Here is a 57671-nt window from a genome sequence, read left to right on the forward strand (position 1 = left end):
GTTGTGGTGCATTAATGAAATTCGAAATATGGGAAGAATTAACTGGAAAGAAAATCAAATTGTTAGTATCCAATTAAAGGATGGGAATCATGCCTTATTTCAAATGTTATCAATAAAAGGTTGGATTGCTGTTTTCAATGCCTTTGATTTCAATGACAAATGGGAAGGAATTAATTTGACAGAAGACTCTATTCTCTTTAAAAATTTCATTATTTCAAAGACAATTTTCCCCAAGAGTAAGACAGTAATTCATAAGAACATAGAACCAGTAAAAAATATAGTAATTCCTGAAATAAAAATAAATACTGGGACTGAATCTAGAAAAATAAAAGTTTGGGAAAACACGCCAAAAGAAGATGAACTAATAATTATTGGAGGAGGTAACAATCTTCTAAAAATAGAAAATCCAAATGATAAATTTAATCCAGAATATAGACCTATAGAGATAAAGGATTATGACGAAGTAAAACAGTATGAATTAGAAAATTTAAGGATATATCCTGAGTTTAACGAAAGGCTGTGGCTTTGCTCAAGATTAAAAATGAATATTGACCCGTTAAAAGAATTGGCTTTTAACAGGAAACTCGACCCTTTATGCGAAGACTACATTAAAATAATAGGTGGTAAAACAAAATTGGAAGAATTAGGATATTAAAACGACACAACAGTCAAGTAAGCCAGGGAGATTTCACCTCTAACTTCTCACAGAACCGTACATGCACCTCTCAATTCATACGGCTCTTATTATGCAGTCAATTTTAGGTTAATTTACTTTAGTTATGTTGTCCTATTGACAACTTACTGCACACATCGTGTAGACGGGTGACGACTTAAAAGTCGCCACTACGCCTCTCACACCACCGTACGTACGGGTCTCGTATACGGCGGTTCGTAAATCATTACACCAAAGCTCTTTTCACCCTTGGCACTATCTTCTAATTTAGACATAGGCTACCACTAGTGCTCCTATGCGAATTTTGAAGAGAATTACGTTCTGTCCTTCCCTACTTCTGAGACTTCAAGGGTATTGCCCTAACTCGTTTCCCGTAGGTACTATGACTTCTGCTGACTTCTCCATTATACCAACTCGTCATTATGGAGACCTCCCCAGATAATGACATCTTCTTTCACTCAATCCCTGCCGTATCTACATACTTACCTTTTTGGTAATCTTTTGGGCCTTACAATGATGTGCTTGCTTAACCAAGTAAATATGCCTCTGTATACGGTTTCTGTTCGTCAGTACCGAGCTTTGTAGTCTCGCTTCCTTCAGATAAAACCTCACGGTTTTCACCCTTGCGACTCACTAATGCTTAAAGACGTTACTCCTGCGCATAAGGGACTTGCACCCTCTAGATTAATTATTTACCTTTCGGTAGTTAAAAGATGCCCATGCTGGACACACACAACGTATATAAAAAATTACTGTTTTTAGCTAAATCAAAAGGTCATTGCGCGTTTGCTACGTCTGATTTTCCTTCGGAAAATCAGACGTAGCAAACGCGCAACTTTCCATATACATAAACGTTACCCAACAACTTGACGAACCCAAAGAATGAAATTAAATTCAAAAAAACAGGCAGATTATTGATTTTTAAATATTTAGGAATTACAGTTCTAATATTAATTATTTTAATAACCTTATTTAATTCTTTATCGACTGAATTGAATGAATTTGTAAATCGGAGTTTAATTCACCCATTTTTAAGTGAAACTAAATATTTCACAGCTCAAATAATATTCAATTTAACAATTATGTTTTTTATCTCTGGGAATATTGGAAAATCTGTTATTGAAAAAGATAAAGCCCCATTTTGGACAACTTTTTTTGGTTATTTAAAAATGTCAATTGGATTTTTTTTCATAGCAATGTTATCTGAAATGACTCTAAGAACATTTGAATATGGATTTGATTTTAAGTTATTTGGACTTGGAATTTTAATTTGGGTTTTTACTGGTGGACCAATATTTTTAATAATTGGGGGAGTTTATGGAGGAATAATAAGTTCGTTTATCGGAAAAGAAATTGTGAACAAAAAAAACGTATTACAATAACGGTAGCCGTTGCACAACTCATGATTTTGAATAAACCTATGTTTTTTTTAATAATAATCAACAAAATATAGCTAAAAACCAGTCCATTATGTTTGTTTAAATGTAAGCAACAAGTGTTTTGCAATATTTTTTGACTTGTGTAACAGCCACAACGTGTATAATTCATTGCTAGTACTAGCCTACTTACGAAAATCCTCGCGGATTTTCTATTCGGTCTGTATTTGCTAAATTAGCTGCTGAAACACGCAACGAAATCATACACAAACGCGTTACCACACATAAAATAAATAAAATGGGAATATTCGACATCTTTAAAAAAGAGAAAAAAAACTCAAACTCTACAACTGAAAATGGAGTTTTGGGCCCGACTTTTCTTGAAGACAATGTTCAACATATTTTAGACCCTAAGGAATTGCGCTCACATGAATGGAGACGTAAACTTAAATCAAAAACTGGACAGACATTTTTTGAAATTAGATATTACGGACAACTTCATTCTGATTATAAAAACTTAATAGTAGAAACTGACTTTGCTCCTTCAAAAATTATAGCTGTTGATTTAAATGATAAAAGTGAATACTTATTATTTGACGGATGCAAACACGGATATAACGCTATGTTTTGTGACAAATATTCTGACGAACAAATAAATAATAGAATTGCTGACAAAATATACAATGACGAAAAAGGAAATAGCAAATTTGAATTAATTATTTCAACTTATAACGGAATAGATTATGAAGACGAATTTAGAGACGAAGTTGATAAAAATGGAGAAATAGAATTGATAAACGAAAAGAAAATTGATTTCGAAAAAGTAAAAAGAAACGGTTTTGACACATTACAAATCTGGGGAATTGACAAAGATGGAACTAAGATTGAAATTGTTTCAGAAGAACTAGCATAAAACGTGTGGTAACAACGGTGACTGTTACACAACTCAAAATTTTTAGGGAATCATGTGTTTTTAATTTTCAAACAATTTCTAAGTTATTGATTATCAATATTAATTATTTTTAAAGCTCTCAGAAATAACCTAATTCAGTCAAAAAAAGTAGTTATGCAACAGCCACACCGTGTATAATTCATTGCTCGGAAATGGCGAAAAGCATCAGCATTTTTTACATTTTGAATCAACACAAAATTTTTTTCCAAAAAAAAATCAACCAAATAAGGTGATTTTATTACAAATTTCAGTACTTATAAGAAAACGGATTTTAAAATGGAAAGAAAGGAACTAATCAAACTATGGTATATATCATATTTTCCAAAAGTCGCATCCTTTATTTCTAAAAGAGGTGGAACTTTGGAAGATGCGAAAGATATTTTTCAGGAAAGTCTAATGATTCTATACGAAAAAAGGAATACGGAATTCAATTTAAACGAAAAGGCTTATCTATTTGGAATTTGTAAAAACCTTTGGTTTAAACATTTAAATAACATCTCAAAATTACAAAACGAAACTATAGATTTCAAGGAAGAATCTGAACCTTCAGTTGATGAAAACCGTCTGCTGAAGTTGTTGAATTCTGCAGGAAAAAAATGTATGAGATTACTTCAACGTTTTTATTACGACAATCAAAAAACCGAAATTATAAGAGAAGAATTTGGTTTTTCTTCTAACCATTCAACAGCCGTACAGAAATACAAATGCTTGGAAAAAATTCGTGAAACCGTTAAACAAAATTCCTTGAGATATGAGAGTTTCTTTGAATAAAATTGCATTGATTGAAAAACTTATTTTCAATTCAAATTCTTTAAATACTGAAGAAAAAGCATTGTTTGAATCATACAAAATTTTGGATTCCGATTTTGAACTTGATATTGAGAATCAGAAAAAAACAGTTGATTTAATCCTGAAATCAGGCAGAAGGGAATTGAAGCAAGAAATTAATGAAGTTTATAACAATTTATTTCACCCAAATTCAAAAAATGTTCTTAAAAGCAGAATATTGAATATATTCAGTAAGTAATTACCTCACAACATTTTACATAAATAGATTTCTTCTCATAGAAAAGGAACAGCACTTTTTTTGGCTAAATTTTAAAACATATGATATGAAAAACTTAAATCAGGAATTTACAAAATATGCAAGACTGGAACACGGGATAAATTCCACCAGCACAGAAAAATACATTACACAATCCGTAACACCTTATATTGTTGAAGAAAGGTCGTTGAATGTTGCCCAAATGGACGTCTTCTCACGTTTGATGATGGACAGGATTATTTTTCTGGGTCAGGCCGTAGACGACCAAACCGCAAACATCATACAAGCACAATTGCTCTTTCTACAATCTATGAATGCAAAAAAAGACATTTCACTTTACATCAACTCACCAGGAGGTTCAGTCTATGCAGGGTTTGGGATTTACGATACAATGCAGTACATAAGTCCAGATGTTGCCACGATTTGTACAGGAATGGCGGCATCTATGGGAGCAGTATTGCTTTGTGCAGGTACAAAAGGGAAGCGTTCTGTATTAAAGCATTCAAGAGTGATGCTTCATCAAACTTCCAGCGGTGCTCAAGGAACTGCAAGAGATATAGAAATCAGCGTACAGCAAGTTTTGAAAGTTCAAAACGAATTATTTCAGATTATAGCAGACCATTCAGACAACGATATAGAAAAAATCAGGGAACTTTCCGATAGGGATTATTGGATGACTGCAAAAGAAGCAAAAGAACTCGGATTGGTTGATGAAATCTTACTTAAAAAGTAAAAGCTACAGGAGTATTCCAGATTGCGTTAGGGAATCTCATACAAACTTGAAATAAATCATACAAAAAACAACGAACCGCCAATATTGTATAAAAATAATGCTTAGTTTTATATTTAACTAAAGGCTAGTGCGTATTTAATCACTCTGATTTTCCTGCGGAAAATCCTCGCATACAAACACGCAACTTTCCATATACGAACGTCGTAACATTTAGTATTCAAGAAATGAAAATCTGTATTGCACAAACAAAATCTGAAAAAGGAAAAATTCAAGCAAATATTAAAAATCATTTGGATTTGATTAAAATTGCAATAAAGTCTAATTCGGACTTAATTATCTTTCCAGAACTTTCAATAACCAATTACGAACCTGAATTAGCAAACGAACTTGCAACAGATTTAGAAGACAACATTTTTAACCCATTTCAAGATTTATCTGATGAAAACCAAATCACAATAGGAATTGGAATGCCAACAAGGGCGATTAATGGAATAAATATTAGTATGTTGATTTTTCAACCGAATAAAAACAGAACTATTTATTCTAAGTGTTTACTTCATTCTGATGAACTTCCATATTTTGTGAGTAGTAATAATCAGCCTTTCTTAATGATTAAAGGAATAAAAATTGCTCTTGGAATATGTTATAAAACACTTCAAAGAGAGCATTTTGTAAAAGCAAAAGAGAATGATGCCGATATATATATTGCAAGTGTTTCAAAACCAGACAGAGGTACAGATAAAGCTTATTTGCATTTCCCTTTAATAGCAGAGGAGTTTAAAACGCCAATTCTTATGTCCAATTCTGTTGGCTATTGTGATAACTTTATGAGCAATGGACTTAGTTCTATTTGGAATAGAAAAGGAAAATTAATCGGACAACTTGATGACAAAAATCAAGGAATATTAATTTATGACACTGAACTAGAAACAACAAAAACGATCTACAACAAAGCAGATTCGACTACCTCATAATCCACTCATAATTAACAATTTAACCCGTACATGCCTTTTTAAACTAAATTTTACGCAATGAAAAAACTGAATTTTATTTTAAGCTTATCATTACTCTTAATGCTATCTGGATGTAACTCTGACGATGACAATAAAAATACTGAAAGAAACGGAATACTTATTTTTGGCTGGTTTGCCGATTCAAGATGTTCGGGTGATTGTTCAACAATTTATAAAATAGATTCTGAAAATATTTATAGAGACATCGATTATAACTACCCTGAAAATACATTTTTTGATGGTAATTTTCAACTTATGAGCAGCGCAAATCATAAAGATTTTGAATCATTGATAACTGAATTACCAGATGAAATATTTAATGAACCGAATGGATATTTAGATTGTACTGATTGCACAAATGAAAACGGAGGCTTTTATTTAGAATATCAAGATAATAATGGATTTCATAAATCTTGGCGGTTTAGAAATGCTATATTTCCTGATTATATTGAAAATTATAGAAGCCTATTACTCGACAAATTAGCGGCATTGAATAGTCTATAAGAAAATAAGAAATAATATTTTCGGAAAGAGTGAAACGGAAAATAATCAACTGAATTAAAAAAACTAAAGCTAACATAATATAGAAAATTGTCATTCTTAGCTTAACTAATGTGAGTTGCTCATTTGCTAGATTTTAATTTTATTTCGGAAAACCCTCGCACACAAACACCTAGCATTTCATATACAAAACCGTTGTAAAAAAACATGAGTAACACAAATCGGTATTTATAGATTTGTTATATTCGCATTATGGATTTAATAAAAATCAACAAAGCATTATCAAATCAAACGAGAGTCAATATCTTAAATTGGCTTAAAGAACCAGAAAAATGTTTCCCTCCTCATACAGAACTAGGTCATTTTGATTTTGGTGTTTGTCTTGTATTTATTAAAAATAAAGCAGATTTATCGCAATCAACTATATCTCAATATATGCTTCAATTGCAAAACGTAGATTTTGTTACAGCTACAAGGTTAGGTAAATGGACCTACTTTAAACGAAATGAAGAGACGATTGAAAAGTATATTAATTACCTTAAAGAAGAACTTTAAAAAATTTAACACAACAAATCGACAATTCTCTATTTATAAATCAATAAAAATGAATAAAACACTTCAAGACAACATGTTTCAAGAGATTAGAAACAAAGAAATATTTAAGCAAGCACAAGAATATTCTTTTAATTATTTGGAAAATATTTTTGAGCGAAATGTATATCCTACACAAGAATCTATTCATGATTTAGCCATATTCGATGAAGAGCTTCCAGTAAATTCTACAAAAGCTAAAAACGTAATTGAACAATTAAATCAGTACGGAAGTCCAGCAACAACTGCAACATTAGGCGGAAGATATTTTGGATTTGTTACAGGAAGTGCTCTTCCTATAGGCTTGGCGGCTAAAAATTTAGGAACCTATTGGGATCAAGCACCTGCAATGAATGTTCTTTCACCAATTGGAAGCAAACTAGAATCTGTTGTAGAAAAATGGCTTATAGAATTATTTAATTTTCCAACAAACACTTCTGCAGGCTTTGTAAGTGGCACATCCACAGCAAATTTATGTGGTTTAGCCGCAGCTCGTTATCGTATTCTTCAAAAAAACAATTGGGATGTAAATCAAAAAGGACTCAGGAATGCTCCCGAGATAAGAATTGTAACAAGTCGGCAAGCACATTCTACGGTTATAAAGGCTATAGGAATATTAGGCTTAGGGCAAGAAAATATTGAATGGGTAGATGTAGATAATCAAGGTAGAATTATTCCTGAATCAATTCCTGAAATGGATGAAAATACGATTTTGATTTTACAAGCTGGTAATGTAAATAGCGGAGCTTTTGATGACTTTGAAATTATTTGTGAAAAAGCTAAAAAAACAAATACTTGGGTTCACATTGATGGAGCATTTGGCTTATGGGCTGGTGCAGTAAATGAGTTAAAACATTTAACTAAAGGAGTAGAAAATGCTTCTTCTTGGGCTGTAGATGGACACAAAACATTAAACACACCTTATGATTGTGGAATTATATTATGTGCAGACAAAGAAGCTATGACTTCTGCTCTGCATATGTCTGGAAGTTATATTGTAGAAAGCTCTGAAAGGGATGGCATGTTTTACACACCTGAAATGTCTAGGAGAGCTAGAATAATCGAATTATGGTCGACAATGAAATATCTTGGGAAAAACGGAATCGATGAAATGATTCTAACAATGAATCAAAGAGCAAAACAATTTGCAGAAGAAATAAGCCAAATAAAAGGCTTCTACATTGAAAATGACATTGTTTTTAATCAAGTAATTGTTAAATGTAACTCAGATAAAATTACAGAGCAAGTACTAAGTAATATTCAAATGTTAAGAGAGTGTTGGTTAGGAGGTTCAATGTGGTTTGACAAAAAAGTGATGCGAGTTAGTATATGCTCTTGGGCTACAACTAAAAATGATATAACAAAATCTGTCGAATCGTTTAAAAAAGCACTTGAATTAGAAAAAACTAACGCCAATGTATAAAATAATAAGGGCTAAGTATCAGATGGAAAGTCAGTACATATTAACAAAGTTCTCCAAATTTACAGTTTAATAGTTAAAAGAAAATATAACGTTAAAATTGTAAAATTAGACTAAGTCAAAATCTAGTGTAAAGGATGTGACTTTTACTTTCTAAACTATGTTATGTGCCATAACAAACATTTTTCAACAGCATCGTAATAATAAGATAATATTATGCATCGTGATTATGCAATAAATATATTTAATACAGACTGATTACCAAACAATTTAATTTTATGATAATGAATAAAGTGATATTATATATTTCAACAACTCTTATGTTTATCTATTCTCAAAGTTTGATGTCCCAAACCATTAAAACTTCTTCCGTTTTTCTAGAAGAACTGACTTGGGTGGAGGTTAAAACATTTATAGATAACACATCAAAAAAAAACTCCAAAAAGTCACCCTACAAATTATCCAACTGGTTACTTTTCTTATCCTCACTAATAGTCCAAAAGAAACCTACAAAAAAGAATTGGTCGGCAGCAGGTAGTAAAGCACGCCTATTAAAATTGCCATTTATATCTGGTGAGTTGGCATATTGATACCCATTAATATTTTTAAACCCCAATACATTATTTACCGAAGCATATAGTATTTTTTGTGGACTAATTAAATACGCCCAATTTACACTCAAACTATTATAAGGCTTGGTTTTATTATTTAAAAATCCTGGCTCATTTGGGTTCGTGTAAGTTCTACCAGATGCTAAGGCATAACTAAAACCAACTTGGCTTCTCCAATCATCAATCCAATATTTCCCTACAACTGATAAGTTATGCGTATTAGCAAAATTTGGTTGTGATTTGACCAGGTAATTCTTATAATCCCGTTTTGTATCTAACAAGGAATAACTCACCCAATAATCAAAATTTTTAATGCTTTTACTATCTCTCCAAAAGAAATCGATACCTTTAGCAAAACCTGTTCCCTCGTTATTGTAATTGCTATCAAAATTGGCAAATTCAGAATCATATTTTACTAGATCATCATACTTTTTATAATAGGCTTCAGCTCTAAATAATCTTCTATCTGCATTATACTGATAATTAAAAATATAATGAGAGGTATTTTGAGCTTTTAACGCTTGGTCAAACTTCAAAATATCACTTGATGGGTTTTGATAAAAACGACCATAAGCTAATGACACCTGACTTTTACTAGACGTTTTATAGGCTAAAGACAATCTTGGTGCTAAAGTAAAATCTTTAAACAGCTCGCTATACTCGCCTCTTAATCCCGATTTAAATGCTAGATTTTTAGATATAAAAATATCCGCTTCAGCAAAAGTTGCAGCAATATTGTTATCATAACCATATTTTTCATTACTAATGGTTGTATCCGAATAGTTTTCTTTAAAATCGGTTGCAAAATATTCTGCTCCAAAATAAAGCTTCAAGCGGTTACTAATTCTGTTTTTTAGTTTCAACTTGGCATGCATCGAATTTTCAGTGTCTTCAATAACACTTTCAATAATGTTCATATTATTTTTAGCGTGTGTATAACTTACACCTCCAAATACTGTCCAAGTATCATTTAAAGTCCCCTGATACGAACTATTAAGATAAACATTATTGTTATTCAATTTAAAATAAGCACCCTCACTGTTATTAATATCTTCCTGTGTTAATTCAAAATTAGTAGCATCAAATGCGCCATAGAGTTTAAACAATCCCGTCTCAGTTTTTTTTCTAAAAACGACTTCTCCAGAAGCGCCCTCATAAGGTTTTATCCAGTTATTTCTATTTGAAAATATAGCATTGTAAGGTTCTAAATTAATATAAGAGGCATTTACACTCAACGAGCTTTTTTCCCACTTTTGAGTGTTCCCCAGTGTTGCTCCTACACTCATTATACCAATATCTGTCTTTTCTTGATCAGGCTCATCGATCGTATTTAATAATAATACACTTGAGAGTGCCTGCCCAAACTCTGCTGAATACCCCCCTGTTGAAAAGGTAATACCATCAAATAAAAATGGCGAATAACGTCCACGAGTAGGCACATTATTAGTTGTTGGCGTGTATGGTGTAAATACCCGAATACCATCTATAAATATTTGTGTTTCATTAGCATCACCACCACGTACAAACAATCGACCATCTTCTGCCACGGTCGTTGTGCCTGGTAATGTTTGCAAGGCGCCTACAAAATCCCCTAAAGCACTTGCTGTAGTAACAACATCTAAAGGTTTTAATGCATTAACTTTACTATTATCACCTGCCGAAAAAGTACCAGCAGACAAAACCACTGCATCCAAAGTACTAACATCTTCACGAAGTTTAATGGTTAGGTTTTTCATAAAAGAAATATTGCCAACCATAATATATGTTTCATAAGATAAATAAAAAACAATTAAAGTTTGTGTCCCTACTTCGGTAGTTGTAAATGAAAAAGCTCCGTTTCCATCCGTAGTACTTCCGTCGTAAGTACCTTCCAGATAAATATTAGCACCTACAATAGGAACATTTTTCATGTTAAAAACAATTCCTGTAATGTTTTTTTGAGCATTAATTTGAATGGATATAAAAATAATAAAACTGGTTAAAATTGTTTTCATAGATAAATTATTCTGTCGTTCGTTTTTATTGATAAAACAAATTTGCGACAGAACTTCATCTAAATAAATTCAATATAACCGAACTGTATTTTTTTGATGATGAATTGAATATTTTTAACAAAACCATGATTTTCCACTAACCCCTTTACTCGTAGATCGTTGTATTTTTTAAAGGCAGTTTTAAGAATTAAATGTGTGCATACTTTTAATTTCATTAAAAAAATATGTCTTTTTTTTACATCTAAAAAGTATTTAAAAAACAAATAGCATTTTAATTTTTTTTAATACTATTTTTTTATAAATTCGAATTGATTATTTTTTTTTAAATAAACTTCATTAAACATGTTACTTTTTTAGAGCTTAGTATGATGTTCCTCTATATTAAAAGTACAAATTTTTATCATTATAGCCGTCAAAAACAACTATAGACAAAAACTATAACACACACTTAATCAGCTCTTTATCAGTAATTAATAAAAATAATAAAAACTATTGGTTTAACTTCCTGAATGGACGTATAATAAGTCGTGCAGCTTTATCAAAATTAATATAATTATACCCCCAATTAAAGAAAACAATCACTCTGTTTCTAAAACCGACCAATGCCATAAGGTGTACAAACATCCAAACAAACCATGCAAAAAAACCTGCAAATCTAAAATGTTTTAAATCGACAACCGCCTTATTTCTACCTACTGTAGCCATTGAGCCTTTGTCTTTATATTTGAATTTTTTTAGCGGCTTTCCTTCTATTAATTTTATAAGATTTTTTCCTAAAAGTTCTCCTTGTTGAATAGCGGGTTGTGCCACCTGTGGATGTCCGTTTGGATAAGCATCTGTTTGCATTAAACTAATGTCTCCTAAAGCAAAAATAGTGTTGTAACCTTCTACTTGATTATATTCATTTACTTTGTATCTGTTGGCACGATCAATTAATGCTTCTGCCTGAAGTCCCTTTACAGGGTTTCCTGTTACACCTGCTGCCCAAATTAAAGTTTCCGATTGTAATTCTAAACTTAAATTGGTTAACACTTTTTTACCATCGTAATTTTTAACAAATGTATTACAGTGTACCAAAACTCCTAATTTAGAAAGAAATTTTGCTGCTTTTTTAGAAGCATGCTCACTCATGGTTGGTAAAACGCGTGCCCCGCCTTCTAATAAATATATTTGCATATCCTCAGGAATTAAATCGCGATAATCTCTGGGTAAGATATGATTCTTAAGTTCTGCAATTGCTCCTGCCAATTCAACACCAGTTGGTCCTCCCCCAACAATAACAAAATTCAACAAAGCCTTACGGGTTTCTTTATCATTAGTTATTGCAGCCTGCTCAAAATTTTGCAATATTAAACTACGAATATTTAAAGCCTGAGGTACCTTTTTCATCGGCATACCATGTGTTTCAATGGATTCATTCCCAAAATAATTAGTCTTGGTTCCTGTAGCTATCACTAAATAATCATAATCTAGATTACCAATACTTGTTTTAATGTTATTTTTTTCTGAGTTAATAGATTCTACTTCAGCTAAACGGAAAAACGTATTTTTATGATTTTTTAATATTTTACGAAGTGGGTATGCAATAGAGTCTGGCTCTAATCCCGCCGAAGATACCTGATATAATAACGGTTGGAAAGTGTGGTAATTTCGTTTATCAATTAAAACAACCTGTACATTCTTATTTGCTATTTTTCTTGCAAAATTAATTCCTGCAAAACCACCGCCAATAATAACGACTCTCGGTAAACTAGATTCGGGAATATTCATAATAAAATTTAATGTTGTGCAAAGATACTACACAGACATGTTTTTCACTATTTAAAATATTACTTTTACACATTTGTAACATTTTAAAATTTTAAGCTACTTATATTGTAACTAAACCATCACATTGAATAAAGAACTAGAACATAGTTTTGTTGAATTGCTAGAAAAGCATCAAAATATCGTACACAAAGTATGCCGTTTGTATACTAATAATTACGATGCTCACAATGATTTATTTCAAGAAATAACCATTCAACTTTGGAAAGCGTACCCCAAATTTCGAGGAGACGCTAAGTTTAGTACATGGATGTATAGAGTAGGTTTAAATACAGCGATTACACTTTATAGAAAATCGAAACGAACTATTAATACGCAAGATTTTGATGGTGTTGAATTTAAAATAAAAGCAGAAGATTATGATGATACGGAAGAGCAACAACTAAAAACACTTTATAAAGCAGTACATCAATTAAATGACATAGAAAAGGCGCTTGTTTTCTTATACTTAGAAGACAAAGACTACAGGGACATTAGTGAAACATTGGGAATCAGTGAAGTAAATGCACGAGTGAAGATGAATAGAATAAAAACAAAGCTTAGAACCATATTAAATCCGTAAAACTATGGATGAATTAGATTTATTAAAGAAAGACTGGAATAAGGATGATAATAAATATCCTAAACTAACTTATAACGAAATATATAAGATGATCTTAAAAAAATCATCCTCCATTGTAAAATGGATTTTCATAATTAGTTTATTAGAATTTGTTTTTTGGATATTTATATCCTTATTATTAAAGGACACGGAAAGTATGAAGCGTTTTGATCAGCTTGATGCTGATGCTGTTTTTACTCCTTTGGTAGTCATTGGATATATTATTCTAGCTTTATTCTTTTATTTGTTTTTTAGAAATTACAGAAGAATATCTACCACAGATAACTCTAAGGTACTCATGGAAAATATTCTTAAAACGAGAAAAACGGTAAAACAATATGTGGTTTTCAACTTAATTTATTTAGTTATAGCCATGTTTGCAGGCATATATATTGAATTATCTATGGATCAACTTATTATTGGTCAAATCGAACAAGCCTCAGCTAATGGGGAGGTTTTTAAATTTTATGCTATATTTATAATAGTAGCCGTTTTAGTTTTAGCATTAATGATAGGGGTCATGTTATTATTCTATTGGGTGGTCTATGGTCTTTTACTAAAGCGCCTCAATCAGAATTATAAAGAATTGAAGAAACTGGAATTTTAAAAAAAGGCGACAACCTCAACAACATCCCCTACCTGCATAGTATTAAGACCAATACTCCCTACTCTAACTCGTACTAATCGCAATGTTGGAAATCCGACTGCCGAAGTCATTTTTCGCACCTGCCTAAATTTACCTTCGTTTAAAGTTATAGACACCCATGATGTTGGTCCATGTCTTTCATCTCTAATTTTTCGGGAGCGTTTTGGCAAATCTGGAATGGCATCTAACTTAAAAGCCTTACAAGGTTTTGTTTGATATTTTTTACCATCAAACCCTATTTCTACACCTGTTTTTAATAGTTCGATCGCTTCTTCTGAAATAGAACCATCTACCTGCGCATAATATTCCTTTTCAACTTTTCTACCATTAATAAAATCACTCATTTTACCATCTGTAGTTAGTAATAATAAACCTTCCGATTTTTCATCTAATCTACCAATAGCCATGATGCCTTCAGGAAAATCATGAAGGGTTCCTAAAAAATTTTTCGATTGTTGTTTTGAATCATGGCTTTTAAACTGACTTAAATAACCATACGGTTTATAGATTACAAAATGTCGGTGCTCGCTTTTAGATGCTTCCATTTAAAATACTATGAACGAGTTCTTTGGTTGGCTTTTGCCCGTTTATCTTAGTTCGTACTTCATCAAAGGTTACTTTAAAATCGCACCCTGATTTGTAATCACTACAACCATAAGCACTACCTCCTTTAATAACCGTTCCTTTTTTACATTTCGGACACGTTAATTCGTCTGGCTTCGCTTTCTTGTCTGCCGACAAAGCAGGCGTGGATGTTTTTTTAGGTTCTAATTTTAAATTGAACGCTTCATCAAAACGAAGTAAACCTTCCACATTACCTGAATCTGTTTTAAACCCCTTTAAATTAACTGTAGACCCTTTTCGAAGCAGTCTGATATATTGTTTTTCAGAAATCTTTTTATTGGCATAGGAAAAAGGCATTACAAAACTGCAACCCGATTTATAGACACTACAACCATAGGCCGTTTTTCCTTTTAGAATACGACCTTGCTTACATTTTGGGCAAATTTCTGCTCCAATACCCGCTGCTTCTTTTTTAATGGCTTTGGCTTCACGTTTTTTTACAGTTACAGCATGAGATATATTAGCTCGTTTCGTTTCACTGCGCACTTCATACACCAAAGCGTCTACCATGCGTTTCATATTTTTTATAAACGCTCCAGCACTAAACACCCCTTTTTCAATATCTTTTAGTTGTTTTTCCCAAGAGCCTGTAAGTTCTGCCGATTTTAATAAATCATTTTGAATCGTATCAATAAGTTGTATCCCCGTAACTGTTGGTAACACCTGTTTTTTGTTACGTTTTATATATTTTCTTTTAAAAAGAGTTTCAATAATATTGGCACGTGTTGACGGCCTTCCAATACCATTCTCTTTCATCAATTCACGTAAATCCTCATCATCTACTTGTTTTCCTGCGGTTTCCATGGCGCGTAATAAAGTCGCTTCTGTAAATTGATTAGGTGGTTTGGTTTCTTTTTCTAAAAATGACGGTTCATGTGGCCCTTTTTCTCCTTTTGTAAATACTGGTAATAATTTATCTTTATTTGTCGCACTGTGCGCAGCCGAAGTGTCAAAAACAATACGCCACCCTTTATCTAAGATCTCTTTTCCTGTAGTTTTAAAAGAAACATCGGCTGCCTTACCAACAACAGTAGTATTAGACACCAAACAATCATCATAAAAAACAGCAATAAAACGCTTTACTATAATATCGTATACCTGTTGCTGATTATATTGTAAGTTAATCTGAATTCCTGTTGGAATAATGGCATGGTGATCGGTTACTTTTTTATCGTTGAAAACCTTGGTAGACTTTCTTATCTTTTTTCCTAAAAGAGTCTGTGTTAACTTTGAATAATTTGTTAATTTTTGAAGAATACCGGATACTTTTGGATATACATCATTTGGTAAAAAAGTGGTATCTACTCTAGGATAAGTCACCACTTTTTGTTCGTATAATTTCTGAACTATCTTAAGGGTTTCATCTGCCGAAAACCCAAACTTAGTATTACAATATACTTGCAGTCCTGTTAAATCAAAAAGCTTTGGTGCATACTCTTTACCCTTTTTCTTTGTGATAGATTCTATTTCAAAATCACTTTCTTTTACTTTATTAGCTAAAGCTTCCCCATCTTCCTTTTTTAAAAAGCGTCCTTCTTCATAGCTAAATAAAGTTTCTCGATACAAAGTTTGTAATTCCCAATAAGGTTGCGGTTTAAAGTTTTCAATCTCTTTAAAACGGTTAACAACCATTGCTAATGTTGGTGTTTGTACACGACCAACCGATAATACTTGCTTATAACCACCGTGCTTTACTGTATATAATCTGGTGGCGTTCATTCCAAGTAACCAGTCGCCAATAGCTCTGGAAAAACCTGCGTAATATAAATTATCGTAATCTCCAGAAGGTTTTAAATTTTCAAATCCTTCTTTAATAGCCTCAGTGGTTAATGAGGAAATCCATAAACGCTTAATTTCACCCTTATAATTAGCTTCATTCATCACCCAACGCTGAATTAATTCTCCTTCTTGACCAGCATCCCCACAGTTTATAACAACATCCGCTTTATCAAATAAACTTTTTACAATTTTAAATTGTTTTTGTATCCCAGAATTAGAAACTACTTTGGTTTCAAATTTTTCGGGCAACATAGGGAGGTTATTTAAATCCCAACTTTTCCAATATGGCTTATAGTCATTAGGTTCTTTTAATGTACATAAATGACCAAAGGTGTAAGTGACCGCATAACCATTACCTTCGTAATACCCATCACGCTTAGTATTCGCTCCTAAAACAGAGGCAATCTCTCGTGCTACACTTGGCTTTTCGGCTATACAGACTTTCAATTAATTTTACGTTTTGGTTTTTAATTATGATGTGCAAAGTAGTCATTTTGAAGTGTTTTTTGAAGTCGAGTTGTTAAGAGTTATCAACGATAAATAATATATTTAATTTTATTTTTGTAGTTTCACGGCGGATTAATTAAAATAGTTCTCTCTCAAAAATGACAAAATTTACTTATTGTATAATATTGCTATGCTTTAGTATGTATTATAGTTTCGGACAAGTTGGTATTGGAACAACGACCCCTGACCCTTCATCTATTTTAGATATTACATCTACAACTCAAGGTTTTCTACCTCCTAGAATGACAGAAATTCAAAGAGATGCAATTACGTCTCCTGCCGAGGGGCTGTTTATATACAATACAGATAGTAAATGTTTTCAATACTACAAAGGAATGGTTTGGTCTGATTGTTTAAGTGGTCCACAAGTAAATAAATTAGATTGTAGTTCGATTAATGTTAATGGAGCTTATGGTACTGGTTTAACACTAAACAGCATCAATACAATAACTATAGATGTTGTCGTTAATTCTTATGACACTTATAATATCTCCACAAATACTGTTAACGGCTACAGCTTCTCTGCTTCAGGATCATTTTCTTCGTTAGGAGTTAACACTATAACTTTAATAGGATCTGGCACACCTTTAGCGATTCAGACTGACACATTCACTATAGATTTTATAGGAACAACTTCAACCTGTAATATAGATATAACTGTAACTGGGGTCTTGGCAAACTGCTTAGAATATTTTAATACTGGCTCTACTACAGATGGCATATACTCCATTGACCCAGATGGTACTGGAGGCAATGCGCCTTACGATTGTTATTGTAATATGACTAGTAACGGTGGGGGATGGACACTTGTTTTCAATCATAATACTGCTGGTGGTTACTGGGCAAACGACACTGAATCTCAAGAACATAATGCTGGATCACCTGGTTTAACAACAAATAAATACTCCATCCTTAGTAAATTAGATGAAATAAAAAGTAGCCCTACTATCTATGAATTTAGACTACACTACCCTTCATTAGGATTAACTAACCATTGGTCGCAGACATTTGACCCTAGAAGTGGAACAGCAGGAGTTTCTCCAGTTCCAGGATATACAGCAATTAATGTTAATTCAACTAGTAATCTTTGGGGAGGGCTTGAATTATCTGGAACGAACACCTATATAGATGGTAGTGTTAATCATGGTAATTGGTTTTATTCAATAGGCAGTATTAATCCTTGGACTGGAGGTATACCATCAGCAGGAGCACCAACAGATCAGGTACAATTATTTATTAGGTAATTAATTCCCTCATCAATCTAATAACATTTTAGTATTCTTAAGATAAAAACTTCGGTTAATTAATGAAAAAAGCCTCATTTCAAAAAATGTCAAAACTAGTTTATTTTATAATATTACTATGTTTTAATGTATATCATAGTTACGGTCAAATAGCCATTGGAACAAAAAACCCAGACATATCCTCTCTTTTAGAGATTAATTCTACAACTCTAGGGTTTCTCCCTCCAAGAATGACACAGGCTCAAAGAGATGCCATAGCTTTTCCTACTGAGGGATTGTTTATATACAATACAGATAGTAAATGTTTTCAATATTATATAAGTGCATCTTGGTCTGCTTGTTTAAAAGAAATTCAAAAAAACGAATTAGACTGTAATTCTGTCAATGTTAATGGCACTTACACTGTAAGCTCTCCTCTAAACAACACAAACACAATAACGATAGATGTTTTAGTTGGTTTTTACGATACATACAACATTACCACAAATACTGTTAATGGTTATAGCTTCTCTGCCTCTGGGGCATTTCCATCTTTGGGGGTTAACACAATAACACTAACAGCTTCTGGTACGCCGTTAATAGCTCAAACCGATACTTTTACAATAGATCTTACAGGAACTGGTTTTACTTGCCATGTAAATATTACATCAGTAAATTAGTAGACTATATTAGCATCAACAGATTAAATACTATTATTTATTAGATGATACTATGTTTTACCACTCCCGCTTTTTATTAAGAGCTTCGAGAGCTTCTAATTCTTTTTGGGGAATAACTTTTAAAAAAGAAGGATGTTGCTCGATAGCATATTCTATTTTCTTTACAATAGCATCTGTAGATTCATTATCGTAATCGATCTCTAAAGGTTCTTTGATCTCAAAAGATTGCAGAATATTTTTCTTTTTAATACGTAATCCTTTTTTATCGAAAGAACGTCTAAATCCATCAATAACAATGGGTACTACAATAGGTTTGTATCGCTTAATAATGTGAGCTGTTCCTTTTCTAATAGGTTTAAAGGGTGTTGTCGTTCCTTGAGGAAAGGTAATAACCCAACCATCATCTAATGCTTTTCCTATATTGGAAATATCACTCATCTTAACTTGTCTATTCACTTCTTGCCCCTCAGATCTCCAAGTACGCTCAATACTAACAGATCCTACATAAGCTAATATTTTTGGCAACAAGCCATCTTTCATTGTTTCCTTGGCTGCTACATAATAGATATTCAACTTAGGATTCCACAAATACCCAACGTTTTTAATAGAGTCTACCCGCCCACTTAAACTGGCATTAAAAACATGAAACATAGATACTACATCGGCAAAATAAGTTTGATGGTTCGAAACAAATAATACATTCGTATCGGGTAAGTTTTTTATAATTTCGGAACCTTCTATTTGTAACTCATTAAACCCTCTAAAGCGTCTATGAGTTAATGTGCCTAAAATTCTAATAAGCCATTTCTTTAAAAATAATATATGCCCGAATGGATTTCTTTTAAGTAATCCCATAAATCACACGTCAAATTTTAGTTAGTAACTGCAAAAGTAACAAATCTATTAAACTACATGTATGGTTTTAACAAGTCTTTCATTTCACTTAACATCATAGCCGTTGCCCCCCAAACAACATGTCCATTTAATTTAAACGCAGGAACCTCAACCTCAACACTGTACGAGGTTAACACTTTTTTAGTTATCAATATATTATCATCAAGAAAGTGCTGTAATTCAATTTCAATAATAGCTTCTACCTCATCATCTTGTTTAATAAAACTTGGTGTGCGCTTAGTAATTCCAAAAAAAGGTTGCACATAAAAATTACTAGGTGGAATATAAACTTGAGATAATTCTCGAATAATTTCTATAGAATCTATCGGCACACCTACCTCTTCAAACGTCTCTCTTACAGCTGCTACTTCTAATGAGGCATCTTCCTTTTCTAACTTCCCCCCAGGAAATGCTACTTGGGCAGAATGTACCCCTTTGTAAGTTTTTCTTAAAATTAGCACTAGTTTCGTCTCTTTATTTGTTCCTGGGTAAAACAACGCCAATACACCTGCCCTTTTTGCCTTTTTTATGGCTTCTTTTTGTTTCTCCATAAGCGCTCTTCGAAAAGGAGGCACCATTTTAAAGTGAGACGATTCGGCTGGAAGCGGTATATTCTTTACTTTTGAAGTTAATTTTAAAAATTCATCAAAATTCATATCTATGAGACTTTCATTTCTTTTATGTCTATTTTTTTTACTTCTGAATTGTGAAGATAAACAAACTAAAAAGAAAATTATTCCAGAAACTATAGCAACTAAAAAGAAAAAAAAAGAAATTATAAAAGATACTGTTATAGTACCTGAAAGGGAATTCCCTAAGTTAAATTCAAAAAATGCTATGGCTTTTTTTCTGGATTATGATAAGCACCATAAAGAAAATAAAGTACGTATTACCACAGATTTTGGTATTATCGAAATTTTACTATTTAACGAAACAAAATTTCATCGTTCTAACTTTATTTTCTTGACTAAACAGAAATATTTTAACGATACACAGTTTTATAGAGTTATTGATAATTACATAGTACAAGCAGGTAATAGTGATGACAAAAAAATAGCTAGAAAGCGTTCCGAAATCGGGAGATATTTATTACCTCCAGATACAAAACGCGGATTTAAACATAATAGGGGTGCTGTTTCAATGCCTAGCAGCGAGGTTAACAACCCTTACAAATTAGCATCGCCTTTTGAATTTTTTATTGTACTACAAAAAGGGGGGGCTCATTTTTTAGATGGTGACTATACTATTTTTGGCAGGGTAACTAAAGGTATGGATGTTTTAGATAAAATTGCTGCTGTTGAAACTGATGATGGGGATTGGCCTGACAAAAATATTTATATTAAAAATGTTGAGATTATTGAATAGTAAAATTTCTTAATAATATCGTTAAGACGCTAAGTCTGGCTCTTTACTGTTTATTTTGGTAGGGTAACTAAAGGCATGGATGTTTTTGATAAAATTGCTGATGATCTAGCTGGTTATTGTGATTGGTCTAATAAAAATGTTTATGTTATAATGGTGGGATTATTCAATAGGAAAATCTTTTGATGATCTCGCAAAGTCGCTAAGACGCTAAGGCACAAAGTCTGACTCTTTACTGTTTATTTTGGTAGGGTAACTAAAGACATGATCTTTTTGATAATATTGCTGATGCTGTAGCTGATTATTGTGATTGGTCTAATAAAAATGTTTATGTTATAATGTTGGGTTTTTTGAATTAGAAAACTTCTTAATAATCTCGCTAAGACGCTAAGCCGCGAAGGCACAAAGTCTGACTCTCTACTGTTTATTTTGGTTGGGTAACTAAAGGCATGATGTTTTTGATAAAATTGCTGATGCTGTAGCTCGTTATTGTGATTGGTCTAATAAAAATGTTTATGTTATAATGTTGGGATTTTTGAATTAGAAAACTTCTTAATAATCTCGCTAAGACGCTAAGCCGCGAAGGCACAAAGTCTGACTCTTTACTGTTTATTTTGGTAGGGTAACTAAAGGCATGATGTTTTTGATAGAATTGTTGATGCTGTAGCTGATTATTGTGATTGGTCTAATAGTCTAATAAAAATGTTTATGTTATAATGTTGAGATTATTCAATAGGAAAACCTCTTGATAATCTCGCAAAGTCGCTAAGGCACAAAGTGTAATACTTTATTACTATTAATTTCCCACTTGAACACGACACAGTGTCCACTGCCTACTGCTTACTGAATACTGCCTACTGATTACTTATTACTGATTACTGAATACTGAATACTGAATACTGAATACTAAAAAATTAATCCTTATAAACTCTAGGCAATGCTATTTTAAACTTTACTGCAAATAGCCTAACTACAATCACAACTACTCCGGCTATTATGAAAACAATGTTGTCTTTTATAGGAAATTCTCTTAATGAAAAATAGGTAACACCTCCAAGTATACAAGCGGTAGCATAAATTTCTTTTCTAAAAATAACTGGGATTTCATTACATAAAATATCACGGATAACGCCTCCAAAACTAGCTGTTATAGTTCCTAGGGCTATACAAATAATTGGGTGTAATTCGGCATTTAGTCCTTTTTCAATTCCAACCAAAGTATATAGTCCTATACCAATGGTATCAAACAAAAACAGCGATGTTCTTAGATAGTTAATTTTACTTCTAAAAACTATCGCAAATATAGCCGACACTATAATAACATAAGTAAAGGTTATATCTTTCATCCAACTAACTGGCGTATCTCCTATAAGTAAATCTCTAAGCGTCCCGCCTCCAACTGCTGTTACGAAACCAATAATTAAGATTCCAAATAAATCCATTTTTTTATTGATCGCCACTAATACACCTGAAATAGCAAATGCAATGGTTCCTAAAATATCAATAATGTAAAACATAATATTTTCAATTAATTTACTTCCTTTGCTAAATCCGCTAACTGCTTTTGATATATTTTACATCTTAATAATACTCAAAGTAGACTTTTTAACTTTTACTTCGTAAAGTTGGTTCCTTTACTTTGAGATTCTTCGCATTCGCTCATGGTAAGCGACTCTTTACCCATTACAAGTCTCTTCTTGAGATCCTTCGGCTATGCTCAGGATAAGCGATTCACTCACTTTTCCTGAAAAAAGAAAAGTGGTTCTCTGCTTACATGTCTTGGGTGTAAAAATTATAATCCTTTAAAATAACATCAATAAATTGTATGTCATCATTTTGCTTAACCTCTTTTATACCAGCCACTTCTATTATTTTTGTCCTTAATTTTATTAGTGTTTGATAATCTCTTGCTGCTCTTGCAGTAATAAACGTGTCTTTTATAATACGTGCATCATTATCCGATAATTTGATAACATTAGGGTAAGTAGGTTTATAATCTTGTTTTAAATTCTCTAAAATAGTATGGCTAATATTCACACTATCTTTTAATGCTATTACAGCAGTTCCCGCCGCCATATCTCCTAATCGCTGCGTTTTTTTATTAGACAACATAACAAAAAAGCCTAATCCGAAAATATAAACATCTACAATTCTAAAAAACCAACGTACCACATAATCAGACAATGAAGCCTGATAACCATCAATTTTAACAACTCTAATTTTAGCCACTCGTTTACCTATAGTTTGGCCTTGAAAAAAAGATTCCAGAGCCAATGTATAAAACATTACAGGAAAACTTAATATCGTATTAATACCTATTTGAGACCATTCGTCCATACCGTCAAAAACACCAAATATCTTATTTAAAATGAGGTAATAACCAATTTTTATAGCTCCATCTATAATAAATGCTAATAATCTTTCTCCACCACCTGCAGCATTGAACGTTATTTTTACATTTTGGGTCGTGTTAATTTGTAACTCTGACATTTTATATTTTAATTTATCAAATATATGAGGGAGGTTTCATTTATTAAGCAAAATAAGGAAAAATGGTTAAGTTTTGAAAGAGCCGTCTTTAATAATGACTTTGAAGACCCTGACGAACTTGCTTCACAATACATTCATTTAATAAATGATTTAGCGTATGCACAAACCTACTATCCTAAAAGCAAGGTTATTACATACCTTAATCAATTAGCAGCCAAGGCATTTCAAAAAATTTATAAAACAAAACGTGAAGATACTAACAGAATTGTAAGTTTTTGGAAAACAGAAATTCCTTTAATTTGTTATCAATACCGAAAATTTATTTACATCGCTTTTATCATATTTTTCGCTTTTACTTCTATTGGTGTTATTTCTGCTGCTAACGATGGGGAATTTGTACGTTCTGTATTAGGAGATAGTTATGTAAATATGTCCATAGAGAATATCGAAGCTGGAGATCCTGTAGCTGTTTATAAAAGCGGGAGTAACTGGGGGAGTTTTATAGGCATAACCATAAATAATCTACGTGTTGGTATTATCGCCTTTGTTTTAGGTGTTTTTTTAGGAATTGGAACACTTTATATTATGTTTAAAAACTGCATCATGCTTGGATCGTTCCAGTACTTCTTTTACGATAAAGGCGTTTTATGGGAAAGTGTTCGTGGTATTTGGATACATGGAGCCATGGAAATTTTCGCTATAGTTATTGAGGCTGCTGCGGGACTCATTCTGGGGGCTAGTATTTTATTTCCTGCAACACACTCCAGATACACATCATTTAAACAAGGTGCAAAAACTGGTATAAAAATTTTAATAAGTACCTTTCCTTTTACTTTTTCTGCAGGATTTCTAGAAGGCTTTATTACACGCTATTCTAACATAATGCCTAATTGGCTATCAACTGGTATTATATTAATTACATTAAGTATTATTAGTTATTATTATTTAATTTATCCTTTTAAAGTTCAAAAGAAAATTACTCAAACCCAAATCTTAAGCCCATCTCCTAATTGAAAATAAACCGATTACATACAATCTCTTTTTGGTTTCTTATGGTTTGCTGCTATCAAACTGCTTTTGGTATTAACTTTATACAAGAGCCTGAACAAATAAGACGATTTGATGAAGATTTTAAAAATCGGTATTCTAGTGATAAATACAATTACGAAGGAAAAAAAATAGTAACCCAAAGCCCTGTAGGTTCTGGTAATTATGAAGATTATAAAAAAGAAAAACTAAAGCAAAAAGAAGAAGAGGATGAGAATAAGAATGAGATAAGCATAGACTTCGGTCCTCTTGGTTGGTTATTTTATCTCGCCATAGCAATTGCAGTTATTTACCTCGTTTATATTTTACTTAACGAAGGTGGTTCGGGCTTATTTTCTTCAAGAAACAATAAAAAACTTAATGATTTTGATGAGATAACTGCCGAAAATATTGAACATGCAGATATACATTCTTTAATAAAAAATGCCGAGAACGATAACAATTACAGACTAGCGATTAGATATTATTACTTGTTAGTTTTAAAAACACTTAGTTTAAAAAACCATATAAAATTTGAAGACGACAAAACTAATAGTGAATATTTAAATGAGATAAATGGGAAGCCCTTTAGCAAAGAATTCTCATATACTTCGTATCTATACAATTATATATGGTATGGCAAATTTGCTGTAAATATAGGGCAATACACCAAGGCCAAAGATCATTTTTTAACGCTTTTAAATAAGGTAAAATAATGAAGAAAATTTTGCCTATACTCTTAATAATTGTTGCTTTAGTAGTTACGGCATCTATCGCTATTGGTGTAAAGAGGACAAAAACGGTAGATTGGGAAGAGTCTTTTAATGAAAAAAGTAAAAAACCCTATGGGCTTAGTATATTCTATAAAGAATTACCTAATCTTTTTAAAGACCATAAGATTAGAACAGTTTACCATCAACCAGCTAGCTATTTAATAGCAAATTCTGAGTATGGTTATGGAGAACATGTTGCAGAAGGTAGTTATATTATTATTGGAAATTCTGATTATTTAGAAGATGAATCAATAGATGAATTATTAAATTTTGTTGACGCTGGTAATACGCTATTTATATCCGATTATTATTTTTCCCAAAAAATTCACGACACTTTAGATATTGACATTGATTATATTTTTACTGAAAAAGATAGTATATCATATCAATCACTTAAATATATTGATGTAGAAAGTACGATTATAGATAAAAATGAGGGGGATTATTATTTTTCTCACTTTGATACTATAAATTATAACATACTGGGACACTCTAAAATTAATTACAAACATGCTAATTTTATTGAAGTTCCTTTTGGAGATGGTCACATATACTTACATCTCGAACCAAAAGCCTTTACAAATTATAATCTTTTAAAAGAAGACAGATACAAATATATAGAAGGTCTTATTTCTTACTTACCCGAAAATAATGTGTATTTTGATTCCTATACAAAAATACAAACAGGTTACGATGGTGATGTTGAAAAAGAATCGAATCTAGGTTGGTTTCTCGAACAGTTATCATTTAACTGGGCATGGTATACTGCTATTGTTTTTGGAATTCTTTTTATGATATTTAATGCCAAACGCAGGCAACGTATTATAAAAATAATAAGACCACTACAAAATACGACCATCGCTTTTGTTAAAACCGTATCTAATTTATATTTTGAAACTCAGGATCATAAAAACTTGATAGATAAAAAAATAACGTATTTTTTAGAAAAAATACGAACAGATTTTAATTTAGACACATCTAATTTGAACGATGCCTTTATAATAAAACTGGCAGCCAAAACAGGTAAGAAAAAAGAAGATGTTAAAAAACTAATCGAGTATATTAATTGGCTACGATCAAAAAATGATTTTTTTGAAGAAAACCTAATCAAATTAAATAAGCATATTGAAGCTTTTTATACTACATAATTATGAGCGAAAATAAAGAATCTCAAAACCAAGATCATCAAGATATCGAACCGAAATCTGACGTTATATCATCAATTGATAATAGTGCCTTGGAAGACACCAGTAATTTACAGTTTCAAAATCGTTTAGACTTATCCGAACTTCAACAAAGTGTGAATAAAATAAAACAAGAAGTTGGTAAAGTTATTGTTGGACAAAAAGATATGGTAGATATGCTCATTGCCTCTCTTTTAGCTAAAGGGCACTCACTTATAGAAGGTGTTCCAGGAGTTGCAAAAACAGTTACAGCCAAACTCTTAGCAAAATCTTTAAGTGTCGGTTTTAGTCGGATACAATTTACGCCAGATTTAATGCCTAGTGATATCTTAGGAACCTCGGTTTTTAATTTAAAAAAATCGGAATTCGAATTCAAAAAAGGACCTATTTTCTCGAATATGATTCTTATTGATGAGATCAATAGAGCACCTGCCAAAACGCAAGCTGCCTTATTTGAAGTTATGGAGGAACAACAGATTACAATTGACGGGAATAAATTTAAACTAGACGCGCCTTTTATCGTCTTAGCAACTCAAAACCCTATAGAACAAGAAGGCACCTATAGATTACCAGAAGCACAATTAGATAGATTTCTATTTAAAATTGATGTTAGTTACCCCAATTTAGATGAAGAAATAGAAATACTATCCAGAGAGCATGAATTAAAAGATAAGGTTAAAACGGAAGCGATCACATCCTTTTTAACGGGCGATCAAATTGTAAAATACCAGAATTTAGTGAGTCAGGTTTTGGTAGAAAAACATTTACTTAAATACATCGCAGAACTCATTGTTGCTACTCGTAGTAATCAATTTTTATATTTAGGCGCATCACCGAGAGCATCTATAGCCATATTAAAATCTAGTAAAGCATTTGCGGCTATGTCTGGTCGCGATTTTGTGACACCAGAAGATATAAAACGTGCCGCTATTCCTGTATTGCACCATAGAGTTATCGTAACACCAGAACGTGAAATGGAAGGTGTTTCTAGCAAGCAGATTATAAAACAAATTATTGAAACTGTTGAGATACCTCGTTGATTAGTTGGTAGTGTTCAGTAGGCAGTAGGCAGTAGGCAGTAGGCAAAATAAGAAAACAATGTCATTCAGAGATCTGTGTTAAAAATTTTAACTAGCGGATGAAATGACGTAATAGGGGTGTCATTCAGAAGGCTATCGAAAACAAAATATATTTTGTTTGAAGATATAAGCGAAGCTTACGACTGAAGAATCTTTAGAGATTAACAATAAAGATTCTTCGCTGTGCTCTGAATGACAAACGATTATAAATTAAGTATTTATAAAAAAGGTCAATGATAACATTATCGAAAACAAAATATATTTTGTTTGAAGATACATAGAGAAGCTAAGGAAGAATCTCATTTTAACTTTTAACTTTTAACTTTTAACTTTTAACTTTTAACTTTTAACTTTTAACAAATTTTGAAATTCTTTAAACCATTCTATATACAACCCCGTTTTTTTTATGCTGGTATTGGCATTGTAGTATTGTTTGCTTTAAGTTATTTCATTCCTTTATTATTCAATATTGCGCAACTTTCTATATTAATACTCATACTCTTATTCTTTTTAGATCTTCTGATTGTTTTTATCGGGAAAAACAAACTTGAAGCCACTAGAGTATTACCAGATAAATTTTCAAATGGTGATAAAAACCAAGTAAAATTAAATATTAATAACAACTACCCCATTTCTGTTTATTTAGAAATTATAGATGAAATTCCTGAGCAATTTCAAGTGAGGGATTTCAAAATTAAAGAACGTATTGCTGCTCGTAAGTCAAAATCAATTCAATATAATTTAAAACCAATCGAACGTGGTGAATATCATTTTGGTGATTTAAACGTGTATGTCTCTTCTGTTATAAACTTAGTTGCTAAACGTTTTACTTCTAATCATGGTGCTATGGTACCTACCTATCCAAGTTTTAAGCAATTAAAAAAGTTTGAACTTTTAAATATTAATCAGAATTCGCTAGAGTTTGGGCTTAAAAAAGTAAGGCGGCTAGGACATTCTATGGAGTTTGAGCAAATCAAGGAATATGTTTTAGGTGATGATTTACGTACTATAAACTGGAAAGCTACGGCAAAGAAAAATCAGTTGATGGTCAATCAATTTCAAGACGAAAAATCGCAACCTGTTTATTCTATTATTGATAAAGGCCGGATTATGAAAATGCCTTTTAACGGTTTAAGTCTTTTAGATTATGCCATTAATGCTGCCCTTGTAATTAGTAATGTCGTTTTAAAAAAGCATGATAAAGCTGGTATGTTTTCATTTTCTAAACATATAGAAAATGTGGTAGTTGCCGAAAAAAGGAGCTCACAAATGCAACTTATTTTAGAGTCCCTTTACAACATTAAAACAGATTTTTTTGAAAGTGATTTTAGTAGGTTATATGGAAGTATAAAACGCCACATTACAAATAGAAGCCTTATTTTAATGTATACCAACTTTGAAACTTTAGATGGTTTAAACAGGCAATTACCTTACTTAAAAGCCATTTCTAAAAACCATTTATTAGTGGTTATTTTCTTTAAGAATACCGAATTAAACAGTTTAATTAGCGAAAAAGCAGAAACAGTACAACAAGTTTACGATAAAGTAATTGCCGAAAAATTTGCGTTTGAAAAACGTCTTATTGTAAATGAATTAAAAAAGTATGGTATCTACTCTATTTTAACAACACCAGAAAAACTTACTATAGATACCATTAATAAATACTTAGAAATTAAAGCTCGAGGATTGCTTTAAAATTAAAGATATCTCTAAACAAAAAGAAATATAAGTTTAAAAGTGTTTAAGTGTCCGTACGAGCGCAGTCGAAAACTTTTAAAACATCTCGACTGCGCTCGATAAGACCACTTAATTTCTAAATACTTTCCAAGCCTCTCTGCTACTATCAATAAATACTAAACTGATTCGTTCAACCAAGCCTTCATCATCCAGACGGTTTTCTCTTGCTCTGTAATAAAATCACTCATCATTGAATTGGTACCTTCATCATTTGTATTACCAGACTTATCTAAAATGAGTCTTTCAATTTTTAAAAGTTCGGTCAATGAATTAACAATTAAACGTACCGCTTTATCATCTTGAGAAATATTTTTACCAACTGGTACTTTTGCATTTTCCACATATTCTTCAAATGTATGAAATGGTGTTTCCCCCAATGTTAAAATACGTTCTGCTATTAAATCAACTTTCATATTTGCGTCTGTATATAATTCTTCAAACTTTACATGTAAATCAAAAAAACGTTTCCCTCTTATATTCCAATGAATACCTCGCAGGTTCTGATAATATATTTGAAAATTGGCTAATAAATGATTCAAATCATCTGCTAAATCTTTGGTTTTTTTGGAGTCTAATCCTAAACTATTTAATGTCATTTTATACTTATTTTTATATCTACTACAAATTTAATTTATAATTAACAGTTGTTTCTATAAATTTTATTGATAGTTTTTATATTTTTATAGTCTAAATTGATTACAATGACAATTACACAATTATATTATGTTTTGGCTGTTGCCGAAAACCAGAATTTCACTAAAGCTGCAGAGAAATGTTTTGTGACACAACCTACACTAAGCATGCAAATTCAAAAACTAGAAGATCAATTAGACATATTGATTTTTGATCGTAGCAAAAAGCCTATTGAATTAACTGATGTAGGCAAAAAAATTGTAAAACAAGCAAGAAATATTGTAAATGAATCTTATAGAATTCAAGATATTGTAGACCAACAAAAAGGTTTTATTGGCGGTGAATTTAAACTTGGTATTATACCAACGGTTATGCCAACGCTACTTCCTATGTTTTTAAAGAATTTTATAAAGAAACACCCAAAGGTTAAACTTAAAATAGAAGAATTAACAACTGAAGAAATAATTTCCAGAATTAACGATGGTCATCTAGACGCAGCAATAGCTGCCACACCTTTAGAAGATGAAAATATAAAAGAACGTGTTCTTTATTTTGAACCATTTATGGGATACATTCCTAAAAACCATAGATTACATAATCACAAAAAAATAGATGTATCAGATTTAGATATAGATGATATGCTTTTACTTGAAGATGGACACTGTTTTAGGGATGGTGTTATTAATCTTTGTAAAGTATTTAAAAATCAAACTGATGATCAATTTCAATTAGAAAGCGGCAGTATTGAAACACTTATAAAACTTTCAAATGAAGGATTAGGTATGACGCTCTTACCTTATTTACATACCCTAGATATTAATGAAAAAGAAAAAGAAAACTTATATTATTTTAACGAACCATCGCCTGCCAGAGAAGTAAGCATCATCTATCATAAAAGTGAATTGAAAATGCAAATTATTGAAGCACTACAAGATGTTATATCTGGTGTTGTAAGAGGTGCTATTGCGTTTCAAAATGTAAAAATTGTTAGTCCGTTACCTAAATAACCCTGGCTTCTTAAAACAGATTATATACAAACAAAAAAGAGCTTCCATATTATATAGGAAGCTCTTTTTCATATATTAAAAAAATAAGTTGCTCTTATTTTATTGCTGGCGGTGCGTTTAATTTTGCACTCATTTCCATAGAAAGCGCAGAACGCTCATACTTAACTTTACCAGACATAGTTTCTATTACACAACTACCATCTTTATCGTTTAGTTCTAAGATCTTACCATGCAATCCACTTTTGGTAATTACTTTATCCCCTTTTTTTAGTTCAGCAACAAATTTCTTTTCTTTTTTTGCACGTTTCATTTGAGGCGCAATCATAAAAAAGTATACGACTACAAATATTAATATAAATGGCATAAATTCCTTTATTCCTTCCATTTTATTGTGCTTTAATTGTTGGTGTTACTGATGGCTTCTTTGCATTAGGATCTGGTTTTACAAAAGCTGTAATTTTCACACTTTCTTTGCCTTTTTCCGTATTTGCTGTAATATTAATTGTTTTTGAAACCTTATTAGAGCCACTTCCATTAAACTCAACAGAAAAGGTTCCAGATTCTCCTGGTGCTAAAGGCTCTCTACTCCAATCTTGAGGCACTGTACAACCACAAGTACTCTTAATATCTGTGATAACTAGCGGTGCATCTCCTGAGTTTTTATAAGTAAAAGTAGTTTTTACTTTTGTTTTTGCTTCTATTTCACCAAAATCATGTTCTTTTTTATCGAACTCTAGTACTGGAAATTTAGATGCACTAGCATCTCTTACTGCTGCTGCTGCTACATTATTGTCGTCAATTTTTTTAGCAGCATTTTCTTTACAAGAAGTAAAAGCAATCAAGCATAAAACGCTTAATCCTAATATTATTTTTTTCATTTTTTTCATTTTTGTCATTAAGGTGGTGTAAAAATAGTAATTATTTAATCTATTAAAAATTTTTATTAACTTCTTAACAGAAGATTACAATAAGCCCCTGCCTATTTTATTTAATTTATCATCTGCAACATATTCTTTTACCAATTTATCTAAAATACCATTTATAAATACGCTGCTTTTTGGTGTAGAATATTCCTTAGCTATTTCTAAATATTCATTAATAGTAACTTTTACAGGTATTGATGGAAATTTTTTTAATTCACTAATAGCCATTTGAAGCAATACATAATCAACATTAGCAATACGATCTGAATCCCAATTTTTGGTTTTCATTTCAATCTCTTTATTAATTAGCGTTTTATTTAAAAGTGTTTTCTTAAATAAGCTGATAGCAAACTGCTTATCTTCTATATCCTTATATAATTTAGGTGTAAAATGATTTTCGGTCGAGGCTGTCTTAACTTTTCTTAATAGTTTTAAAATAGTAGTATTCACCGTTGGAAGATCATCTAACCAAGTTAAGTTTTTATCTTCTAAATACTCATAAAGTTTCTCGTTAGGTGCAATAATGTCTTTAAACACATCAACAATAAAATCTTTATCTTCTTTAAAGTCAGATACTCTGGTTTGCATATACTCTTTATACAAATCACTTTTAGTAATTGCTTTAAAAAGAACATCAACATACTCACTGTCCAATTCCCAATTAGTTATCTTATGGGTATCTAATTGGTCTTTTAATCGCAAATTATCTCTTAAAGACTTAAGTAATTGGTTGTTTACAAATTTCTTATTAGGATCTTTGTCTTCTTTGGTAGCTAAATGTTTTTTTTGTTTTTTTTGTAAATCGTCTTCTGCTCTTTTTTGAACTTCAATCAATAACGAGATTAATAAGAGGTACAAGTTGTACATATTATCTATACTAAACAATAAGAACTTCTGATCTTTAGAAAAATCGTCACTCTCACCTCCTTTAAAGGCATATAACGTTTGCATTACTTTTACCCGAATATGTCTTCTGTTTAGCATAATTACAAAGAACTTAAATTAAAAAATAGAAAGTTATTTCATTGTTTTTTCCGCTGCAAAAGTAATATTATTTTGAAAAGTAACTCCATATTTTTCTTTTATTATTAGAATAACATTTTAAGCTATATTTAACAATTGCCTGCTATGCATACACCTATTTTATTCTTAATAATACATTATATTTGCTCTCCCATTACTACACAGGTAAATGAAAGAATTACAACATTTAAATAAATACTTCTTAAAATATAAAGCACACCTTTTAATAGGCATGGTGATTACTGTTGCTGCTAGAATTTTTTTACTTTTTACACCGCGCTATGTAAAACAGATTTTTATAGTGGTTGAAAAAGCTTTAAAAGGATCGGTTACCGAAGACGTTTTCAAAGCAGAATTATTAGAAGCCATTCTTTATATTGTTGGAGCAGCCATAATAGGTGGTATACTTACCTTTTTTATGCGTCAAACCATTATTAATGTGTCTCGTTATATTGAGTTCGATTTAAAAAATGAGATTTACGACCAATACCAAAAACTCTCTTTAAACTTTTATAAAAAGAATAGAACTGGAGACTTAATGAACCGTATTACAGAAGATGTAGGTCGGGTACGTATGTATGCAGGCCCTGCTATTATGTATAGTATAAATACTTTTGCACTGTTTGTTATTGTCATTATTTATATGATTAATGCGTCTCCTAAGTTAACATTATACACCATTTTACCATTACCAATTCTTTCTGTTATTATATATAAATTAAGTAAAGAAATACATAAGCGTAGCACCATAGTTCAAGAATATTTATCTAAACTATCTACGTTCACTCAAGAATCTTTTAGTGGTATTTCTGTAATTAAAGCATATGGTATTGAGCCACAAACATCAACAAGTTTTAAATCGCTTGCTTCGGGAAGTAAAGAGAAACAAATAAGTCTTGCTAAAATACAGGCTTGGTTTTTTCCAATGATGATTTTACTTATAGGTACAAGTAATTTGTTGGTAATTTATATTGGAGGCATGCAATATATTAACGGTGAAATTGAAAGTTTAGGAACCATAGCAGAATTTATTATTTATGTAAATATGCTTACGTGGCCAGTAGCAACAGTCGGTTGGGTAACTTCTATTGTACAACAAGCAGAAGCATCACAAAAACGAATTAACGAGTTTTTAAAGATTAAACCAGAAATTAAAAATACTGTAAATACAAATACAGAAATCGCTGGTGATATTGCTTTTAATAATGTGTCGTTTACGTATGATGATACAAGCATTCAAGCATTAAAAGACATTAGTTTTAATATAAAAGCAGGTAAAACACTCGCCATAATAGGTAAAACAGGATCGGGAAAGTCTACCATTTTAGATTTAATTGGTAGACTTTATGATATTGACAAAGGTTCTATTATTATTAATGGAACAGAAATTAATAAACTCAATTTAAATAATTTAAGGGATAACATTGGTTATGTGCCTCAGGATGCATTCTTATTCTCTGATACTATAAAAACCAATATTAAATTTGGAAAAGAAAATGCTACTGATGATGATGTTATCCAAGCGGCAAAAAATGCTCAAGTACACAAAAACATTGTTAAATTTAATAACGGCTACGATACCATATTAGGCGAACGTGGTATCACACTTTCTGGCGGGCAAAAACAACGCGTATCTATTGCCAGAGCCATTATAAAATCGCCTAAAATATTACTTTTCGATGATTGTCTTTCTGCTGTTGATACAGAAACCGAAGAAAAAATATTGAAAAATCTCAGTAAAGTTTCGGCAGGAAAAACAACTATTATTGTGAGTCATAGAGTTTCTTCTGCTAAAAATGCAGATAAAATTATTGTATTAGATGATGGTAAAATTGTTCAAGAAGGTACGCATGAATCTCTTATAAACATTAATGGGTACTATAAGCATCTATACTTAAAACAATTGAGCGAAACTTCTTCAAACAAATCTTAAACCTGCTAACCTAACCCCCGATCAAATAGCTTATTATTCTTTCCATTTAATGCAATAAAATGCAGCATTTAAAAAAGAAACTTAATAATTTGTTGGTTAGTAACGGTTTTTTTTAGATTTTTGATACTCAATTAACGATAATTTAATAAATTTCTATACACTATGAATAATAATGATATGATGGAGAGAGAAGAGATTTTTTCGAAAGTATTAAGAGCAGGAAGACGTACTTATTTCTTTGATGTAAGAGCTACTAAAGCAGATGATTACTACTTAACTATTACTGAAAGTAAAAAGTTTACTAACGATGATGGATCGTTTCATTACAAAAAACACAAAATATATATTTACAAAGAAGACTTTTCTGAATTCAAAGATATATTAGCTGAAATGACTGATTATATCATAGAGAAAAAAGGAGATGAAGTAATTAGTGAGCGTCACCAAAAAGATTTTAAAAAGAGTTACGAAGTTGAAAATTCTGAAAAAACACCAACAGATAACGACTCTCACAAACCTACCGAAAGTTTTACTGATATAAATTTTGACGATATATAACAATTATTCAATTGTTCATAAAAAAACCGCTATTAGAATAGCGGTTTTTTTATGGCTGGATCTTTCGTGAGTTCGATGTAATGCAAGCATATTTATAACGATAAACTCACTAATAGTGTTACATGTCGAATTCACCTTTTTAATAAAGCATGTAAACTTTAAAACCCAAAGTTTATTTTTTGTTAGCAACTATTTAAATATATTAAGCTACTGCTGTTCCGTTTTTTACTTGATCTTCTGGGTTTAGAAGTATCACATCTTTACCATTTACTGCTCCTAATATCAGGCATTCACTCATAAATTTAGCGATTTGTTTTTTAGGAAAATTTACGACAGCAACTATTTGCCTTTTTAATAAATCTTCTTTTTTATAAAGTGTTGTAATTTGTGCCGATGTTTTTTTAATTCCTAAATCACCAAAATCAATGGTAAGTTGGTATGCTGGGTTTCTTGCTTCAGGGAAACTATTAACTTCTATAATAGTTCCTACTCGTAGATCTACTTTAGTAAAATCTTCAAAAGTTATTGTATCATTCATTTTTTAAAAATACTATTTATCTAACAAATTTTAAAATCACTAATTGCAAATTTAAATAAAAGGTAATAAACCTAGATTCCGCAAAAATAAGGATGAGCCTGTTTGCTGGTATAGGCAGGTTCAACTTACAATTTTGAATGCCTCTTGCAGAGTTCTCTAAATTGAGTTTTTCTGCCACGCAATAAGCGTAGACTAAGAAAAATCTAAGCATAGCTTAAGTTTATGATTATAGTTCTATTTTATATTGAAATAGAAAGGAAATAGAAACTAATTTTCAATAGTTATTTTTAACGTTTATTTGGTATTAAATAACGAACTTTGGTAAAACTTAAATTCTTATGGCTAATACTCCATCTAATATGCTTGCTTTAGAAACGCAAGCGCCATTATTTAATTTATTTGATACTATTTCTGGAAACACCTTATCTCTTAACCAATTAAAAGGAAGTCAAGCTACTGTGATTATGTTTATATGTAACCATTGTCCTTTTGTGATACATATAAACCCTGAGATCGTTTCAATAGCAAATTTGTACGCAAAAAAAGGTATTAGTTTTATTGCTATTTCTAGTAACGATATTATTAACTACCCACAAGACAGTCCTAAAAACATGACCATTCATGCAAAAAATGCAGGATACCCATTTCCTTATTTGTATGATGAAACACAAGATGTAGCAAAAGCTTATGATGCAGCATGTACTCCAGATTTTTATATTTTCGATGCTCATTTAAAACTAAAGTATAGGGGGCAACTGGACAATTCACGCCCTGGAAACCAAATACCTGTTACTGGTAAAGATTTAAGGTACGCTTTAGATTGTTTAATTGAAAATAGAAATAATACAACACTACAAAAGCCCAGTATTGGTTGTAATATTAAGTGGAAAAAATAACTAAACCACTTGTTTTGGTAAACTGAAAGTCTATTTTTTAAGTCCTGTTTTATTCGTTATACTATATTTTTATAATGAATCTTGTAATTTCACGGGAATAAATTTTAATAGAAACCCCGAGGCAAAACCTCGAGGCATTCTTTTTGATTAACTTATTTAATTCTTAACCAATTTGAAAGTTTTGGTTATTTTATCTCCACTTAATGACATCACATAAATTCCTTTTGAAAGACGACTTATGTCTATAAGTGATTCTTTTGTATCCAGTGGTATAAAACCTTTTATATTTAATCTCCCACTTATATCAAAGATGGCATAGTGAGTAAATTTTGAATCAGGCGTAACAATTGTTATATTACTTGAAGTTGGGTTGGGGTAAATCCCCACATTAGTAGTATGATCAATATCATCATTTTGTGACAATAATTTCTCATCGACTGTTTTTGAACTGTTAGCAACAGTATCGAATCTCCACTGTTGATTCTGATTGGCACTATTTGAACTCCATAAATACACATTTTGGTTGATGGCTCCCCCACTGCCTCCATCTATAGAATACCCTGAAGCATTTCGCTTTTGTAACCGATAGTGGCCATTTCCTGCATCAATTTTTTGCCAATGCTGGTTTTGATTGTTGTTACTACAAGTCCATAAATAAACATCCTGTCCATTGGCTCCTCCACTGCCTCCATCGATACAATAATTGGTGCCATATTTTTGATAGGAATAGTAACCATTTCCTCTATCTATTTCGGTCCAGGTTAGATTATTATGGTTTATATTCGTGTACAACTCGATGCTCTGCCCATTAGCACCACCACAGCCACCGTCCATTGCAAATCCTGTAGCATTACGCTTTACTAACCGAAAATTTGTGGAAGTCGTACCTCCAGGGCAAATACCAGTATTTCTAGTAACACTATTGCTGCTACCAGAATTGGTAATAGCTCCACAAGATATGCCTGATATACCTGAACTGCCAGAGTTTAAAACCAAGGGATAATGAGAGTAATTATCTATATCAATATTACTTGCAATTAAACTATTTGTACTTCTAACAACTGTATTGGTGCCTGCTACGCGTACTCTGTACAATGTGTTTATACCAGTTTCAGAGCTATTCAAAGTAATGTTGTGTCCGCTACCTCCTATGTATGCAATCATTCTGCTACCATTATAAGCACCACTTGTTGAAGGTAATAGGGTGATATTAATATTTGAGTTTTTATCATTATCATAATCAAAACCCAAAACAGGACCATATTTAGCATCTCCACTACAATTGGTAACTGTTGCAGAAGTACCTACAGCGAACCCCCTCTCGCACTCAATCGCGGTTGTTCCAGACACGTTTTTGGTACCCGAAGCATGAGTTATTGTTACACCACCTCTCATTCGTTTAATAGTACAATCTTTAATAGTGACATTACTTGTTCCTCTACTATAAAATGTTCCATTAATAATTGTTTCACCACCATTATATGCCCGAATTCCTTCTTCTTGAAGACTCATCATGTAACCTGCTGGAAGCCTATATCCCCAAGTGGTCATAAAATTAACATCATAAGCAGGACCAGAGTTTTCTGCCAACATATTGTCTGTTGTACGTACTTCACCTTCTACATAACAGTCTTCTACAGTTGGATTTACTGCAGCTTGCATAAATATTCCATGTCCATAAGAGCGATGAATAAGTGTACAATTCTTAACCGTATTGTCCAAGCCTCGAATAAGTAAAGCGGAATGCTTTTTATGTCCAATAATAGTGTTACTACCTCCTTTACCAAAGGCATCTCCATAACCGTAAGGATAAGAGCCTCGTATGGTCATATGGAAACCTTCTACAGTATTATCTGAACCATCTATTACAATATCTGTTGCACTTCTGGTTGGCCTTGTGTTACCAACATCCACCATTTTTAAGTTTTTAACTACTGTGTTATTTCCAGTTATTTGTAATTGATGGACAACATAGTTGCCAAATGCTTGTAATACATTGGTATTAAAATTAATTGTAACACCAGTAAAATCGTATGTGCTGTTTGATCCTTCAATTAACATAACAGTTCGAGTCCAGTCCATTTGTGAAACTGTATAACCCCAACTCCCGTTTGAGATATCGGTTGCTGAAATAGTGTACGTTCCTGCCGCAAGTTTAACATTTACGTTATTATCATTTAAATAAGGCTTTAAAGCCGCAAGTGAATTAACCGTTGTTTGAGCAAAACTATTTGCAGATACAAATAATAATAATGTCAAAAATATTTTTGAACATTCTTTTAATAAAAATAATATGGTATTTTCTTTCATGATTTTATGTTTTATTTATTATTAATTTTTCGCTAGTACACGTACATTTATCTATATATCGTATACCATGCTATTAAAAATAAACAGCACCATTAAAGATTCTGTTTACTTTATTAACTGATTTAATTTTTAACCAGTTTGAAAATCTTGGTTATTTGATTTTTTACATCCAGTGAAATAGACCCTTTTATATTTACATGTCTATTTTATATCAAAAATGATATAGTGAACAATCTTGTCCAGATATTCAGGCATGCCTCCTCTCTTTACGCATAGCGTTTACCTTCTTCAAAGTACCATCGCAAAGCATACATAGTAATATGCAACACGACCATTACTTTAAAGAATAGTCAAATTGGGCTCTTGATGAATCGTTATAAATTATGGTTTTGGCTACATTATCCAGAACCGTGTAATTATATAACTTGCCATAGACAAAAAAATATGTGTTGATAAAAGAGTTATAAGAAAACCCTATTTATATCTCCATATATTACATTCGGTACAGATCGGATTTTTTGTGTGGCAAAACCAAATGTACGAATTGAGTGTTTATAGAATTTGTTCCAGTGGATAAAGAATGGCAAAATAAAGATCGCCTTTTTAGTTAAAGGAAGACTACCACCTAGTCCATTAATAATTTTTTTCATGTTTTTTAGTTTAGAGTTTAACGTTTAGGTGGTTAATAAAACATGTCTTTTTCCCTTATAGTAAATGGATTGTCAGATTAAAAATAGTTACACATTATAACATTTGTATTAAAAAATTTGTATAAATTATAGTTCTTTTGATATAACCTATAACCCTTTTCGTACAAATTATAATTATTTTCTAATAATAAATTAGACTATTGGAATAATTCCACTAAACTATTGACTATTAGCAACTTAATCAAATCAATAAAAATAATGTAGATTAGATGATAGTGATATCGAATTTATAACAGCCATGATCAAGGAGGTTTAATCAATAATTTGGTAATAAACAAGATACAATTGTAATATATTACTAATCTTCTGTTATAAAAACTGAGGCTGAAAACCTTCTTTATAAAAATAGCTTTTATAACACAACTCTACTCTGTTTATCCTGTAATGCCAATTATTATTTAAAATAATCCATACAATTTTTTAGTCTACTAGCTCTTATTTTAGAAATTGGAGTTCATGAATCTTCGATTTATTTCTATTTTGTTCATAAATCTGCTAATATTGAATACTAAAAAAACAGTAACAAGAAACATTCTAGCACTGTTTTAATTATGTTTTTTCTATCAAATCTGTATCATTTTATGTCTCTCACAGTTTGAATAGCACTACACTTTAACTGTTTTACAAAGGAACTATAGTTTTACAATTCGTTTAGTAAATTCGCTGTTTTCAACTTGAACTTTAAATAAATAAATTCCAGAAGCTAAGTTAGAAATATTAACTTCAGAAAATGTTCCATTTAAAGTATGCCTCAATAAAGCCCTACCATTTAAATCATAAACAGTAACATTAGCATTATTAAGTTCCATACTTTTTACAGAAATGATATCGCTTGTTGGGTTTGGAGAGAATCTGAAACCTAATTCTTGTTCTATATTTTCTGTACTTAATGTTGATGCTGTTTCTATTATATTAGCAGCTGGCATATTACTCCATGGAGCAGTAGTTTCGTAGAGTGTTTTAGTTCCTATTGGTACATATAAAATTACTGTATTTTGGATACCCTCTAACGTATTCGTGTCGCTCGTAAATGTAACATCAGTAGCAGGATTAGCCCAATTAAGCTGAAAATGTGTCAAACCATATGTTTTTCTAAAAAGTTGATTACCAATTGAAGTAATAGAACTTGGAAGATTAATAGTCGTAAGACCCGTTTCTCTAAACACGCCATTACCCAACGTTTCTGCAACTAACACAGTAGCATTAGTCAAAGATTTAGTCGAATAAAAAGCATAACCTTCTATAGAGGTAGCACTAGAAAGATCTACTTCTGTAATAGCAGTAGAGCGAAGCGAACTAGCACCTACTGTAACTACATTTTCAAGATTTATGGATGTTAATGAAGTACATTCTTTAAACGCATTACTACGTATAGTAACAACTGAAGACGGAAGTGCTACAGATGTTATTACTCCATTACCATTAAAGGCTCCTTCTCCAATTCCAGCCACAGCGTAAGTTGTTAGTGTTCCATAATCGGTTGCACTACTTGGTATAACTAATTCCGTTAGCGTACTACCTGAAACTTCTACCTCAAAAGGTGCTACATTTGTTATTGTATAAGTATAGTCTCCATCTGTAAAAGACTCTCCTATTGATTGGGCATCTTCTACCGAATCTACTACACTATTGTTTGAACCATAATCTGTAACAGATCCTTGAGATCCACCTATTATCCAAGAAGAGTTAGACTCTAAGATCACTGGATAATCTGTTATGTTGATTATAGTCGAATTACTAGCTGTATCCTCCACATCCTCAGAATCTCCGAATATAATTTTTAATGATTGATCTGGATTCGATATATCCCCCTTAAAAGTAAGATTATGACCAGATCCTTTAATGCTCGCAACAAGTTTATTTCCATTAACTTCTTGTCCTACATAAGGTAATATCGTTATCTCTGCATTAATATTTTTATCAGTTGCATAATCAACTCCAAAAACAGCTCCATACTGAGCATCCGCACTACAATTTACAATATCACCAGCACCTGTGGCATACCCCCTTTCACAACCAATTGCTGAACAGCCTTCTACATATTTTGTTCCTGAAGCGTGTGTTAAAGTAACTCCTGCTCTTGCATTTTTTATGGTGCAATTTAAAATGGTAGGGTTAGATGTACCCCTAGAGTATGCTACACCATCAATATATGTTGTTCCTGCATTATAGGCTCTAATACCTTCTTCTTGTAAACTCTTCATAAATCCAGAAGGCAGCCTATACCCCCATACCGTCATAAAATCTACATTATCTGCTGGTGACCCTGTCCCCTCTTCTGCTAACATATCATCGGTACTACGCATTTCTCCCTCTAAATAACATCCTTCAATAAGAGGATCAACTGCAGCTTGCATAAAAAGAATATGACCATAAGAACGTGAAATAACTGTACAATTTTTCACATGGCTACGTAACCCTCTAACAAGAATACTACTATGTTTATAGTGTTTAATAGTATATGGGCCTCCTTTTCCAAAAGCATCACCGTATCCGTAGGGGTACGAACCTCGGGTCGTTAAATGAAAACCTTCTATTTTGTTATCACGTCCATCTATAATGATACCTTTTGCTGTTTTACTAGGTCTATTGTCGCCAACATCAACCATAGTTAAATTTTTAAGCACATTATCATTTCCCAATACTTGGAGTTCTACAACATCTACTGAACCAAATTGTTGGAATACTAATGTGTTAATATTGATTGTTACACCTGTAAAATCATAAGTACTATCAGATCCTGAAAAAACTAATAATGGGTTAGAATATGTTCCTGTACTTATATCCGCTTCTGTAATATTATAAGTTCCTGGTGCTAATTGAACATCTGCATTATCGTCATCCAAATAAGGTAACAAATCCTCTAATGAATTTACAACAGTTGTTTGAGCATATCCATAAAAACTAAAAAACAGAGCAAAAACAAACACCATTTTATAAGACTTCATTAATGCTGTTAAGTATTCTTTTTTTGAAAAAAAATTTTTCATTTGTTTGATATTTTTTATAAGTTTTTTAGTATATGACAAAAATTATCAAATACTTTTTATATGTCTGGTCGAGCGCAGTTGAGACCTTATTTTTATTGATAATTTTAATTTAGAAACCTTTCGACTTCACTCGTGGAAACGCAATACAAACACTTCATAAACAAAATATTATGATGGATTTTACTTTTTTTACCGTGTACTTATAAGGTTTTTTATAAAAAAATATTTTAAATATTGTTCTTTGAGTATTGTTCTTTGAGTATTGTTCTTTGAGTATTGTAAAACAGTTTTATTAGTTGTCCTAAGAATATTAATTGATTTCTTTAAAAATAGACTTAATTTACAAGGACTTAACAAAGAGGAATATTCACAATTGAACTGGTTAATAATCATCAATAAAAATCATTAATAAATCACCTCATGATTACGAAATACGAAGTTATTATACGATAAGAAAGAATCTATAAATTATAGTGCATTAGCTATAAACTATAATGCATTAATAGTAGTACCAACTATAAATTATAGCTTTTTTTTTACAAAAACACTAGAAATAAAGGTGTTATAATTTGTTTTGATACGTCATTATCTGGTAAAAATGGGACACTGTCCCTACAAATTCAATAAAAAAACTCTTGAAACTGACTAAAGGGGGCAAGCCATAGGGGTATTTCGCCAGTTTCATTTTGCCTTTATAGAGGCAAAAATCGATTTTTTTTATTTTGCCTCACCCAGAACTGCAAAAAAAGGCAGTTCTGACCTCTCCAAAGGAGAGGTTAATTGGAAACCCCGACCCAAGGGTCGAAGAATTTTTAGATTAAAAGCGTCGTTGCCAAAAACCAACATCAAGCCATTTACCAAATTTCAATCCGACTTCTTTAAAATGTGCTACTTGTTTAAAACCAAAATTTTCATGAAGCTTAACACTTGCATCGTTTGGCAACGTTAAACCTCCAAGTACAATGTGATAATTTTGCTCCTTTAATTGGGCTAATAACTCTGTATATAATTTAGAGCCTATTTGTTTCCCTAACACATCGTGTTTTACATATACAGTAGATTCTACGGTATGTTTATATGCTGGTTTTGGTCGCCATTTGCTCCCATATGCATATCCTAGAATTTCATTATTCTCTTCGAAAACAATGAAGGGGTAATCAGTATTTATACGTGTAATTTTATCTTTAAAAACGTCTAAAGACAAAGCTTCATCATCAAAAGTAACTATAGAGTTTAATACATAATAATTGTAAATATCTAGCAGTGCTTTTGTATCGTTCAAGTTTAGGGGCCTAATCATTATATATAATTTTCTGTTTTTAAAAAATTCTCCTTTTGTTCCTTAGAGGTATAAACTAACATTTTCGTTAATTATTGACCCTTTATTTAACAGAAAAGAAAGCTATAATTAATAATCAATTTATTTAAATCCAATTATTACGTTTCAATAAATTCTCTATATGTGCATAATGATGATTACTATGCCAGGCATAATTTCCAATATTGTAACTTAATACTACTTCTGAATTTGTTTCTGGGTGAATAAAACACTTATTTAAATCGTCTATAGATAGCGTTTTTAACAAATAAACAAGTTTAAAATGTATCGCTTTTATATGGTTTATAGACATTTCTATTGGTGCCGTTTTAGAATCTATAAGTTCAGCCCATCGGCCTTCAAAATAAGCTTTTATAAGAGGTTTATCTTCTGTTAGCGCCCATTTAAATCGAGTATAACTGTTATGGTGACTATCAGATACATGATGCACTACTTGCCTTACAGTCCAACCTCCAGGTCTATAGACTGTATCTAATTGTTGATCTGTTAAGTTTTTAACAAGATTTTCTAAACGGTTAGGAAAATGTTCTAATATGGAAATCCAACTAGCTATGTGTTGTTCCGAAATGTTATTGGGGCAATCAAATTGTCCAATTGGGTATTTAAGTTCATTTATTTGTTGCTCTGTCATACTAACAAAAGTATGAATTCTCATCCAATTTCTATTAAACCATTTCTCACATAATTAATAGCTGTATTAATCATTAAGCAAGAATAAACTTATAATGATTTAAAAATAAAAAAAACGACAAACAAAATAAATAAGCGTTGTGGTGTATATCCCTAAATTATAAGCCTAAAATTAAATCCTTACATAAAAAAAAACACCTACGAATAGGTGTTTTTATAAATTTATATGTCTAAATAGTAATTATTTCACATCCATCAACTCAACATCAAAAATAAGAGTTGCATCTGGTGGTATAACGCCTCCTGCTCCTCTACTTCCATATCCTAAATGGCTTGGTATTACGAAACGTGCTTTATCACCTACTTTTAGTAAACCTACACCTTCATCCCAACCAGCAATAACTTGACCAGTACCTAATGAGAAATCAATTGGCTCGTTACGTTTGTATGACGAATCGAAAACAGTTCCATCTGCTAATTGTCCTTTATAATGAACTGATACTGTTTTACCAGTCTCTGCATTTACCCCACTACCTTCTTGAATTATTTGATATCTTAAACCACTATCTGTTTTATTAAAACCAGTAGCAATTTTGTCTAATTCTCCTTCAGCCGCTTGTTTTGCTGCTGCTAATCTTTTCTCTCTAGATCCTTCAAAAGTTCTAAAAGCCTCAATAGCATTGTAAGCTTCCGCATCACTACCTACACGAATTATCTCTAAACTATTAATAGAATCATCCTGCGTTATAGCATCAACAATATCTTGTCCTTCTTTTACTTTACCAAAAACTGTATGATTATTATCTAACCATGGTGTTTCAACATGAGTGATAAAAAACTGACTTCCGTTGGTTCCTGGTCCAGCATTTGCCATTGATAAAATCCCAGGAGCATCGTGTTTTAAATCTGGATGAAATTCATCATCAAATTGATATCCTGGATTTCCAGAACCTGTACCTTGTGGACAGCCTCCTTGAATCATAAAATCTGGAATAACTCTATGGAATTTTAAACCATCGTAATAAGGTGTTCCTTGAGGTTTTACTTTATTTTCAAGATTCCCTTCTGCTAAGGCTACAAAGTTACCTACTGTTCCAGGTGTTTTCTGATATTCTAAAGTAACAAGTATTTCTCCTTTAGTTGTATTAAATTTTGCGTATAAACCGTCTTGCATTGTTCTAATTTTTAAGAAAGTGCAAAGATAGGAAACTAAGTGGAAAGTACGACGATTGTAATGTATTTCTTAAAAAAGAATATATTAAGAATATTTAAAATATGGTGGCAAGATCAAATGATAAAAACGATGTATTTGCATTGCATTTTCAGATGATCTTTATCTTTCTGTTAGTATTTTTTTAAAACATTTATCTCCTAATAATAAATATTTATACAATCATATTATGTGTTTTAAATGAATCCCTCGAATTTTCTGTAATGAGTAAATATTTTAGTTTGCCACTTCACTAATAAACTTAATACGGTACAAACGTAACTCTTCATCATCATAATCTCCATCAAATTCTTCGATGGCATCATCTATACTATCTGATTCTGACTCCATAAAATAATCATGAATTTCTTCTTGCTGGTCTTCATCTAAAACATCATCAATCCAGTAATTGATATTTAATTTAGTACCAGAATAAACAATAGCTTCCATCTCTCTAACAAAATCGCCCATAGACATCCCTTTAGACGATGCGATATCATCTAATGGTAATTTTCTATCTATATTTTGAATGATATATAACTTGTTAGCTGAATTGATTCCTGTAGATTTTACAACCAAATCATCTGGACGAACAATATCATTTTCTTCAACATAATTAGAAATTAACTCTACAAAATCTTTACCGTATTTTTTAGCTTTTCCTTCTCCTACACCGTGAACATTTGATAATTCTGCTAAATTAATAGGATATTTTAAGGCCATATCTTCAAGTGAAGGGTCCTGGAAAATAACAAAAGGTGGTACGCTTATTTTTTTTGCATTCTTTTTACGCAAATCTTTAAGCATCTTCATTAATAATTCATCTGCTACTGCTCCACCGCCTTTCGCTGCTGTAATAATAGTGCCATCTTCTTGTTCGCCTTCAAATATGTGATCTTCGGTCATCATAAACGACAAAGGGTTCTTTATAAAAGATAGACCAGACTCATTTAACTTAATAACACCATAAGTCTCAATATCCTTTCTAAGAAATCCAGCAACCAATACTTGTCTTAATAATGCCATCCAGTATTTATTGTCTTTCCCCTTACCTTTTCCAAAAAATGGCTGCTCATTAGTTCTATGAGAATTAATTAAAGCATTCTCCTTACCAACAATAACATTTACCAGATCTTTAGATTTATATTTCTCGTTGGTATTTTTTATCGTTTCTAATAATAGGACAACATCTTCTTTAGCTTCGCTTTTCTTTTTTGGATGCCTAACATTATCATCCATATCGCCACCTTCCCCAGTCTTATTATCAAACTCTTCACCAAAATAGTGTAAAATAAATTTCCTTCTTGAAATAGATGTTTCTGCAAACGCAACAACTTCTTGTAATAATGCTTGTCCAATTTCTTGTTCTGCAACAGGTTTACCAGACATGAATTTTTCTAATTTTTCAATGTCTTTATAAGCATAATACGCCAAGCAATGTCCTTCACCACCATCACGTCCTGCCCTACCAGTTTCCTGATAATAACTTTCTATACTTTTTGGAATGTCATGATGAATTACAAAACGAACGTCGGGCTTATCTATTCCCATACCGAAAGCAATAGTCGCAACAACAACATCTACATCTTCCATTAAGAATTTATCTTGATAGCTAGATCTCGATTTTGCATCTAATCCTGCATGGTAAGGCACAGCCTTAACACCATTTACCTGGAGTACTTGAGCAAGTTCTTCTACACGTTTTCTACTTAAACAATATACAATACCAGACTTGCCATCGTTTTGTTTTATAAATCGAATTATATCTGCATCTACATTTTTCGTTTTTGGCCTAACCTCATAATATAAATTAGGTCTATTAAAAGAGGCTTTAAAGGTTCTTGCATTACTAATCCCTAAATTCTTAATAATATCCTCTTGAACTTTAGGTGTCGCAGTTGCTGTTAAACCAATAATAGGAATATTATCACCTATTCTACTAATAATATGACGCAAATTCCTGTATTCTGGTCTAAAATCATGCCCCCATTCGCTAATACAGTGAGCCTCATCAATCGCCAAGAAAGACACTTTTACAGAACGTAAAAATTCAACATTTTCCTCTTTTGTTAAAGATTCTGGTGCCACATATAGTAATTTAGTAATCCCGTTTACTATATCTTCTTTAACACGTTTTACCTCTGTTTTATTTAATGAAGAATTTAATACATGTGCTACGCCTTCTTCATTAGAAACACCTCTTATGGCATCCACTTGGTTTTTCATTAATGCTATTAATGGAGATACCACAATAGCAGTACCCTCTTGCATTAATGCTGGTAATTGATAACATAATGATTTTCCGCCACCAGTTGGCATAATTACAAACGTATGATTTCTTGATAAGATACTTTCGATAACATCTTCTTGCAACCCCTTGAATTTATTAAATCCAAAATACTTCTTGAGAGCAGAGTGCAAGTCACTTTTTGCTATTAACATGAATTGTATAAAAATTTATTTACTTAATATCGTACACTAAAATATTAAAACTTTCTTGATTAATTTAATAGTGTATTTAGAGATCCCCTCATTTTTTTTTCGTTAGTTTTGTAACGAAAATCCAAATTACAATAAATTTTAATTTGACTACCATTAAAGATAATAAAATCTTTAAAATCATCAACTAAAAAGACATAAATTTTGAATAGTACTAATTCTATCATTCAAACTGCAAAATTAACTATTGAAACAGAAAGTCAAGCCATTTCAAATTTATCTGGCTTAATAACAGATGATTTTGCTGATGCTGTACAACTTATTTATAACTCTAAAGGACGTGTAATTATTACAGGAATTGGAAAAAGTGCTATAATTGCTAATAAAATTGTAGCTACATTAAATTCGACAGGAACGCCTTCTATTTTTATGCATGCTGCAGATGCTATACATGGTGATTTAGGACTTATCCTTAAAGACGATGTTGTTATTTGCATTTCTAAAAGTGGAAACACCCCAGAAATTAAAGTTTTAATACCATTAATAAAGAGTGCTAATAATAAAATGATTGCTATAACGGGAAATAAAGATTCTTTTTTAGGGCAACAAGTTGATTATGTTTTGAATGCTTTTGTTGAAAAAGAGGCTTGTCCAAATAACTTAGCTCCAACTACAAGTACTACAGCCCAGTTGGTTATTGGCGATGCACTTGCTATTTGCTTATTAGAACTACGGGGGTTTTCTAGCAATGATTTTGCAAAATATCACCCTGGAGGGGCGTTAGGAAAAAAATTATATTTGCGCGTTCAAGATATATCATCGGTAAACGAAAAACCTAAAGTGACCCCAACTACAAACATAAAAGATATTATCATTGAGATCACTGAAAAGATGCTAGGTGTTACTGCTGTTGTGGAAAATGATAAAATTGCTGGTATTATAACTGATGGAGATTTGCGTAGAATGTTAAGCAAAGTTGATGATTTCGCGTCATTAACTGCTACAGATATTATGGGTACTAACCCAAAACGCATTAATGCCGAAGCTATGGCAATTGAAGCTTTGGAGGTTATGGAAACAAATGGCATTTCTCAATTACTAGTTGAAGAAAACGGTAACTATGCAGGTGTGATTCATTTACACGATTTAATAAAAGAGGGTATTATATAATGGCAAAAAAAAATATAAATGAGATGTCTTTTTTAGATCATCTTGAAGATTTAAGATGGCATTTAATTAGAATCTGTTTAGCAATAGTAATTGTTGCTACGTTAGCTTTTATTTTTAGTAGGTTTATATTCGAAGCTATTATTTTTGCACCATTAGAAATGGGGTTTCCAACTTATGATTTTTTATGCAAAACAGCAACATTTATAAATTTAGACACTACTTTTTGTAATGATGAAGTTCCTATAATATTACAAAACAGAACCATGGCTGGTCAGTTTTCGGCAGATATATGGACGGCTATACTAGCTGGTTTTATTATTTCGTTCCCATATATTATTTATCAGTTATGGAAATTTATTAGTCCTGGTTTACATGATAATGAACGAAAACATTCCCGCGGTTTTATCATTATTTCATCTCTGTTATTCTTTACAGGTGCTTTATTTGGTTATTATATAGTGACACCTCTATCTATTAATTTTTTAGCAAACTATAGTATTTCAACTAAGGTCGACAATCAAATAGACATTGGTAATTTTATAGCCTTGGTGAGATCGTCTGTTTTAGCTTCTGGCTTAATTTTCGAGCTTCCTATTATCATTTATTTCTTAACTAAAATAGGATTGGTAACGCCAGAATTTTTAAAAAAATACAGAAAATATGCTTTAGTACTTGTTTTGATTCTTTCAGCTATTATAACACCTCCCGATATTGTTAGTCAGATAATTGTAGCAATTCCTCTTCTAATTTTATATCAAGCGAGTATTTATATTTCTAAAATTGTTATTAGAAATCAAAAACGAAAAGAAAAAAAACATGCCTGATATAGTAAATGAATTCAATGAATATCGTTCTAAAATGAACGATAAAATTTTAGCAGATAATAATAAGGTAATAAAACGCATCTTTAATTTAGATACTAACGCTTACGCGGAAGGTGCTTTAGATGTTAAAACCAAAGAACTTTTAGGCTTGGTAGCTTCTGCCGTTTTACGATGCGATGATTGTATAAAATACCACATGGAAGCTAGTTATAAAATAGGTTTAAAAAAGGAAGAAGTTGTTGAAGCATTAAGTATAGCAACCTTAGTTGGTGGTACTATTGTTATTCCTCATTTGCGTCGTGCTTATGAATTTTGGGACGCCTTAGAAGCTCAATAAAAGCTATGTATGAATGTGTCTTTTAAGTTTTATAAACCTAGATCAAAGGTGAAAATGACAATTTCAAAAGTAACCCTACGTTATACACAGCGTAATACTTTTTCAATTAAATAAAAATTACGTTATTGCAATTATGATTTTAAAAGCTGAAAATTTAATGAAGTCCTATAGCGGACGAAAAGTGGTTAAAGATGTTTCTCTTGAAGTAAAACAAGGTGAAATTGTTGGACTTTTAGGACCTAATGGTGCTGGAAAAACCACATCTTTTTACATGATTGTTGGCTTAATAAAACCCAATGGCGGTCATATTTTTTTAGATAATACTGAAATTACAAAATACCCGATGTACAAACGTGCGCAAAATGGTATTGGGTATTTAGCACAAGAGGCTTCTGTTTTTAGAAAACTAAGTATCGAAGATAATATTTTAAGTGTTTTGCAACTTACTAAGCTTAGTAAAAAGGAACAAAACGATAAAATGGAGTCACTTATTGAAGAATTTGGTTTAGGACATATTCGTAAAAGTCGTGGTGATTTATTATCAGGAGGTGAACGCCGCCGTACGGAAATCGCTCGTGCTTTAGCAACCGACCCTAGTTTTATTTTATTAGATGAGCCATTTGCAGGTGTAGATCCTGTGGCAGTTGAGGACATACAACGTATTGTTGCACAACTTACCAAAAAGAATATTGGTATTTTAATTACCGATCATAACGTTCAAGAAACGCTTGCTATTACAGATAGAACATACTTAATGTTTGAAGGTGGTATTTTAAAACATGGCATCCCTGAAGATCTTGCTAATGATGAAATGGTACGTAAAGTATATTTAGGTCAAAATTTCGAACTTCGTAAGAAGAGGATTCGAGATTAGGCACTAAGTCCGTTTGGTTATTTCTCACTTCTCCTGTGTTGTTTGCCATTCTTACATAGGCAGGAATCCACTTGAGTATTATAAATATTAAATCTACTTCTGTTTTTTATTCGGGTAGGCAAATCCAATCTTTGGACAATCTTTCCTAATAGTAGGATTATCTTTTTCTACTAAGCAGTCTCTCTATCTTCATTTAAAAAAACTAATTAAAAATAAGCTGTTGTGCTTTTTGATTTTTTGGGCTAAATTAACTGTCAGTTTGAGTGAATTTCATTTAAAATGCACAACGGGTTAAAAATATAACCTTTATAAGTTTTCCTTTTTCTTCTTTTTTACTTTAAACACATATTTTACTCACCTTTTGGATCATAGTTGTATGAATCAAAAAGCAATTCTACATAAAATAACATTAAAATATTTTTAAATATCGAAAATTTAACTATATCTTTATGATATCAAAATAATATCATTTTAAATTAATAATAGACTTATGAAATCAGAAAAAATAATCACACCAACAGATGGCTATTCAATGCTATTTATTTTTTTTATTACGCTTTTTGGAAGCATTACAATAGTAATTTTAACTGGAAGTTTATTCTTTTTAATCCCTTTTATTATTTCTGCTTTCTTATTTAAAGGCTTCATTATGGTTCAGCCAAATAACTCTATAGTATTATTGTTATTCGGAAAGTATGTAGGGACAATTAACAAAAATGGTTTCTATTGGATAATTCCATTTTACACTAGCAAGAAGATTTCGCTACGCGCTCGTAATTTTGATAGCGAGCGTTTAAAAGTAAATGATAAACTAGGGAACCCAATTATGATTAGCACGATACTCGTTTGGAGAGTAAAAGACACTTACAAAGCATCCTTTGACATTGATAATTATGAAAATTTTGTTAAAGTACAGACAGATGCAGCTGTTAGAAAACTGGCAAGTATGTATCCATACGATAATTTCGCTGATGAAGGTCATACAGAAGATATTACGCTACGTTCTAGCGTTAATGAAGTTAGTGAAGCTTTAGAAAAAGAAATTGATGAACGCTTATCAATTGCTGGTATTGAAGTATTAGAAGCAAGAATAGGCTATTTAGCCTATGCACAGGAAATTGCAAATGCGATGTTAAAACGCCAACAAGCAACAGCTATAGTTGCTGCAAGACATAAAATTGTAGAAGGGGCTGTAAGTATGGTTGAAATGGCTCTTCAAGAATTAGGAAAGAAAAACATTGTGGACTTAGACGAAGAACGAAAAGCTGCTATGGTTAGTAATCTTCTGGTTATACTTTGTGGTGATAAAGACGCTTCTCCTGTTTTAAATACTGGTACTTTAAACCAATAATAATTGGTATTAAATAGATCCCGCTAAATGCTGAAACTAGTTCAATACAAGAAGCGGGATTAGCCTGCCACAACAAAGGCGTGGTTCAACTTACAATTTTGAATGCGTCTTATAGACTTTTCAAAATTGAGTTTCACTAATAAATAATACATTTGTATTTTAAATTTATATAAATAATTAATAAATCAAATGGCTAAAAAAAAGGCTTTTGCATTACGAATAAATGAAGATATGCTCAAAGCTATAGAAAAATGGGCTGCGGATGAATTCCGCAGCACTAATGGTCAAATTGAATGGATGCTAAATGAAAGCTTAAAAAAAGCTAAACGTAATCCTAAAAATAAAGATTCAAATTTAGACAAATAAAAAATTTCTGGAAACCAACTATTTTCGAGGCAGAGCCATATTTCATTGGTTTCATACCCAATCAAGTTGATCACAACAGGTTTTGACCTAAAAGGTTAAAACCAAAATTCTATATTTTACCTCTCCCAGAACTGCTAAAAAAAGCAGTTCTGGTAGCTCCAAAGGAGAGGTGACATTCGAAACCTCACACAGAGCGTCGAGGAATTCTTTACTTCAGATTAACCCTTTCTTCTTTCTAAAAGAATCATCATCATTAAGCCTAAAATAATACGTTCTTCATCATCCAAATCAATATCACTTAATTTTGTAATTTGAAATTTTCTTCCAAAAAATGAAGCTTCTTTTTTTAATCTAACTATAGGCTTATTTTTTAAATCTAATACACTATAACTCGGGTTAAAAAAATAACCTGTTAATGCCCCTAAAACTGGAACTTGTCCTAATAATGAATCAAGAACTTTTACCCAGGCATTATCTTCTCTAATGTGATATTGTAATTTTTGGTGCTGGTTTATTAATTCATATTCCGTTTTCCATATAGATTTCCATCCTTTTCGTGCAATTTTACCTATTTCGTTATTGTTTTTGTCTTTAATGCTGTAGGCAGCCGAAAAATCAATCCATCTATCTGCTTTAATTCTATAGTTGATTTCTGTTTTACTTTCATCATTATAAATAAGAATATCTTCTTTTAGTTTAAACATCTTTTGCCTTACGTAAGCAAGTGTTATTCCTAAGGTATCTTTTGCAATAAAATCATTTGCAAGTGTTCCAATATTAAATTTAAAATCTACGGGGTATTTAATGTCCTTCATGCTATATTATAGTTATTTATCTTTATTTTCTATATGTTCTTGTTCGCTTAGTAATTTTTTCTGATAACGCCCTTGTACAATATCTGTTATTACTAAAATAGCAATCACAAAATAAAACGTGGTTTTACTCATAGATTCTATAGGGTTTCCAAATAACTTTAAATGTGCTAAATGTCCGCCTTCGGTTACCAACATAATACCTACAATAAATAAAATAAACAAGCCTAGCACTTCGTACATCCTATTTTTAGCTAAGAAAACCGAAATTTTATCTGCTAAAAACAGCATTAACAAGCCACTTATTACTATGGCAATAGCCATAACAATAAAAGCTGTTGTAGAGTTTTCTAGTTCGTTAGTTAAACCAATGGCAGCTAATATAGAATCGAAAGAAAACACTAAATTCATCAATACAATACTTGCAATGACAGCATTAGAAGATTTACTCCCTTTCCCATCGTCTCCAACGGCATCATTTAAATCGTGTTTAGATATCATATGCCAGATTTCTTTAATCGCTGTATAAATAATAAATCCGCCTCCTACTAGTACAATAATGCTGTGTCCGTTAAAAGCAAAACTTGCTACGTCTCCAATTTCAGCAGTTAAAAACGAGAATGGGTCTTGAAAAAAATCAATAATAGAAACTAATACAAATAATAATACAATCCTTAATCCTATGGCTATAAGTATGCCCACTTTTCTTACTCGTTTTTGATCTGTTTGTGGCGCTTTTTTCGATTCTAAAGAAATGTATAATAGGTTATCAAACCCTAAAACAGCTTGCAGTAAAACAAGCATTAAAAGTGTGAAAATAATTTCTAACATGGTTATTATTTTGATTTAAAATTGTCTAAAATAGACATGAAAATATAAAGTAATATAATAATTGGTATGGCAGCAAACTGTAATATAATTAATGATACTGCGCATAATATTATAAAAATGTATCTGGTTGCATTGGCTTTAAAACTCCAACTTTGGAACTTTAGAGCAAATAGTTTGATACTACTGTTTAGTAGCCAACAACTCAATATTGTTACACTTATTAAAAACCATTTATCTAAAATAATGGTATTCATGGCATCGCTATCTTGAAATTCCATAATTAATGGTAGCGATATAATGAATAATGTATTTGCTGGCGTTGGTAAACCTTTAAAATAGCTTTGTTGTTCGACATCTAAATTAAAGTTTGCTAAACGGTAAGCAGAAGCTAGCGTTATAAATAACCCTAAAAGAGGGAGTATAGGCAAATTAAAATCTAACCAATCTGTATTTGAAGACCAATTATTATCTACTTTACCTGAACTATTTACTGTTAACGACAACAACTTATACATAATAATCCCAGGCACTAAGCCACTCGTCACCATATCGGCTAGAGAATCTAACTGTAGACCTAGTTCGCTTTGAACATGTAACTTTCTAGCGGCAAAACCATCAAAAAAATCAAAAAATATGCCTAAGAAAACAAACAGAGAAGCAGCAATAAAATGATCGTCAATAGCAAAGATAACCGCAATACTTCCACATAATAAGTTTAAAAGTGTTAGTGCATTAGGAATGTGTCGTTTCATATGTAGATTTTGTTGCTTATATGGGTTGGTTATATGTGATCGCTAAATATTTATTATACTTGTACAACTACAGTAAAAGTGGTCTTAGTATTTAAAATTTATTTTTGTAAAAATAGCAAACAATTATTGTGTAAAACAAGTATTGAACAATATCTATTATAATTTCAAGTTTATAAGTTTATAAATTATACTAACTCAATTATGAAATGGCAGATATAAAATAAGCGTTACCCTTTATTTGTGATGTTCTATTACAAGGGTTAATAGATAAGTAACTAAAATAATAATAGACAAGTTTAAATCTGATATTTTTATGATTAAATAGGGATTATGTGCATCTTTGTAAAAAAATTGCGTTTGAAGTTTTACATAACGGCATTGTTTTGTAGTATATCTGTATCAATATTTAGTCAAACTGTTAGAAAATATTCTAATGAGTTTATGAATATAGGTGTAGATGCTGCTGCTTTGGGTATGAGTAGTGCTGTTACATCTCATTCTGCAGATGTTAATTCTGGTTATTGGAATCCTGCTGGTTTATTAAAAATTGAAGACAATCAATTCGCTTTAATGCATTCCAGCTACTTTGCAAATATTGCTAATTACGATTATATCGCTTTTGCAAAGCCTTTAGACAACCAAAGTGCCTTTGGGATATCATTAATACGTTTTGCTGTTGATGATATTTTAAACACCACACAACTTATCGATGAGCAGGGTAATATAAATTACGATAGAATTAGTTTATTTTCTACGGCAGACTATGGATTAACATTTTCGTATGCAAGAAAACTTCCTCTACAGGGTCTTAATTATGGTGTAAATGCTAAAGTAATACGGCGCGTTATAGGTGATTTTGCATCTTCTTGGGGTTTTGGTTTAGATTTTGGTATCCAGTTTGAGACGGGTAACAACTGGAAATTTGGGGTTATGGCTCGCGATATTACAACAACTTTTAATGCTTGGGCTATCGATAAAGATGAATTTGCTAAGATTCAAAATGCAGTAGCTGGTCAAAATCAAGAATTACCAGAAACTACAGAAATCACTATTCCTAAACTTCAAATTGGAATTTCTAAATTAGTAGATTTTAATTATGACTATAGCTTACTAACAGCAGTGAATTTAAATGTACGTTTTGAAGAAAATAACGATATAATTTCATCATCTTTTGCTAGCATAAACCCTGCTTTAGGCTTCGAATTTGACTATATAGACATGGTATATTTACGAGCTGGTATGGGTAATTTTCAAAATGAATTACAAATAGATAATACCGAACAACTAAGCTTTCAACCAAGTTTTGGAGTTGGTTTTAAATACAATGGGGTTCAAATAGATTATGCTTTTACCGATATTGGAGACCAAAGTGTTGCTTTATATTCAAATGTATTTTCACTAAAACTTGATTTTAGTATCTTTAGATAATATTTATTTAAATGCATAAAACTTTATTCTTTTTATTTCTTCTTTTTTTTGTTGAAGCAACAATTGGGCAACAAAAAAACCTATCTGCTCAAACTGAAATTAGCGTACTCACAATTGCTCCAGGATCGTCTTTAAATGATGCTTTTGGACATAATGCTTTTAGAGTAAAAGATCCGCTAAATAACTTGGATAAGACATTTGATTATGGGCGCTTTGATTTTGAAGCACCAAATTTTTATTTAAATTTTTCCAGAGGTAAATTAAACTATTCACTAGGAACGAGTAATTACTATGATTTTTTAAGTTTTTATATTAGACAAAATAGAACTGTTAAAGAGCAAGTTTTAAATCTTTCTCAAGAAGAAAAACAAAAGCTTTATGCCTTTTTAGTAAATAATTATAAACCAGAAAACAGAAATTATTTATATGATTTCTTTTTCGATAAT

At 31.5% G+C, this 57671-nt stretch carries 54 protein-coding genes (1 of these 54 running past the window's edge); 32 read left to right on the plus strand and 22 right to left on the minus strand.

Features of this window, described 5'->3' with window-relative positions:
* Nucleotides 1–28: 28 nt before the first annotated feature.
* From Q4Q40_RS20495 to Q4Q40_RS20540, 10 genes are all read left to right on the plus strand, one after another.
* Nucleotides 29–655 (plus strand): DUF8309 domain-containing protein, encoded by a 627-nt coding sequence (locus tag Q4Q40_RS20495; protein WP_303303892.1) that lies wholly within the window; start codon nt 29–31, stop codon nt 653–655.
* A 932-nt stretch (nt 656–1587) separates the two neighbouring features.
* Nucleotides 1588–2055 carry a hypothetical protein gene (locus Q4Q40_RS20500; protein WP_303303893.1) on the plus strand — a complete coding sequence of 156 codons (468 nt, stop codon included), beginning with the start codon at nt 1588–1590 and terminating at the stop codon, nt 2053–2055.
* A 292-nt stretch (nt 2056–2347) separates the two neighbouring features.
* Complete coding sequence (locus Q4Q40_RS20505) at nt 2348–2962, plus strand: hypothetical protein (RefSeq protein WP_303303894.1); 615 nt, start codon at nt 2348–2350, stop codon at nt 2960–2962.
* A gap of 315 nt (nt 2963–3277) precedes the next feature.
* Nucleotides 3278–3772: an RNA polymerase sigma factor gene (locus Q4Q40_RS20510; protein ID WP_303303895.1), complete on the plus strand. Its 495-nt coding sequence runs from the start codon at nt 3278–3280 to the stop codon at nt 3770–3772.
* On the plus strand, nt 3753–4028 hold the full coding sequence (locus Q4Q40_RS20515) for a hypothetical protein (protein ID WP_303303896.1): 276 nt from the start codon (nt 3753–3755) through the stop codon (nt 4026–4028). Before Q4Q40_RS20510 ends, Q4Q40_RS20515 begins: the two co-directional genes overlap by 20 nt.
* A gap of 85 nt (nt 4029–4113) precedes the next feature.
* Nucleotides 4114–4779 carry a ClpP family protease gene (locus tag Q4Q40_RS20520; protein ID WP_303303897.1) on the plus strand — a complete coding sequence of 222 codons (666 nt, stop codon included), beginning with the start codon at nt 4114–4116 and terminating at the stop codon, nt 4777–4779.
* Between the two features lie 224 nt (nt 4780–5003).
* Nucleotides 5004–5753 carry a carbon-nitrogen hydrolase family protein gene (locus Q4Q40_RS20525; RefSeq protein WP_303303898.1) on the plus strand — a complete coding sequence of 250 codons (750 nt, stop codon included), beginning with the start codon at nt 5004–5006 and terminating at the stop codon, nt 5751–5753.
* Between the two features lie 57 nt (nt 5754–5810).
* Nucleotides 5811–6296, plus strand: coding sequence for a hypothetical protein (locus tag Q4Q40_RS20530; protein ID WP_303303899.1), 486 nt, complete (start codon nt 5811–5813; stop codon nt 6294–6296).
* 249 nt (nt 6297–6545) lie between these two features.
* Nucleotides 6546–6848: an ArsR/SmtB family transcription factor gene (locus Q4Q40_RS20535; protein WP_303303900.1), complete on the plus strand. Its 303-nt coding sequence runs from the start codon at nt 6546–6548 to the stop codon at nt 6846–6848.
* Nucleotides 6849–6897: 49 nt separating this feature from the next.
* The gene (locus Q4Q40_RS20540; protein WP_303303901.1) at nt 6898–8307 is read left to right on the plus strand and encodes a pyridoxal phosphate-dependent decarboxylase family protein; all 1410 of its coding nucleotides are present in this window, start codon (nt 6898–6900) and stop codon (nt 8305–8307) included.
* A gap of 448 nt (nt 8308–8755) precedes the next feature.
* On the opposite strand, the gene Q4Q40_RS20545 is transcribed toward Q4Q40_RS20540, so the two are convergent.
* Both Q4Q40_RS20545 and Q4Q40_RS20550 read right to left on the minus strand, forming a co-directional pair.
* Nucleotides 8756–10909 (minus strand): TonB-dependent receptor, encoded by a 2154-nt coding sequence (locus Q4Q40_RS20545; protein ID WP_303303902.1) that lies wholly within the window; start codon nt 10907–10909, stop codon nt 8756–8758.
* 489 nt (nt 10910–11398) lie between these two features.
* Nucleotides 11399–12679: an NAD(P)/FAD-dependent oxidoreductase gene (locus Q4Q40_RS20550; RefSeq protein WP_303303903.1), complete on the minus strand. Its 1281-nt coding sequence runs from the start codon at nt 12677–12679 to the stop codon at nt 11399–11401.
* A gap of 124 nt (nt 12680–12803) precedes the next feature.
* Here Q4Q40_RS20550 and Q4Q40_RS20555 point away from each other — a divergent pair, with 124 nt between their 5' ends.
* A complete protein-coding gene (locus Q4Q40_RS20555) occupies nt 12804–13298 on the plus strand; it encodes an RNA polymerase sigma factor (RefSeq protein ID WP_303303904.1) in 495 nt (164 codons plus the stop codon).
* 4 nt (nt 13299–13302) lie between these two features.
* Nucleotides 13303–13944, plus strand: coding sequence for a DUF8845 family protein (locus Q4Q40_RS20560; RefSeq protein WP_303303905.1), 642 nt, complete (start codon nt 13303–13305; stop codon nt 13942–13944).
* On the opposite strand, the gene Q4Q40_RS20565 is transcribed toward Q4Q40_RS20560, so the two are convergent.
* Both Q4Q40_RS20565 and Q4Q40_RS20570 read right to left on the minus strand, forming a co-directional pair.
* Nucleotides 13941–14528, minus strand: a complete 588-nt coding sequence (locus Q4Q40_RS20565; protein WP_303303906.1) for a pseudouridine synthase — start codon at nt 14526–14528, stop codon at nt 13941–13943. The two genes, Q4Q40_RS20560 and Q4Q40_RS20565, sit on opposite strands and share 4 nt — an antisense overlap.
* On the minus strand, nt 14515–16833 hold the full coding sequence (locus Q4Q40_RS20570) for a type IA DNA topoisomerase (RefSeq protein ID WP_303303907.1): 2319 nt from the start codon (nt 16831–16833) through the stop codon (nt 14515–14517). The genes Q4Q40_RS20565 and Q4Q40_RS20570 overlap by 14 nt, the downstream gene beginning before the upstream one ends.
* 158 nt (nt 16834–16991) lie before the next feature.
* On the opposite strand from Q4Q40_RS20570, the gene Q4Q40_RS20575 reads away from it, so the two are divergent.
* Nucleotides 16992–18137 (plus strand): phage tail-like protein, encoded by a 1146-nt coding sequence (locus Q4Q40_RS20575; protein ID WP_303303908.1) that lies wholly within the window; start codon nt 16992–16994, stop codon nt 18135–18137.
* Nucleotides 18138–18223: 86 nt separating this feature from the next.
* A complete protein-coding gene (locus Q4Q40_RS20580; RefSeq protein ID WP_303303910.1) occupies nt 18224–18796 on the plus strand; it encodes a phage tail-like protein in 573 nt (190 codons plus the stop codon).
* A 57-nt stretch (nt 18797–18853) separates the two neighbouring features.
* Here Q4Q40_RS20580 and Q4Q40_RS20585 read toward each other — a convergent pair whose 3' ends face one another.
* On the minus strand, nt 18854–19651 hold the full coding sequence (locus tag Q4Q40_RS20585; protein ID WP_303303911.1) for a lysophospholipid acyltransferase family protein: 798 nt from the start codon (nt 19649–19651) through the stop codon (nt 18854–18856).
* Between the two features lie 53 nt (nt 19652–19704).
* Nucleotides 19705–20346: an NUDIX hydrolase gene (locus tag Q4Q40_RS20590; protein WP_303303912.1), complete on the minus strand. Its 642-nt coding sequence runs from the start codon at nt 20344–20346 to the stop codon at nt 19705–19707.
* Nucleotides 20347–20350: 4 nt separating this feature from the next.
* Here Q4Q40_RS20590 and Q4Q40_RS20595 point away from each other — a divergent pair, with 4 nt between their 5' ends.
* Entirely contained in the window at nt 20351–21055 is a 705-nt protein-coding gene (locus Q4Q40_RS20595; RefSeq protein ID WP_303303913.1) for a peptidylprolyl isomerase, read from the plus strand.
* A 911-nt stretch (nt 21056–21966) separates the two neighbouring features.
* Here Q4Q40_RS20595 and Q4Q40_RS20600 read toward each other — a convergent pair.
* Together Q4Q40_RS20600 and Q4Q40_RS20605 are read right to left on the minus strand one after the other, a co-directional pair.
* On the minus strand, nt 21967–22569 hold the full coding sequence (locus Q4Q40_RS20600) for a trimeric intracellular cation channel family protein (protein ID WP_303303914.1): 603 nt from the start codon (nt 22567–22569) through the stop codon (nt 21967–21969).
* 253 nt (nt 22570–22822) lie between these two features.
* The gene (locus tag Q4Q40_RS20605; protein ID WP_303303915.1) at nt 22823–23542 is read right to left on the minus strand and encodes an RDD family protein; all 720 of its coding nucleotides are present in this window, start codon (nt 23540–23542) and stop codon (nt 22823–22825) included.
* A 24-nt stretch (nt 23543–23566) separates the two neighbouring features.
* On the opposite strand from Q4Q40_RS20605, the gene Q4Q40_RS20610 reads away from it, so the two are divergent.
* The 5 genes from Q4Q40_RS20610 (at nt 23567) to Q4Q40_RS20630 (ending at nt 29299) form a co-directional block, all read left to right on the plus strand.
* On the plus strand, nt 23567–24556 hold the full coding sequence (locus Q4Q40_RS20610; RefSeq protein ID WP_303303916.1) for a stage II sporulation protein M: 990 nt from the start codon (nt 23567–23569) through the stop codon (nt 24554–24556).
* Entirely contained in the window at nt 24553–25284 is a 732-nt protein-coding gene (locus Q4Q40_RS20615; protein ID WP_303303917.1) for a hypothetical protein, read from the plus strand. Before Q4Q40_RS20610 ends, Q4Q40_RS20615 begins: the two co-directional genes overlap by 4 nt.
* On the plus strand, nt 25284–26489 hold the full coding sequence (locus Q4Q40_RS20620; RefSeq protein WP_303303918.1) for a DUF4350 domain-containing protein: 1206 nt from the start codon (nt 25284–25286) through the stop codon (nt 26487–26489). Before Q4Q40_RS20615 ends, Q4Q40_RS20620 begins: the two co-directional genes overlap by 1 nt.
* A 65-nt stretch (nt 26490–26554) precedes the next feature.
* Nucleotides 26555–27565 (plus strand): AAA family ATPase, encoded by a 1011-nt coding sequence (locus Q4Q40_RS20625; protein ID WP_425555795.1) that lies wholly within the window; start codon nt 26555–26557, stop codon nt 27563–27565.
* Nucleotides 27566–27967: 402 nt separating this feature from the next.
* Nucleotides 27968–29299, plus strand: coding sequence for a DUF58 domain-containing protein (locus Q4Q40_RS20630; RefSeq protein ID WP_303303920.1), 1332 nt, complete (start codon nt 27968–27970; stop codon nt 29297–29299).
* A 158-nt stretch (nt 29300–29457) separates the two neighbouring features.
* Here the strand turns inward: Q4Q40_RS20630 and Q4Q40_RS20635 are convergent, their stop codons facing one another.
* Nucleotides 29458–29937, minus strand: a complete 480-nt coding sequence (locus Q4Q40_RS20635; RefSeq protein ID WP_303303922.1) for a Dps family protein — start codon at nt 29935–29937, stop codon at nt 29458–29460.
* Nucleotides 29938–30042: 105 nt separating this feature from the next.
* On the opposite strand from Q4Q40_RS20635, the gene Q4Q40_RS20640 reads away from it, so the two are divergent.
* Nucleotides 30043–30981 (plus strand): LysR substrate-binding domain-containing protein, encoded by a 939-nt coding sequence (locus Q4Q40_RS20640; protein WP_303303923.1) that lies wholly within the window; start codon nt 30043–30045, stop codon nt 30979–30981.
* A gap of 94 nt (nt 30982–31075) precedes the next feature.
* Here the strand turns inward: Q4Q40_RS20640 and yajC are convergent, their stop codons facing one another.
* From yajC to nusB, 3 genes are all read right to left on the minus strand, one after another.
* On the minus strand, nt 31076–31366 hold the full coding sequence (yajC, locus tag Q4Q40_RS20645) for a preprotein translocase subunit YajC (RefSeq protein WP_303303924.1): 291 nt from the start codon (nt 31364–31366) through the stop codon (nt 31076–31078).
* Nucleotide 31367: 1 nt separating this feature from the next.
* Nucleotides 31368–31859, minus strand: coding sequence for a DUF1573 domain-containing protein (locus tag Q4Q40_RS20650; RefSeq protein ID WP_303303925.1), 492 nt, complete (start codon nt 31857–31859; stop codon nt 31368–31370).
* Between the two features lie 84 nt (nt 31860–31943).
* Nucleotides 31944–32888 carry a transcription antitermination factor NusB gene (gene nusB / locus Q4Q40_RS20655; protein WP_303303926.1) on the minus strand — a complete coding sequence of 315 codons (945 nt, stop codon included), beginning with the start codon at nt 32886–32888 and terminating at the stop codon, nt 31944–31946.
* Between the two features lie 208 nt (nt 32889–33096).
* On the opposite strand from nusB, the gene Q4Q40_RS20660 reads away from it, so the two are divergent.
* Nucleotides 33097–34860 carry an ABC transporter ATP-binding protein gene (locus Q4Q40_RS20660; protein ID WP_303303927.1) on the plus strand — a complete coding sequence of 588 codons (1764 nt, stop codon included), beginning with the start codon at nt 33097–33099 and terminating at the stop codon, nt 34858–34860.
* Nucleotides 34861–35022: 162 nt separating this feature from the next.
* On the plus strand, nt 35023–35418 hold the full coding sequence (locus tag Q4Q40_RS20665) for a PUR family DNA/RNA-binding protein (protein ID WP_303303928.1): 396 nt from the start codon (nt 35023–35025) through the stop codon (nt 35416–35418).
* 202 nt (nt 35419–35620) lie between these two features.
* Here the strand turns inward: Q4Q40_RS20665 and Q4Q40_RS20670 are convergent, their stop codons facing one another.
* Nucleotides 35621–35956, minus strand: coding sequence for a tRNA-binding protein (locus Q4Q40_RS20670; protein ID WP_303303929.1), 336 nt, complete (start codon nt 35954–35956; stop codon nt 35621–35623).
* 338 nt (nt 35957–36294) lie between these two features.
* Between Q4Q40_RS20670 and Q4Q40_RS20675 the strand changes: the two genes are divergently transcribed.
* Nucleotides 36295–36852: a thioredoxin family protein gene (locus tag Q4Q40_RS20675; protein ID WP_303303930.1), complete on the plus strand. Its 558-nt coding sequence runs from the start codon at nt 36295–36297 to the stop codon at nt 36850–36852.
* Nucleotides 36853–37008: 156 nt separating this feature from the next.
* Here Q4Q40_RS20675 and Q4Q40_RS20680 read toward each other — a convergent pair whose 3' ends face one another.
* The 6 genes from Q4Q40_RS20680 to Q4Q40_RS20705 form a co-directional block, all read right to left on the minus strand.
* Nucleotides 37009–39162, minus strand: a complete 2154-nt coding sequence (locus Q4Q40_RS20680; protein WP_303303931.1) for a T9SS type A sorting domain-containing protein — start codon at nt 39160–39162, stop codon at nt 37009–37011.
* Nucleotides 39163–40504: 1342 nt separating this feature from the next.
* The gene (locus tag Q4Q40_RS20685) at nt 40505–42862 is read right to left on the minus strand and encodes a leucine-rich repeat domain-containing protein (protein WP_303303932.1); all 2358 of its coding nucleotides are present in this window, start codon (nt 42860–42862) and stop codon (nt 40505–40507) included.
* An 817-nt stretch (nt 42863–43679) separates the two neighbouring features.
* Nucleotides 43680–44162: a GNAT family N-acetyltransferase gene (locus Q4Q40_RS20690; RefSeq protein WP_303303933.1), complete on the minus strand. Its 483-nt coding sequence runs from the start codon at nt 44160–44162 to the stop codon at nt 43680–43682.
* Between the two features lie 124 nt (nt 44163–44286).
* Nucleotides 44287–44856 carry a YfiT family bacillithiol transferase gene (locus tag Q4Q40_RS20695; protein ID WP_303303934.1) on the minus strand — a complete coding sequence of 190 codons (570 nt, stop codon included), beginning with the start codon at nt 44854–44856 and terminating at the stop codon, nt 44287–44289.
* A gap of 216 nt (nt 44857–45072) precedes the next feature.
* Complete coding sequence (locus Q4Q40_RS20700; RefSeq protein ID WP_303303935.1) at nt 45073–46005, minus strand: peptidylprolyl isomerase; 933 nt, start codon at nt 46003–46005, stop codon at nt 45073–45075.
* A 273-nt stretch (nt 46006–46278) separates the two neighbouring features.
* Complete coding sequence (locus tag Q4Q40_RS20705) at nt 46279–48483, minus strand: ATP-dependent DNA helicase RecQ (protein WP_303303936.1); 2205 nt, start codon at nt 48481–48483, stop codon at nt 46279–46281.
* Between the two features lie 201 nt (nt 48484–48684).
* On the opposite strand from Q4Q40_RS20705, the gene Q4Q40_RS20710 reads away from it, so the two are divergent.
* The 6 genes from Q4Q40_RS20710 to Q4Q40_RS20735 all read left to right on the plus strand — a co-directional run bounded on the left by Q4Q40_RS20710 (nt 48685) and on the right by Q4Q40_RS20735 (nt 53402).
* Nucleotides 48685–49650: a KpsF/GutQ family sugar-phosphate isomerase gene (locus Q4Q40_RS20710; RefSeq protein ID WP_303303937.1), complete on the plus strand. Its 966-nt coding sequence runs from the start codon at nt 48685–48687 to the stop codon at nt 49648–49650.
* Complete coding sequence (tatC, locus tag Q4Q40_RS20715; protein ID WP_303303938.1) at nt 49650–50474, plus strand: twin-arginine translocase subunit TatC; 825 nt, start codon at nt 49650–49652, stop codon at nt 50472–50474. The genes Q4Q40_RS20710 and tatC overlap by 1 nt, the downstream gene beginning before the upstream one ends.
* Complete coding sequence (locus tag Q4Q40_RS20720) at nt 50467–50811, plus strand: carboxymuconolactone decarboxylase family protein (RefSeq protein WP_303303939.1); 345 nt, start codon at nt 50467–50469, stop codon at nt 50809–50811. The genes tatC and Q4Q40_RS20720 overlap by 8 nt, the downstream gene beginning before the upstream one ends.
* A 133-nt stretch (nt 50812–50944) precedes the next feature.
* Entirely contained in the window at nt 50945–51685 is a 741-nt protein-coding gene (gene lptB / locus Q4Q40_RS20725; protein WP_303303940.1) for an LPS export ABC transporter ATP-binding protein, read from the plus strand.
* Nucleotides 51686–52175: 490 nt separating this feature from the next.
* Nucleotides 52176–53036 (plus strand): SPFH domain-containing protein, encoded by an 861-nt coding sequence (locus Q4Q40_RS20730; RefSeq protein WP_303303941.1) that lies wholly within the window; start codon nt 52176–52178, stop codon nt 53034–53036.
* A gap of 189 nt (nt 53037–53225) precedes the next feature.
* Nucleotides 53226–53402: a type II toxin-antitoxin system antitoxin gene (locus tag Q4Q40_RS20735; RefSeq protein WP_303303942.1), complete on the plus strand. Its 177-nt coding sequence runs from the start codon at nt 53226–53228 to the stop codon at nt 53400–53402.
* A 218-nt stretch (nt 53403–53620) separates the two neighbouring features.
* On the opposite strand, the gene Q4Q40_RS20740 is transcribed toward Q4Q40_RS20735, so the two are convergent.
* Genes Q4Q40_RS20740 through Q4Q40_RS20750 form a run of 3 tightly spaced genes read right to left on the minus strand, consistent with a single transcriptional unit; the run spans nt 53621 to nt 55797 of the window.
* Nucleotides 53621–54217 (minus strand): LURP-one-related family protein, encoded by a 597-nt coding sequence (locus Q4Q40_RS20740; protein WP_303303944.1) that lies wholly within the window; start codon nt 54215–54217, stop codon nt 53621–53623.
* A gap of 12 nt (nt 54218–54229) precedes the next feature.
* On the minus strand, nt 54230–55045 hold the full coding sequence (locus tag Q4Q40_RS20745; protein WP_303303945.1) for a TerC family protein: 816 nt from the start codon (nt 55043–55045) through the stop codon (nt 54230–54232).
* A gap of 5 nt (nt 55046–55050) precedes the next feature.
* Entirely contained in the window at nt 55051–55797 is a 747-nt protein-coding gene (locus Q4Q40_RS20750) for a CDP-alcohol phosphatidyltransferase family protein (RefSeq protein ID WP_303303946.1), read from the minus strand.
* Between the two features lie 357 nt (nt 55798–56154).
* On the opposite strand from Q4Q40_RS20750, the gene Q4Q40_RS20755 reads away from it, so the two are divergent.
* Complete coding sequence (locus tag Q4Q40_RS20755; RefSeq protein ID WP_303303947.1) at nt 56155–57225, plus strand: putative type IX sorting system protein PorV2; 1071 nt, start codon at nt 56155–56157, stop codon at nt 57223–57225.
* A gap of 11 nt (nt 57226–57236) precedes the next feature.
* Nucleotides 57237–57671, plus strand: partial view of a lipoprotein N-acyltransferase Lnb domain-containing protein gene (locus tag Q4Q40_RS20760; protein WP_303303949.1) — the 5' portion only. 738 nt of this gene lie beyond the right edge of the window; the window shows 435 of its 1173 coding nt (coding positions 1–435); it begins with the start codon at nt 57237–57239; its stop codon lies off the right edge, out of view.

This window comes from Flavivirga jejuensis, assembly GCF_030540765.1.
Taxonomy (GTDB): domain Bacteria; phylum Bacteroidota; class Bacteroidia; order Flavobacteriales; family Flavobacteriaceae; genus Flavivirga; species Flavivirga jejuensis.

Bases quoted from the DNA above. Each gene is read 5' to 3' on its own strand.
- Q4Q40_RS20520 (WP_303303897.1), top strand. From the start codon at position 4,114: ATGAAAAACTTAAATCAGGAATTTACAAAATATGCAAGACTGGAACAC.
- Q4Q40_RS20600 (WP_303303914.1), bottom strand. From the start codon at position 22,569: ATGTTTTACATTATTGATATTTTAGGAACCATTGCATTTGCTATTTCA.
- Q4Q40_RS20640 (WP_303303923.1), top strand. From the start codon at position 30,043: ATGACAATTACACAATTATATTATGTTTTGGCTGTTGCCGAAAACCAG.
- Q4Q40_RS20730 (WP_303303941.1), top strand. From the start codon at position 52,176: ATGAAATCAGAAAAAATAATCACACCAACAGATGGCTATTCAATGCTA.
- Q4Q40_RS20590 (WP_303303912.1), bottom strand. From the start codon at position 20,346: ATGAATTTTGATGAATTTTTAAAATTAACTTCAAAAGTAAAGAATATA.
- Q4Q40_RS20745 (WP_303303945.1), bottom strand. From the start codon at position 55,045: ATGTTAGAAATTATTTTCACACTTTTAATGCTTGTTTTACTGCAAGCT.
- Q4Q40_RS20605 (WP_303303915.1), bottom strand. From the start codon at position 23,542: ATGTCAGAGTTACAAATTAACACGACCCAAAATGTAAAAATAACGTTC.
- Q4Q40_RS20595 (WP_303303913.1), top strand. From the start codon at position 20,351: ATGAGACTTTCATTTCTTTTATGTCTATTTTTTTTACTTCTGAATTGT.
- Q4Q40_RS20505 (WP_303303894.1), top strand. From the start codon at position 2,348: ATGGGAATATTCGACATCTTTAAAAAAGAGAAAAAAAACTCAAACTCT.
- Q4Q40_RS20540 (WP_303303901.1), top strand. From the start codon at position 6,898: ATGAATAAAACACTTCAAGACAACATGTTTCAAGAGATTAGAAACAAA.
- Q4Q40_RS20545 (WP_303303902.1), bottom strand. From the start codon at position 10,909: ATGAAAACAATTTTAACCAGTTTTATTATTTTTATATCCATTCAAATT.
- Q4Q40_RS20530 (WP_303303899.1), top strand. From the start codon at position 5,811: ATGAAAAAACTGAATTTTATTTTAAGCTTATCATTACTCTTAATGCTA.
- Q4Q40_RS20650 (WP_303303925.1), bottom strand. From the start codon at position 31,859: ATGAAAAAAATAATATTAGGATTAAGCGTTTTATGCTTGATTGCTTTT.
- nusB (WP_303303926.1), bottom strand. From the start codon at position 32,888: ATGCTAAACAGAAGACATATTCGGGTAAAAGTAATGCAAACGTTATAT.
- Q4Q40_RS20685 (WP_303303932.1), bottom strand. From the start codon at position 42,862: ATGAAAAATTTTTTTTCAAAAAAAGAATACTTAACAGCATTAATGAAG.
- Q4Q40_RS20610 (WP_303303916.1), top strand. From the start codon at position 23,567: ATGAGGGAGGTTTCATTTATTAAGCAAAATAAGGAAAAATGGTTAAGT.
- Q4Q40_RS20705 (WP_303303936.1), bottom strand. From the start codon at position 48,483: ATGTTAATAGCAAAAAGTGACTTGCACTCTGCTCTCAAGAAGTATTTT.
- Q4Q40_RS20695 (WP_303303934.1), bottom strand. From the start codon at position 44,856: ATGAGAATTCATACTTTTGTTAGTATGACAGAGCAACAAATAAATGAA.
- Q4Q40_RS20620 (WP_303303918.1), top strand. From the start codon at position 25,284: ATGAAGAAAATTTTGCCTATACTCTTAATAATTGTTGCTTTAGTAGTT.
- Q4Q40_RS20690 (WP_303303933.1), bottom strand. From the start codon at position 44,162: ATGATTAGGCCCCTAAACTTGAACGATACAAAAGCACTGCTAGATATT.
- Q4Q40_RS20735 (WP_303303942.1), top strand. From the start codon at position 53,226: ATGGCTAAAAAAAAGGCTTTTGCATTACGAATAAATGAAGATATGCTC.
- Q4Q40_RS20665 (WP_303303928.1), top strand. From the start codon at position 35,023: ATGAATAATAATGATATGATGGAGAGAGAAGAGATTTTTTCGAAAGTA.
- yajC (WP_303303924.1), bottom strand. From the start codon at position 31,366: ATGGAAGGAATAAAGGAATTTATGCCATTTATATTAATATTTGTAGTC.
- Q4Q40_RS20680 (WP_303303931.1), bottom strand. From the start codon at position 39,162: ATGAAAGAAAATACCATATTATTTTTATTAAAAGAATGTTCAAAAATA.
- Q4Q40_RS20565 (WP_303303906.1), bottom strand. From the start codon at position 14,528: ATGGAAGCATCTAAAAGCGAGCACCGACATTTTGTAATCTATAAACCG.
- Q4Q40_RS20525 (WP_303303898.1), top strand. From the start codon at position 5,004: ATGAAAATCTGTATTGCACAAACAAAATCTGAAAAAGGAAAAATTCAA.
- Q4Q40_RS20675 (WP_303303930.1), top strand. From the start codon at position 36,295: ATGGCTAATACTCCATCTAATATGCTTGCTTTAGAAACGCAAGCGCCA.
- Q4Q40_RS20585 (WP_303303911.1), bottom strand. From the start codon at position 19,651: ATGGGATTACTTAAAAGAAATCCATTCGGGCATATATTATTTTTAAAG.
- Q4Q40_RS20670 (WP_303303929.1), bottom strand. From the start codon at position 35,956: ATGAATGATACAATAACTTTTGAAGATTTTACTAAAGTAGATCTACGA.
- Q4Q40_RS20740 (WP_303303944.1), bottom strand. From the start codon at position 54,217: ATGAAGGACATTAAATACCCCGTAGATTTTAAATTTAATATTGGAACA.
- Q4Q40_RS20560 (WP_303303905.1), top strand. From the start codon at position 13,303: ATGGATGAATTAGATTTATTAAAGAAAGACTGGAATAAGGATGATAAT.
- tatC (WP_303303938.1), top strand. From the start codon at position 49,650: ATGGCAAAAAAAAATATAAATGAGATGTCTTTTTTAGATCATCTTGAA.
- Q4Q40_RS20535 (WP_303303900.1), top strand. From the start codon at position 6,546: ATGGATTTAATAAAAATCAACAAAGCATTATCAAATCAAACGAGAGTC.
- Q4Q40_RS20580 (WP_303303910.1), top strand. From the start codon at position 18,224: ATGTCAAAACTAGTTTATTTTATAATATTACTATGTTTTAATGTATAT.
- Q4Q40_RS20750 (WP_303303946.1), bottom strand. From the start codon at position 55,797: ATGAAACGACACATTCCTAATGCACTAACACTTTTAAACTTATTATGT.
- Q4Q40_RS20550 (WP_303303903.1), bottom strand. From the start codon at position 12,679: ATGAATATTCCCGAATCTAGTTTACCGAGAGTCGTTATTATTGGCGGT.
- Q4Q40_RS20495 (WP_303303892.1), top strand. From the start codon at position 29: ATGGGAAGAATTAACTGGAAAGAAAATCAAATTGTTAGTATCCAATTA.
- Q4Q40_RS20510 (WP_303303895.1), top strand. From the start codon at position 3,278: ATGGAAAGAAAGGAACTAATCAAACTATGGTATATATCATATTTTCCA.
- Q4Q40_RS20660 (WP_303303927.1), top strand. From the start codon at position 33,097: ATGAAAGAATTACAACATTTAAATAAATACTTCTTAAAATATAAAGCA.
- lptB (WP_303303940.1), top strand. From the start codon at position 50,945: ATGATTTTAAAAGCTGAAAATTTAATGAAGTCCTATAGCGGACGAAAA.
- Q4Q40_RS20635 (WP_303303922.1), bottom strand. From the start codon at position 29,937: ATGACATTAAATAGTTTAGGATTAGACTCCAAAAAAACCAAAGATTTA.
- Q4Q40_RS20515 (WP_303303896.1), top strand. From the start codon at position 3,753: ATGAGAGTTTCTTTGAATAAAATTGCATTGATTGAAAAACTTATTTTC.
- Q4Q40_RS20720 (WP_303303939.1), top strand. From the start codon at position 50,467: ATGCCTGATATAGTAAATGAATTCAATGAATATCGTTCTAAAATGAAC.
- Q4Q40_RS20575 (WP_303303908.1), top strand. From the start codon at position 16,992: ATGACAAAATTTACTTATTGTATAATATTGCTATGCTTTAGTATGTAT.
- Q4Q40_RS20700 (WP_303303935.1), bottom strand. From the start codon at position 46,005: ATGCAAGACGGTTTATACGCAAAATTTAATACAACTAAAGGAGAAATA.